Consider the following 54,544-nt stretch of genomic DNA (forward strand, 5'->3'; position numbering starts at 1 on the left):
GAGACCGGGTCCCGCGCGGTCCTGAAACGCAGTCTCGGAACGCACGAAGTGCGCTTCTACCCAGTCATCGGGCCCGGAATCAGCGTGATTCCGGGCCCGATGACTGGGCAGAAGCGCACTTCCGTGTCGCCGGGTGAGCCGGGCGCGTTCCTGCGCTCCGGCGGTCGTGCTCCGTGCCGGCGTCAGCCGTTGCCGCGGAGCTTGCGGACCACCTTCTTGGCCGTGGGCAGCGCGCTGTTCCAGGTCGTGTACCAACGCGAGAACGACACGTCGATCGAGCCGACGAGCTCGTCGGTGTGCTTCGCGAAGCTCTTCTTGAAGTCGCTGATGCCGTCGTTGAGCAGGCCGTTCATGTCGTACCGCACGAGGCCCTGCTCGCGGGCGATCTCGATGGTGCGCCAGTAGGTGGGCGCGGTGGCCGTGGCCTTGCGGCCGGCGTCGTTGCCGCCGCCGTACAGCAGGAACGAGGTGCTGGCCGAGTTGACGCACCACGCGAAGCACGCCGGCGCGTCGTCGATGTAGGTGGCCACCAGCACCGACTTGTCGCCGAGCTTGCGGTTGACGTCCAGGTAGTACTCGTCGGCGTGGATGGCGAACCCGGCGCGCTGGGCGGTCTCCTTGTAGACGTCGAGCACGCGCAGCACCTCGGCGTCCTCCGTGACCCGGCGGATGTCCAGCCCGGCACGCGAGCCCTTGCGGATCTCGTACCGTGTGGACTTGCGCATGTCCGCCATCAGCTCGTCGGCGGGCCGGGTCAGGTCCAGGATCAGCGTGCTCGGGATGAGGATCTGGTTCGGCGCGTACCGGCGCCCGGCCAGGTCGAGCTGCGTGCCCGCGGGCCAGTCCGGCTCGATGGTGATTCCGACGCCGCCCACGTTCTCGCGCGCCCACTCCACCACCGTGTTGGTCACGGCGTTGCGGGTCGCGGTGTCGCCCACGCCGAAGACCGCCTGGGCGGTCTCGCCGTCGTGGTGCGCGACGACGGGGCCGCGCGGCACGTAGGACAGCGCCTTGAACTGGGCCGGCAGCGGCCGCACGAGGAGCTGCGCCAGGCCGACGGTCGAGCCGTCCTCGGTGACCCGCAGCCGGTGCGCGCGCCAGCTCCCGGCCGCCTTGACCTCGCCCCAGCCCCACAGCTGGAGCGGGTGCCCGCCCAGGGCGAGCACCTCGCGGTCCCAGGTCGAAGGATCGGTGACGACGTCGACGGCGAGCGTGATGGGCTCCGACAGGGCTGGCATGGGGACGACTCTACTGGGGTCGGCGCGAGGCTTTCACACCGGTTCCTGTGCGGCCTGCGCGAACGCCCGCTCCAGGCCCTCGGCCAGGAGCCCGACCTGCCACTCGCGGGCGCCGCGCCCGCGCAGGAAGTCGGCGATCCCGGCGGCGTCCGCGGGCGACGGCGGCGTCCAGCACAGCCGGCGCAGCGCGTCGGGCTGCAGCAGGTTCTCCACCGGGATGCTCAGCTCCTCGGACAGCGCGGTCACGAGCTCCCGGGCGAGGGTGAGGCGGCGTGCGGCGACGGCGTCGCGATCGCCCCAGGTCCGCGGCGGCGGCGGGCCGTCGGAGCGCGGGCCCCGCACGGACGGCAGCTCGGCGTCGGGCAGGGCGCGCGCGTCGTCGATCGCCTTCTGCCAGTAGGCGGCCCGGCGCTTGGTGCCCTTGCCCGCGAACTCGGGCAGCATCACGAGCTGCCCGGCCGTCCTCGGCATGGCCTTGGCCGCCGCGACGATCGCGCGGTCGGGCAGCACCCGGCCCGGCGAGATGTCCCGCGCCTGGGCGCTCGCGTCGCGCGCGACCCACATCGCCCGGACGGCCGCGACCTGGCGCGGGTTGCGCAGCACGTGCATGCCGGACGTGCGGCGCCACGGGTCGACGCGCGGCGCGGGCGGTGCGGCGGTGCGCACCGCCTCGAACTCCTGCGCGGCCCACTGCGTCTTGCCGGCCGCCTCCAGGCGCTCGGCGAGGCGGTCGCGCAGCTCGACCAGCACCTCGACGTCGAGGGCGGCGTAGCGCAGCCAGTCCTCCGGCAGCGGGCGGGTGGACCAGTCGACGGCGGAGTGCTCCTTGGCCAGCCCCAGCCCCAGCACCTCGGCCACGACGGCGGCCAGGCCCACGCGCTCCATGCCGAGCAGCCGCGCCGCGAGCTCGGTGTCGAAGACGCGGGCCGGGTGCAGGCCGTGCGCGGCGAGCCCGGGCAGGTCCTGGGAGGCGGCGTGCAGCACGAACTCGGCGTCGCCCACGGCCTCGCCCAGCGCTCCCAGGTCGGGTACGCCGACCGGGTCGATCAGTGCCGTGCCCGCACCGGCGCGCCGCACCTGGACCAGGTAGGTCGCCTGTCCGTAGCGGTACCCGGAGGCGCGCTCGGCGTCGGCCGCGACGGGGCCCGAGCCGGCGGCGAACGCCTCGACGACGCGTGCGAAAGCACCGGGGGTCACCACGACGTCGGGCAGCCCGTCGGCGGGCTCGGTCAGGGGGGTGACGGGTGCCGGCACGGGCGTCGATGTCTCCGCAGGGACTCCTCGCTCCGTGGTGGTCATGGACCTACCGTATGGCGTTGCCTGGATCGGTCGGTAAAACGCCTGGTGAGAGCCGCGACGCCTTCGGGCAGCGGCGGCACTCCCGCGGCCATGGTGAGCAGTGCCGCCCAGGCGCGCAGGTGCGTCCCGAGCCGCGTGCCCACGGGCGTCCACGACGCGCGGATCTCCAGGTCGACCGCGTCGGGCGTGCCGTGCAGGGCGCCGTAGCTCTGCGACAGCACCCGGGTGACCGTGCCGCCGTCGGCCAGCGTGTCGGTGCCGGGGACCAGCCCCGCGGACTCGAGGCACTCGGCCACCCAGGACCAGGCGACGTCGGCCAGCATCGGGTCGGCCGCCATCTCGGGCTCCAGCGTGGCCCGCACCAGGGTCACCACGCGGAACGTGCCGTGCCAGGCCTCCTGGCCCGCCGGGTCGTGCAGCACGACGAAGCGGCCGGTGGCCAGCGGGTCGGTGTCGTGGTCGTGCTCGTCGGGCCGGTCCGGCTCGCGCCGGCCAGGCGGCGCGCCCGGCAGGACGTCGCCCGAGAGCGCCACGCTGAACGGCGCCACCCGGCGCGGCGCGGGGATCTCGGTGAGGCGTACCTCGGCGCGCAGGGCCGCGCCGCGCAGGTCAGCGAGCGCTGCTGCGAAGTCGACGGGAACACCGGTGGGCGGGCCGCTGGTCACCACTTCACCGTACGTCCGTGGCGCCGCCGCCACGGGGAGGCGCGCGGCTGACGCCGGATCGTGACCAACGCGGTGGCGAAGTGAGCCAGGGCACTAGGCTGGCAACGGGTCGCGGCACACGTACGCGGGTGCCGGCCCGTTTCCACTGCAGAAGGAGCAAGAACGTGTCAGGCACAGCACAGATCGGCGTCACCGGGCTGGCGGTGATGGGTCGCAACCTCGCGCGGAACTTCGCACGTCACGGGTACACGGTGGCGGTCCACAACCGTTCGTACGCGAAGACCGAGTCGCTGGTCGCGGAGCACGGCGACGACGGCGACTTCGTCCCCAGCGAGTCGATGGCGGACTTCGTCGCGTCGCTCGAGCGGCCGCGCAAGGTGGTCATCATGGTCAAGGCCGGCGGTCCCACGGACGCCGTCATCGACGAGCTGGTGCCCCTCCTGGAGGAGGGCGACATCGTGGTCGACGCCGGCAACGCCCACTTCCCGGACACGATCCGGCGCGAGGCCGCCCTCAAGGAGCACGGCCTGCACTTCGTCGGCACCGGCGTCTCCGGCGGCGAGGAGGGCGCACTGAACGGCCCGTCCATCATGCCGGGCGGCACGCGCGAGTCGTACGCGTCGCTCGGGCCCATCCTGGAGGACATCTCCGCGAAGGTGGACGGCACCCCGTGCTGCACCTACGTGGGTTCCGACGGCGCCGGGCACTTCGTCAAGATGGTGCACAACGGCATCGAGTACGCCGACATGCAGCTCATCGCGGAGGCCTACGACCTGCTGCGCCAGGGGCTGGGTGCCTCGGCCGCGGAGATCGGCGAGATCTTCGCGCAGTGGAACACGGGCGACCTGGAGTCGTTCCTCATCGAGATCACCGCCGACGTGCTGCAGCACGTGGACGCGGACACGGGCAAGGCGTTCGTGGACATCGTGCTGGACCAGGCCGAGCAGAAGGGCACCGGCCGCTGGACGGTGCAGAACGGCCTGGACCTGGGCGTGCCGATCACCGGCATCGCCGAGGCCACGTTCGCCCGTGCACTGTCCGGCTCGGTGCCGCAGCGCGCCGCCGGCCGGGCGGCCCTCCCGGCCCACGCGGCCGAGTGGGAGGTCAAGGACCGGGACGCGTTCATCGAGGACGTGCGCCAGGCCCTGTACGCCTCCAAGGTCGTCGCCTACTCGCAGGGCTTCGACCAGATCGCCGCGGCCGCCGCCGAGTTCGGCTGGGACATCGACCGGGGCGCCATGGCCCGGATCTGGCGTGGCGGCTGCATCATCCGCGCCCGGTTCCTCAACCGGATCACCGAGGCCTACGAGCGCGACGCCGACCTGCCGCTGCTGCTCGCCGACCCGTACTTCACCGACGCGGTCGCGAGCGGCCTGCCCGCCTGGCGGCGCGTGGTGGCCGGTGCGGCCAGCAACGGCGTGCCCACGCCGGCGTTCTCCTCCTCGCTCGCGTACTACGACGGTGTCCGCGCCGAGCGGCTCCCGGCCGCCCTGGTGCAGGCGCAGCGCGACTTCTTCGGCGCCCACACCTACAAGCGGGTCGACCGCGAGGGCACCTTCCACACGGAGTGGTCCGGCGACCGCACGGAGGCCGAGGCGTGAGGGGTTTCCCCGCTGAGCAGGGACCGGTAGGCGGCGGGGAGCAGACGGCTCCCGAGATGCTGGTGGTGGGAATCGGCGGCGACGTCGGGATGTACGCCCTGGTGCGTGCGTTCCACGAGCAGTACCGCACGCACGCCGTGGTCCTGTCCAAGGTGGCCACGCGCGCGATGCAGGACTCGGCGATCGCCGAGAACGTGGTGGTACCCGGCCTGGACGACGTCGACGTGTTCCTCTCGACGCTGGAGGGCATCGCCCAGCAGCACCGGGACAAGACCCTGGTGCTGCTGACGAACGCCGACTGGCACGTGCGCACCGTCATCCTGAACCGGGAGCGGCTGGAGGCGGCGGGCTACGTGCTGCCGTACCCGTCGCTGCCGGTCCTGGAGCAGGTCAGCAGCAAGGAGGGCTTCGCGCAGGTCTGCGACCAGCTCGGCATCCCGACGCCGCGCACGGTGCCGGTCGACGTCGCCAAGCTGGTGGCCGAGGGCGGCCGTGCCGCGGTGCCGGCGCTCGCGGTGGACCTGCAGTACCCCGTGGTCGGCAAGCCGTCCAACAGCGCCGAGTGGTACTACGTGGACTTCCCCGGCAAGGCGAAGATCCACCACATCGACTCCCGCGAGGAGCTCGACGTGATCCTGGGCCACCTCGCCGACGCCAACTACCCCGGCACGTTCCTGGTGCAGGAGTTCATCCCGGGCGACGAGACGCAGATGCGGTCCCTGACCGCGTACCGCGACACGTCGGGCGAGGTGACGCTCCTGGCCACGGGCCGGGTGCTGCTGGAGGAGCACACGCCGGGCACGCTGGGCATCCCGGCCGCGATCCTGGTGGAGGCGTACGACGACGCCATGGACGCCGCCACCAGGTTCCTCGACCTGACTGGCTACGTCGGCTTCGCCAACTTCGACTACAAGCTGGACCCGCGCACGGGCAAGCACGTGTACTTCGAGGTGAACCCCCGGATCGGGCGGAACAACTACTACGTGACCGCGGGCGGGGCCAACGTGGCCCGCGTGCTGGTGGAGGACTGGGTGCTGCACCGCCCGATCCGCGCCGTGCGGGCGGTCCGCGAGGTGCTGTACACGGTGGTGCCCTTCGGCCTGCTGTCCAGGTACGTGCTGGACCCGGAGCTGAAGTCGCGGCTCAAGGCGCTCAAGGCGAGCGGCGACGTGGTCAACCCGCTGAAGTACGACGGCGACTCCGGCCTCAAGCGCCGGCTCATCGTCGAGGCGATCACGCAGAACTACCGCCGCAAGTACGCGCAGTACTACCCGGAGCCGACCGCGACGGGGTACTGACCCGCGGCGGTCCCTCCCGGCGTGTCAGACGCTCAGGTCACACTGATGACCTGAGCGTCTGACGCGTTCGGGGCCTTTCTCACCCATGGGTACTTCTGCCCAGATTTAAGCCTTGCGCACTTATTGACTGATCGGGACACTGTGTGCGCACTTGCTGGAGATTTCCGGTAAGAACCGTGAGAGAGGCTTTTTCCTGATGTCGTTCATCGAGTCCATCCGGACCGTCCTGTCGAAGTACGCCACGTTCAGCGGCCGTGCCCGGCGCTCGGAGTTCTGGTGGTACTACCTGGCCCTGGTCATCGTCGAGAGCGTGCTCTACTTCGCGCTCATCGTGCCGGGCCTCACGGCCTACACGACGGCCACCATGGAGTACGCCATGGCCGGCGACCCGTCCGCGGCCGTGCCGGCGATGCCCGGTTCCCTGACGACCGGCTACCTGGTCGTCTCGCTCGTCGCGCTCGCGCTGCTCCTGCCGACGCTCGCCGTGATCGTCCGCCGCCTGCACGACACCGGCAAGTCCGGCGCCCTGGCGTTCCTGCTGCTGATCCCGGTCGTCAACTTCATCCTCATCATCGTGTGGGGCGCCTCCGCCGGCACGCCGGGCGCGAACCAGTTCGGCCCGGACCCCAAGGCCGTCGACCAGGCCGCCGCGGTCTGACCCACGTGTCGATCGTCGACTCCGTCCGGACCTGCCTGCGCAGGTACGCCGACTTCACCGGCCGCGCCCGGGCCTCCGAGTACTGGTTCTTCTACCTCGCGCTCGCGATCGTGAACGCCGTGATCTTCGTGGCGCTCCTGATCCCGGCCCTGGTCATGATGGACCCGGTCACGCAGGAGCCGGGGGTGCTCGGGTCGATCGGCTCGGCCCTCGTGGGGATCGTCGCGCTCGGAGCGTTCGTGCCGCTCCTCGCGGCGGGTGTCCGCCGCCTGCACGACACCGGGAAGTCCGGCTGGTTCTACCTGCTGTGCCTCGTCCCGTTCGTCGGCGGCATCATCATCGTCGTGCTGCTCGCCCTGCCGGGCGAGCCCGGACCCAACCGGTTCGGGCCGGACCCGAGAGCCGTGCCGCAACCGGTCGCGCTCTGACCTAGTCTGAGCCGCATGACCGGACCCCGCCCCGTCCTCGTGGTCGGGGCCAGCGGCTACGTCGGCAGCCGGGTCGTACAAGGCCTGGCTGCCGACGGGCGCGCGGTGCTCGCCGCGGCCCGTCGCCCCGTGCCCGACGCCGACGGCGTGCTCCCCGTCCGGTACGACACCGTCACCGACCTGCCCGACGCCGTCCGTGCCGCCTGCGGCCGTGCCGGCGCCCCGCTGCCCGGGGCCGTCGTGGCGTCGATCGGCGGCTGGCACAAGGGTGCCGCCCTGCTGGACGACGACCCGGAGCGGTGGACCGCGACGCTGGCCTCCCACCTCACCGCCCACCTCGACGCGGCCCGCGCGCTCGTCCCGCTGCTGCGGCCCGGCGACCCGTACGTCGTGCTCAACGGCTCCGCCTCCCGCGAGGCCATGGCCGGTTCCGGCGTGATCAGCGTGACCGGGGCCGGGCTCGCGATGCTGGTCCAGGTGCTGCGGCTGGAGGCGGAGCAGCGGCCGTCCGCTGCTGTGCGATTCCATGAGCTCGTCATCGACCATGCCGTCGCGGGCGACGACCGCAACGAGGACCCGGCCCAGACGCGGACCCCGGCCCAGGTGGTCCACGCCCTCGGCGAGGTGCTCGACCAGCCCGGCGCGCCCGCCGTCGTCCACGTGTGACGTTGCTCTCGTGGCACGCCCGGTGACCCGAGCCGCCGGTAATCTTCTGCTTCGTGACAGCCCCCGCCACCGAGACCCAGACCGTCCGGACCACCCAGGCCCTCAGCGCCGTCCGGCCGCAGGTCCCCGTCGACCGGCTCGTCACCGACCTCGTACCGCCCCGGCACTTCGCCGCCGCGCGGTTCGCGACCTACCGCGCCAACCCGGCGCACCCCAGCCAGGGCCGCGCCCTGGCCCGCCTGACGGAGATCGCCCAGCAGATCACGGCTCCCCGCCGCGGTCTCTTCGCCCGCAAGCAGCCAGCGCCCGCGGTGTACCTCGACGGCGGCTTCGGCGTCGGCAAGACGCACCTGCTCACCTCGCTCGCCCACGCCGTCGGGGAGGCCCTCGGCCCGGACAAGGCCGCGTACGGCACGTTCGTCGAGTACACCAACCTCGTGGGGGCCCTCGGGTTCCTCCCGACCGTCGAGGCGCTGTCCGCGAAGAAGCTGGTCTGCATCGACGAGTTCGAGCTCGACGACGCCGGCGACACGACCCTCATGTCGCGCCTCATGCGCGAGCTGGCCGACCGCGGCGTCGCGCTCGCCGCGACGTCGAACACGCTGCCCGGCGCGCTCGGCGAGGGCCGGTTCGCCGCCCAGGACTTCCAGCGGGAGATCAAGGCCCTGTCCGACCGCTTCGAGACCCTGCGGGTCGACGGCGAGGACTACCGCCACCGCGATGTCGTCACCGACCCCGAGCCGCTGACCGTCGAGGAGGTCACGGCGGCCGCCGCCCGCCCGGGCGCCACGCTCGACGCGTTCGACGACCTGCTGGAGCACCTCGCGACGGTGCACCCGAGCCGCTACGGCGCGCTGCTCGACGGCGTCTCCGTGGTCGCCCTCACGGGCGTGCACCCGGTGACGGCGCAGGCCGTCGCGCTGCGGCTCGTGGTGCTCGTGGATCGGCTCTACGACCGCGACGTGCCCGTGCTGCTGGCCGGCGCGGGGGACACCCGCGGCCTGTTCACCGACGAGATGCTCGCCGGTGGGTACCGCAAGAAGTACTTCCGGGCGCTGTCCCGGCTGGGTGCGCTGGCCGAGGAAGGGCGCAAGCTCGTCTGACGACGAGCGGAGCCTGCGCCGCCTCCCGGCGCGGCCGCTCACGTCTCGGCGAGCCGCGCCTTCTCCGCCGCCACGTCGAAGTCGGCGGGCGGCCAGCCCAGGTCCAGCGACCGCAGGGCGTCGGTCAGCAGCTCGGTGACGGCCAGGCGGGCGTACCACTTCCGGTCGGCCGGCACCACGTACCAGGGCGCGTCCTTCGTGGAGGTGCGGTCCAGCATCTCCTGGTAGGCCGCCAGGTACTCGGGACGCTTGAGCCGCACGTCGATGTCGCTCGGGTTGTACTTCCAGTGCTTGTCCGGCCGGTCCAGCCGCTTGGCGAGGCGCGTCTTCTGCTCGTCGGGCGACACGACGAGCGTCACCTTCACGATCGCGGAGCCCGCCGCCGCCACCTCGGTCTCGAACGCGTTCAGCTCGGCGAAGTGCTTGCGCCAGACCCGGACCGGCTCCAGCCGGTCCACCCGGACCACCAGGACCTGCTCGTGGTGCGACCGGTCGAAGACCCCGAGGTAGCCGGGGCGGGGCAGGGCGTTGCGGATGCGCCACAGGTAGTCGTGCTGCTGCTCCTCCGGCGTCGGCACGCCGAACCCCCGGTGCATCACGCCCTGCGGGTCCACCATGCCCACGACGTGCCGCACGATGCCGCCCTTGCCGGACGTGTCCAGGCCCTGCAGCACGAGCAGCACGGACCGGTCACCGCCGGTGCGGCCGTGCGCGAAGAGGCGCTCCTGCAGGTCGGCGAGCTCCTCGCCGCGGGTGGCCATGAGCTTCTCGCCGTCGGCCCGGTCGCCCGCCCAGCCGGGCGTGCCGGCCTGGTCCAGGGTGCTCAGGTCGGTGCCACGCACCCACCGCAGGACGTCGGCCGCCGGGGTCTCCCACCGGTCGCCCGGCTCCCGCGGCGGTGCGGACTTCTTCGCGGCCTTCCCCGCGTTCTTTCCCGCGGTTTCGCCCGTGCTCTTCGTCGCATGCTTTCCCGTCGACCTGCCCGGCTTCTTCGCCATCGGACGCCTCCTTCGTGCGACCGGTCGGTGCCGGTCCCCGAACCCAGGTTCCCAGGTCAGGTGTCCGCGCGCAGCACGGCCGTCATCCGGGGCGGGACCGTGAGGGTGTCGCCCACCAGGCGGGTCGCCCCCGGCTCCCACGCGGCGGCCAGCCGGAACGCCCCGGGCAGCGGGGCCCGGCTGGCGCCCTCGGCGGGCCGCAGCAGGCTCCCGAGCCGCAGCGCGGCCAGGCCGTGGCCCGTGTTGAGCACGAACGCCAGGCTGCCCCGCAGCACGGCGATGACCGAGCGGTCGGCGGTGGACCGGATCTCCAGGGGGAGGTCCAGCTCGTCGGTGATGGCGAGGCGGATCGCGATCAGGTCGTGCGCCCAGCTCGCGAGCCGCTGCTCGTTGGCGTTGCGCGGCACCACGGGCACGTGCACCGTGTCGAGCACCAGCGGGTTGCCCGCGAGGATGACGGTGGCCAGCACGCTGGCCCGGATGTCGACGTCGTCCACGCCCAGCAGCGCCGTGGCGGGGCTCTCCTCGCCCGCCCACGGCACGGTGAGCTGCGCGGCGGGCAGCCGGGTGATGTCCTCCACGACGCTGGCGCCGGACCGGACCCGGCTGCGCCGCCCGCCGTTCTGGCGGGTGGCGCGGCGCACCGACGGGTGCACCAGGTCGGCGAGCATCTGCAGCGCCTGGATGTCCTCGGTCTTGCCCGGCCCGGACAGGATGCGCAGCAGGATCGTGGTGAGCCGGTCGCTCCGGCCCGGCCCGTCCACCAGCAGGCTGAACCGGCGTTCGAGCTGTTCGCCCAGCCCCACGACGTAGTCGGCCAGCTCGCCGAGGAACGGCGTGGGGGAGCGGTCCACGAGCGCGTCGACGTCGAGCACCAGGCCGTCCACGTGGTACTCGCGCAGCCAGTGCCGCGCGTCGTCGACGAGGAAGTCCCGCGGGCCGCGGCTGCCGCTGCCGTCGAGGTTGATGCGGTCGCCCACGTAGTCGGTCCGCACGGTCGGCGACGACGGCACCTTGCCGGCCCGCGTGCCGATCGTGGGGACCTGGCCGGTGCGGAGCTGGATGGGGCCGGTCCGCGGCCGGTCGAGGGGCACCTGGCCGGTCCGGGGGCGCATGGCCTGCAGCGCGTACTCGCCCGCGTCGCCGAGCTCGGTCCGCGCCACGCGCGGCCGGCCGCCGCCGCCCGTCAGGTAGGGGCCGTAGGCCTCCAGGCCGAGCTCGTCGGCCACGGCCCAGCGGTAAGGGATGTCCAGCACGACGGCGAGCCCCACGGCGTGGGCGGCGTCGACGAAGCGCTGGAGCGCGCGCGGGCCGCCGTACGGCTCGTGCACCGAGTACAGGCGCACGCCGCGGGCGGGGCCGAGCGCGGGGTCGAACGCCGCGACGGGCGCGAGCTCGACGCCGTGCACACCGAGGCCGGCGATCGTGGGCAGCAGCTCCGCGGCGGCGTCCAGGGTGCCCGCGGGGGTGAAGGTCTCGATGTCGACGTGCATGAGCACGCTCGTGGACAGGTCCGGCGGGGACCACGTGCCGTCGGTCCACTCGAAGGCCGGGTCGAAGACGCGGGTCGGCCCGTGGATGCCCTGCGGCAGCCACACGCTGCGCGGGTCGGGCAGCAGGGGGCCGCCGTCCACGGAGTAGCCGTAGTCGGTGCCGTGCCCGAGCACGCTGTCGGCGCCCCAGTACCCGGGCTCGCCGGCGCCCACGAGGCGCAGCGGCATGTGCTCCGGCTCCTCGTACGGGTCGTACGGCACGAGCACCTCGATGATGCGGGCGCGGGGGGCCCACACCACCGGTCTGGGCCCGGGAACGGGCATGTCAGGGCCCGGGCGGGGCGGTGGTGTGCTGCCTCCGGTTCCACTCCTCGGTCCGGTCACGGCCGACAGCCTAGCCCGGTGTTCCGGATGGGCGAGTCAGTACGACCACGCTTCGACCCGTCACGGACAGGCCGGTCCCCGCTCCGAGCTCCGTCCCGGGCTCGGCGCTGCCGTCGGTGTCCAGGACCACGGTCCACGACTCCCCGTAGGCGGCGGGCGGCAGCGTGAAGTCCAGCGCCTCGAAATGGGCGTTGAGCAGCAGCAGGAAGGAGTCGTCGACCACCGCCTCGCCGCGGCGTCCCGTCTCCGTGATCGCGTCGCCGTTGAGGAAGACGGCCACCGTCCGGGCGTAGGCCTGCTGCCAGTCGGTGTCGTCCATCCGCGCGCCCGTCAGGTCGAGCCACTCGACGTCCGCCGGCCCGCCGGCGGCGTTCGGCGAGACCTTCCCGTCGAAGAACCGGCGGCGGTGCAGGATCGGGTGGTCGCGGCGCAGCCGGACTGCCTGTCGGGCGAACTCCAGGAGCGCGGCGTGCTCGGCGTCCAGCCCGGCGGGGCCGCCCCAGTCCACCCAGGTGAGCTCGTTGTCCTGGCAGTAGGCGTTGTTGTTGCCCTGCTGGGTGCGGCCGAGCTCGTCGCCGTGGGCGATCATCGGCACGCCCTGGCTCAGCATGAGCGTCACGAGCAGGTTGCGGCGCTGCCGGGCGCGCAGCTCCTTGATCCCGGGGTCGTCCGTGGGTCCCTCGGCGCCGCAGTTCCAGGACCGGTTGTGGTTCTCGCCGTCCTGGTTGTCCTCGCCGTTCGCCTCGTTGTGCTTCTCGTTGTACGCCGTGAGGTCGGCGAGGGTGAAGCCGTCGTGCGCGGTGACGAAGTTGATGGACGCGCTCGGCAGCCGGCCGCTGTGCTCGTACAGGTCGCTGGACCCGGTCAGCCGGGAGGCGAACTCCGGCAGGGTCGCCGGCTCGCCGCGCCAGAAGTCGCGCACCGTGTCGCGGTAGCGACCGTTCCACTCGGTCCACAGCGGCGGGAACCCGCCCACCTGGTAGCCGCCGTCGCCCAGGTCCCAGGGCTCGGCGATCAGCTTGACCTGGGAGATCACGGGATCCTGGTGCACGATGTCGAAGAAGGCGCTCAGCCGGTCGACCTCGTGGAACTGGCGGGCGAGCGTGGCCGCCAGGTCGAAGCGGAACCCGTCGACGTGCATCTCCTCCACCCAGTACCGCAGCGAGTCCATGATGAGCTGCAGCACGGCGGGGGAGCGCATGAGCAGCGAGTTGCCGGTGCCGGTCGTGTCGAAGTAGTGCGCGTCGTCGCCGTCGACCAGGCGGTAGTAGGCGGCGTTGTCGATGCCACGGAAGCCCAGGGTGGGGCCCAGGTGGTTGCCCTCGGCGGTGTGGTTGTAGACGACGTCGAGCAGCACCTCGATGCCCGCCTCGTGCATCGCCTTGACCATGGCCTTGAACTCCATGACCTGCTGGCCGCGGCTGCCGTAGCCGGCGTACCCGTTGTGCGGGGCGAAGAACCCGATCGTGTTGTAGCCCCAGTAGTTCGTCAGGCCCTTGGCGGCCAGCGACGGGTCGGTGACGAACTGGTGCACGGGCATGAGCTCGATGGCCGTGACGCCCAGGTCGCGCAGGTGCTCGATCACCGCGGGGTGGGCCAGCCCGGCGTAGGTGCCGCGCAGCTCGTCGGGCACGTCCGGGTGGCGCATCGTCAGACCCTTGACGTGCGCCTCGTAGATCACCGTCTCGTGGTACGGCGTGGCCGGCGGGCGGTCGTGGCCCCAGTCGAAGAACGGGTTGACCACCACGGAGACCATCGTGTGGCCCAGGGAGTCGGCGGCGTCCGGCGTGGTGCCCGTGGTGGCCTGCTCCACGTCCGTGAACGGGTACGAGAACAGGGACGGGTCGCCGTCGAGGTCGCCGTCCACGGCCTTGGCGTACGGGTCCAGCAGGAGCTTGGCCGGGTTGCAGCGGTGGCCCGACGCCGGGTCGTACGGCCCGTGCACCCGGTACCCGTAGCGTGTCCCGGGGCCGACGCCGGGCAGGTACACGTGCCACACGTGCGCGTCCGTCTCGGTGACCTCGACGCGCGTCTCGGTGTCGTCGTCGGCCAGGAGGCACAGCTCGACCCGCTGTGCGACGGACGAGTAGAGCGCGAAGTTCGTCCCCGTGCCGTCGAAGGTCGCGCCCAGGGGGTACGGGCGGCCGGGCCAGGTTTGCATCGGACGATCATGGCACCCCCGCGGGGTACGCGGGGGGAGATGCTGTGGTGGGCGTGCCGTGGTCGTGGAGGCTTTGGCCAGAATTCAAAATACTGTGCCAAGCGGATGTGCGAATCGGCCGATCCCTGCGAAGATGAGCCCATGATCACGGGGGAACCCCAGCCCACCAGTGACTCGACCGAGTCGGTCCCGACCGACCTCATCGACGAGTCGAACGCCTCCTACGCCCACATCGCGCCGCCGGTCGCCCGTCGCGTCGCCACCCGTCGCGGCCTGCTCGGCGGCGGCGACGTCTCCAAGGCCCCGCGCAACCTCGCCGGCTGCGAGCTCGACCCGATCTCGGGTGCCTCGAGCGGCGTGTCCTGGGACGACCCCGACGAGCTCTGACGGCCCGGGCCGAGAACCCCGTCAGCGAGGCAGCCGCGCCGGATCCACCGGGATGAGGCGCGGCATGCCCGCGGGCGCCACCTCGCTCAGCGCCAGGTAGCGCGCCTCGGCGCGGTGCAGCCGGATGTGCTCGTCGAGCGACCACTGCGGGCCGTTCGTCAGCGTCATGCCGCACGAGCAGTCGATCTCCTCGCGGTCGCCGGGCAGGTGCCGCACCTGTCCCACGGTGGTGTGGGAGGCACGGGCGTCCGCCTTGGCGCGGTGCATCACGGCGCTCACGGGGGCATGTTCGGTCACGCCCCCACCCTAAGCACTCGACGAGGGGGTGGGTCAGATGCGGTCCAGGGCCTGCAGCACGTCGTCCAGGAGGTCCGTCACGTCCTCCAGGCCCACCGACAGGCGCACGATCGACGGCGACACCTCGGCCTCCGTGCCCCGCACCGACGCGTGGGTCATCTCACTGGGGTAGTTGACCAGCGACTCGACACCGCCGAGCGACTCGGCCAGCAGGAACACCTCGGTCGACTCGGCGAACGTGCGCGCCGCCTGCTCGCCGCCGGCGAGCTCCAGCGAGATCATGCCGCCGAACCGCGTCATCTGGTGGGCGGCGATCTTGTGGCCGGGGTGGTCCGGCAGGCCCGGGTACAGCACGCGCGCGACGGCGGGGTGGTGCACCAGGCGCTCGGCGAGCGTCTGCGCCGTCTCGGAGTGCCGCTGCATGCGCACCGACAGCGTCTTGATGCCGCGCGTGGTGAGGAACGCGTCGAACGGGCTGGAGACGGCGCCCGCGGCGAACTGCACGTAGCGCACCTGCTCGGCGAGCTCGTCGGCCCCGTGCTTCACGACGACGGCGCCGCCGACGACGTCGGAGTGCCCGCCGAGGTACTTGGTCGTGGAGTGCACCACGACGTCGGCGCCCAGGTCGAGGGGGCGCTGCAGGGCGGGGGAGGCGAACGTGTTGTCGACCACCAGCAGCAGGCCGTGCTCGCGCGCGAGCTCCGCCAGCGCGGGGATGTCGCTGATCTTCATCAGCGGGTTCGACGGCGTCTCGACCCACAGCACCTTGGACTCCGGCCGGACCGCGGCGCGCACGGCGTCGAGGTCGGCGGTGTCCACGGTCGTGTGCGCCACGCCCGCCTTGCCGTGCACGGTGCGGATCAGGCGGTGCGTGCCGCCGTACACGTCGTTCGGCACGAGCACGTGGTCCCCGGGGGCGACCACGGCGCGCAGCAGCGCGTCCTCGGCGGCCAGGCCGGATGCGAACGAGACGCCGTGGGCGCCGCCCTCGATCGCCGCGAGCTGCTCCTCCAGGGCCGTGCGGGTGGGGTTGCCGCCGCGCGAGTACTCGTACCCGCCGCGCAGCCCGCCGATGCCGTCCTGGGCGTAGGTGGAGGTGACGTGGATCGCGGGGATCGCGTCGCCGGTGGTCGGGTCGGTGTGCTGTCCCGCGTGGATGGCGAGCGTGTCGAAACGGCTCGGTCGGGCGTCGGTCATGTGAGGTCAGGTCTCTCTTCGAAGGTGTGCGAGCGGGTCAGACCGCGAGGTAGTCGAGCAGGTCGGAGCGGGAGACCACGCCGAGGGCCTTGCCGCCGTCGGTCACGAGCAGTGCGGTCTCGTCGGCCAGGGCCGCGCGCAGCGTCCCGACCGGCTCGTTGACGCCGATGAGCTGCAGGGGCCGGCCGATCAGGCCGCCCACCTCGTCCGACAGGTTCGCCTTGCCGGCGAACACCCCGTCGAGCAGCTCGTCCTCGTGCACGGCGCCGGCGATCTCGCCGAGCACCACGGGTGGTTCCGCGGTGAGCACGAGCAGCTGGGAGACGCCGGACCGGGTCATGCGGTCGATCGCCTCCCGCACCGTGTCGGTCTGGTGCACGTAGAGCAGGGGCGGGGTGCGGTCGGCCTTGGCGGCCAGCACGTCCGCGACGGTGTGGTCCTCGATGGCGGGCGCGAAGCCGTAGGACCGCATCCAGGTGTCGTTGAAGATCTTGCCGAGGTACCCGCGGCCGCCGTCGGGCAGCAGGACCACCACGACGTCGTCGGCGCTCAGGTCGCGCGCGGCCTTGAGGGCCGCGACCACGGCCATGCCGCTGGAGCCGCCCACGAGGATGCCCTCCTGGCGGGCGAGGCGCCGGGTCATCGCGAACGACTCGGCGTCGCTCACCGCGATGATCTCGTGCGGCACGCTCGGGTCGTAGGCGGCGGGCCAGAAGTCCTCGCCCACGCCCTCGACCAGGTAGGGGCGGCCGGTGCCGCCGGAGTAGACCGACCCCTCGGGGTCGGCGCCGACGATGCGCACCGTGTCGCCCGAGACCTCGCGGAGGTAGCGGCCGGTCCCGGTGATGGTGCCGCCCGTGCCGACGCCCGCGACGAAGTGCGTGACGCGGCCGTCGGTGTCCCGCCAGATCTCCGGACCGGTGGTCTCGTAGTGCGAGCGCGGGCCGTTGGGGTTGGAGTACTGGTCGGGCTTGAAGGCGCCCGGGATCTCGCGCACCAGCCGGTCGCTCACCGAGTAGTACGACTCGGGGCTGTCGGGCGCCACCGCCGTCGGCGTGACGACGACCTCGGCGCCGTAGGCGGTCAGCACGTTGCGCTTGTCCTCGCCCACCTTGTCGGGCAGCACGAAGACGCAGCGGTAACCGCGCTGCTGGGCCACCAGGGCGAGGCCCACACCGGTGTTACCGGACGTGGGCTCCACGATGGTGCCGCCCGGCAGCAGCTTGCCCTCGCGCTCGGCCGCGTCGATGATGCGGCCCGCGATGCGGTCCTTGGACGAGCCGCCCGGGTTGAGGTACTCGAGCTTGACGAGCACGGTCGCGCTGGTCACGCCCTCGGTCACATGGCTGAGCCGGACCAGGGGGGTGTTGCCGACGAGGTCAACGACAGAATTGACGTACTGCACCTGTTTCTCTTCCTGTTCTGCGCGTGCGACGGCGCGCGCGGGGGACTGACGGACCGGGGTGGGTGGTCAGTGACAGCAACAGGAGAGGTGTGCGAGCACGCCGCAACTGTAGCGGGACGGGCCGCTCAGTGCGAGTGCGCGATGCCCAGCTCGTGCATCCGCTCGTGCTCCTCACGCTCCTTGATGCGCTGCGCGATCCGCGCCTGCACCTCGGCCCGGCGCAGCGGCGGCACGGTCTTGGGCGGCTGACGGCGTTCGGGCAGCTCGTCGAGCAGGCGGGTCACGATGTCCGCGATCTCCGCCGTGGCGCGCTCCACCGGGTCGCGGGTGGCGTCGCTCACCTTGGTCACGCCCGTGACCTTGCGCACGAACTGCAGCGCGGCGGCGGTGATCTCCTCGTCGGTGGCGGCCGGTTCGAGGCCGCGCAGCGTGGTGATGTTTCGGCACATGCTCCGACCGTACGCCGGACGGCGCCCGTGAGGGAGGGGGGCGCCGTCCGGCGTGGTTCTGCGCGCGACAGGGGCGCGACCTGCGGGTCAGTGCCCGCCGGTGGTCTCGCGCAGCCCCTTGACGGGGACGGTCGCCGCGATGGCCGCGGCCACCACGGCCATGCCGCAGCCGAGCAGCAGGGCGACGCGGAAGCCGCCCTCGGTGGGCAGGGTGTGCTCGCCGAACGTGGTGCTCATCCGGGCCAGCACCACGCCGATGACGGCGGCCGACACCGAGGTGCCGATGGAGCGCATGAGCGCGTTGAAGCCGTTCGCGGCGGCCTTCTCGGAGGCGGGGACCGAGCCCAGGATGATCGCGGGCAGCGCGCCGTAGGCGAAGCCGACGCCGCCCGCCGCGACGAACGCCGTCAGCGACAGGCCCACGAGCGTGTCCATGAACAGCGTGGACAGGCCGTAGCCGAGCGCCATGACCAGGGCGCCCAGGACGAGCGTCGTCTTGGGCCCGCGGGCCCGGGTGATCTGCGCGCCCACGGGCGACATGAGGGTCATCGCGATGCCCGACGGCGCCATCCACAGGCCCATCTGCAGCATGGACTGGCCCAGCCCGAACCCGGTCGCGGCCGGCGCCTGCATGAGCTGGGGCAGGATCAGGGACTGGGCGTACATGGCGAACCCGATCATGATCGAGGCCAGGTTGGTGAGCAGCACGGCGGGGCGCGCGGTGGTGCGCAGGTCGACCAGCGCGGCGGGCGTGCGCAGCTCCCACCAGCCCCAGGTCAGGAGCACGACGACGGAGCCGCCGAACAGGCCGAGCACGAGCGGGCTCGCCCAGCCCCACTCGGCGCCCTTGGAGACCGCCAGCAGCAGGGCCACGAGACCGGCGGCCAGGCCGAGCACGCCCACGTAGTCGAACGGCGTGCGCACCCGAGCGGGCGCGGCCGGGGCGGGGATCGCGCGCCAGACGACGACGCCGACCACGACGGCGCACACGGCGATGAGCCAGAACAGGATGCGCCAGCTCGCGAACTCGGCGACGGCGGCGGCGAAAGGCAGGCCGAGGGCGCCGCCGATGCCGAGCGACGAGCTCATCAGGGAGATGGCGCCGGCGGTGCGCTCCTTGGGCAGCAGGTCGTGCAGCATGCTGATGCCGAGCGGGATGAACCCGGTGGCCAGGCCCTGCAGGCCGCGGCCGGTGACCATGACCGGGACCGTCGTGGCCACGGCGGAGACCGCGGACCCGAGGGCCAGCGGCACCAGCGAGATCAGGATCATCTTTTTCTTGCCGTACAGGTCGCCCAGCCGCCCCGAGACCGGGGTGCAGATGGCGCCGACCAGCAGCGTGACCGTGATGATCCAGGACGTGTCCGACGCCGGGGCGTCGAAGATGGTGGGCAGCGACGCGACGATCGGGACCACGAGGGTCTGGGTCATCGCGACCACGATGCCGCCGATCGCGAGGATCGCGACGATGCGGTTGGGGTGGATCGCGGGGGTGGTGGTTGAGCCGTCAGCCGGCGGCGCGGGGCGGGACGCGGTGGTCGTCACGAGTCTCCTCGGAAGATTGCTGTGCATCATGCACATTGGGGTTCGCTCTCAGGATGCCATATCTTGTGCATGATGCATAGGCAGTAGTCCGTGCTGGGACCGGAGGTATGACGACGATGACGTCACCGATCGACGAGATCGAGTACGAGGGCATGCTGTTCGGGCGGCACCTGGCCGCGCTCCCCGCGGGCCGCTCGCGCCGCAAGGGCGGCCTGCTCGACCAGAGCGCATTCACCCTGCTCAGCCTGCTCGACGCCGGCGGGCCCGCCAGCCTCGCCGAGCTCGCGGACGCCACCGGCCTCGACGTCTCGACCCTGAACCGGCAGACGGCGGCGCTGCGCCGCGCGGGCCTCGCCGAGCGCTTCGAGGACCCCGACGGCGGCCAGGCGCGCAAGCTCCGCCTCTCCGCCGAGGGCAGCCGGCTGCTGGGCGAAGAGCGCAGGGCCAGCCGGGCGCTCCTCGCAGACCTGCTGCACGACTGGTCGGAGGAGGATCGCGCCCGGTTCGGCGAGCTGCTCGGCCGCTACAACCGCGTCATCGAGGACCGCTCGGGCCGCCACTGGCCGCGGCCCTGATGTCGGCCCCTGCTGGTTGAGCACAGCAGTTCCTGCCACGCGGGCCGGTCTCCTGGCAGCAACCGCTGTGCTCGACGTCGAATCGTCGTGGCGGAGCTGCCGCGTCGTGCGGCAGGGTGGGGCAATGCAACCTTCTGTCGAGACCGGGACCCGGCCCGTGACCAGCGTGCGCGAGGCCGCCGCCGCCGACTGGCCCGCCATCTGGCCGATCGTGCGCGAGGTCGTCCGCGCGGCCGACACGTTCGCCTATGAGCCCACCATGGGTGAGGCCGACGCCCGCGCCGGGTGGCTGGAGGCCCCGCGGCGCGCCGTCGTCGCCGTGCGGGACGGCGCCGTGGTCGGCACCGCGAACATGTACCCCAACCGGCCGGGACCGGGCAGCCACATCGCGTCCGGGAGCATCATGGTCGACCGCGCGGTGCGCGGCACCGGCGCCGGCCGGGCCCTGGTCGAGGACATGATCGCCTGGGCGGCCCGCGAGGGGTTCGCCGCGATCCAGTTCAACGCGGTGGTCGACACCAACACCGCCGCCGTCCACCTGTACGAGAGCCTCGGCTTCGTCACCCTCGGCATCGCGCCCGGCGCATTCCGGCATCCGGAGCTGGGCGACGTCGGTCTGCGGATCATGTGGCGGGACCTGAGCGACCTGCGCGCGTCCGGCCCCGAGGGTGAGGCCTGAGATGCGCTTCTCCGTGAACGTCCCCAACTTCGGCGACCTCGCCGACGCCCGCGCCGTCGCCACCGTGGCCCGCGCCGCGGAGGAGGCGGGCTGGGACGGCCTGTTCGTCTGGGACCACGTGGTGCACCGCAAGGAGGCGCGCCGCGGCCAGCCGTTCGGCGACCCGTGGATGCTGCTCACCGCGGCGGCGCTCGCGACCTCGACGATCCGGCTCGGCACCCTGGTCACGCCCGTGGCCCGGCGCCGGCCCGAGCAGCTCGCCCGGCAGGTCGCGACGCTGGACGCCGTCAGCGGCGGCCGCGTCGTCTTCGGCGCCGGCCTGGGCGGGCCCGTCGAGGACGAGTTCGGCAGCTTCGGCGACGAGACCGACCCCGTGGTGCTCGCTCAGAAGCTCGACGAAGGGCTCGGCCTGCTGGCGCGGTACTGGTCGGGGGAGCGCGTGGACCACGACGGACCGCACTACCAGGTGCGCGACGTCGAGATCCTCCCGGCCACGGTGCAGCGGCCCCGGCCGCCGGTCTGGGTGGGCGGCTTCTGGCCCGCACGCCGGCCGTTCCGGCGCGCGGCGCGGTGGGACGGCGTCGTGCCGCTGTTCGCGTCCGGGCACGGCGTGCCACCCACGCCCGGCGAGGTCCGGGAGGTCACGGAGTACGTCATGGAGCACCGTGCCGCGTCCGGCCCGTTCAACGTCGTCGTCGGCGGGCTGACGACGCCGGAGGCGGCGGCCGACGTCGTAGGACCGCTGGCCGAGGCCGGGGCGACCTGGTGGGACGAGCGCGGGCTGTACGAGTCGCCCGACCTGTACTCCCTGCCGGCCGTGCTGCGCCGGGTCGAGGCGGGGCCGCCGCGGCTCTGAGGCGCGGCCCCGCCCGGGGAGACCTGGACCGGGGTTCAGCCCGGCTGCTCCGCGCTCCAGCGGGCGATGTCCTCGTCGGTCACCTCGACCGGTCCGGTGGCCGGCTGCGTGACGCGGATGTGGTTGCCGAACGGGTCGCGCAGGGCGCAGTCGATGCCGTACGGCTGCTCGACCGGCTCCTCGGTGAACTCGACGCCCTTCGCGCTCAGCTCGGCGTAGGTGCGGCGGCAGTCGTCGGTGGTCAGGATGCACGCGACCCCGAGCGCCCCCTTGGTCAGCAGGTCCCGGACCTGGGCCGCGACCTCCTCGCTGAGGGACGGCGGCCCCGGCACCTCCAGCAGCAGGTGGCGGTCCGGGTCGGCGGGCAGCGAGATGGTCAGCCAGCGCATGAAGCCCATGTCGACGTCGTTGCTGACCTCGAACCCGAGCTTGCCGACGTAGAAGTCGAGGGCCTCGTCCTGGTCGAGCACGGTCACGGCGGTGATGGAGATGTTCTTGAACATGCCAGTCACGCTACGACCGCACCGGTGCGCCGCGCTTCTCCGAATCTGCTCGGTCGAGGAAGCCGCTCAGCCCGCGGGTCGCATCCAGCTCTTCACGAAGCAGACGGGCGCGGCGACCGGCCGGGTCCGGCCCCGGTACCCGGTCGGCGAGTCGCCCACGACGTCGCGGAAGGTGCGGCTGAACGTCCCGAGGCTGGTGAACCCCACCAGCAGCGCCACGTCCGTCACCGGTGTCGCCGTGTCGCTGAGCAGCGCCATCGCGCGCTCGATCCGGCGTCGCTGCAGGTACCGGTGCGGCGTCTCCCCGAATGTGGCCCGGAAGGTGCGGCTGAAGTGGGACGGCGAGACGTGTGCGATGCGGGCGAGCGTCGGCACGTCGAGCGGCTGGGCGTAGTCGCGGTCGATGGCGTCCCGGGCGCGCAGCAGCCGGCGGTTGTCCTGCTCGCGCGGCGACATCGTCCGCCGCGCCGTCGGGAGCTCCACCGGGGTCACGCGCCCACCCTACGACCCGCGCGACGCGCGCGACAGGCGCTCAGGCCGGGTCCCCGAGGAACACCGCGTACCCGTCCAGGAGGCGGGCCAGGCCGAACTCGAAGAGCGTGTCGAGGGTCAGGTCCACCTCGGCCGACGTCGCCGCCACCAGGTGCGGGTGGCGGCGCGGGTCGACGGCGGCCTGGAGGTCGGGCAGGGTGCGGTCCATCCACTCCTCGTCGGTCAGCCCGTCGTCCTTGCGGGCCTGCGCCGCCGGCTCGATGCCCACCCCCAGCCCGCGCACGAGCTGGAAGACCGACACGGTCAGGTGCATCCGCGTGTCGAGGTCCAGCCGGCGGCCGGGCAGCTCGCCGAACGCGGACAGCAGGGCCTCGGTGTGCGCGATGCCGTGCGGCAGCACCTGCGGTCGCGTCATCGACATGACGTGCGCGGCCCACGGGTGGCGCTGGAACGCGGCCCACATGGTGCGGGCACAGACCTCGGCGCGGGCCCGCCAGCCGTCCGGCAGCGGGTCCGGGAGCGGCGAGGTGGCGTACACGGTGTCGAGCATCCGGGCCAGCAGCTCCTCGCGGCCCCGGACGTAGCGGTAGAGCGACATCGTGGGGATGCCCAGGTCGGTCGCGATCCGCCGCATCGACAGCCCGCCCAGCCCCTCGGCGTCGGCCGTCGCCATGGCCAGGCGCACGACGTCGTCCACGGTGGGGGCGCTCGCGGCGGACGCCGCCGCCCCGGGGCGGGCCGTGCCGGCGCCGGCCGCGCCCGCGGCCACCACGGTGCCCACGCCGCGCCGTACCTCGACGAGCCCGTCGCGGCGCAGCGCGTCCAGCACCCGGCTCGCGGTGGCCATGGCCACGCCGTGCTCGGCGACGATGCGGCGGGTGGACGGGACCGGCGCCCCCGGGGCGAGCTCGCCCGACCGGATGCGGCCCCGGATCTCGTCGGCGATGCGCTCGGACGGTGTGGTCATCTTCGGCTCCCTGTACTAGTGCGGTCGCGGGCCTGCCTCGCGCGCCGCGGCCCCGTGGCCTGGGCGTTGGCGGGGTGCACTACCTGGTGTACTACCCCGCCCTTTACCCAGCATAGGACGCTTCGTACGGTGTACGAAGCGCCTCACCGAAAGAACCTCGGCGAGGAACCTTCGACTCAGGGAGCAGCCATGACCCACGTACTCGTCTCCGGTGCCAGCGTCGCCGGGCCGGCCCTCGCCTTCTGGCTCCGCCGCTACGGCTTCGACGTCACGGTGGTCGAGCGGTCGGCCGGGCCCCGGCCGGGCGGCCAGGGCATCGACGTGCGCGGCGCCGCGCGGACCGTGCTGGACCGGATGGGCCTCACCGAGCAGGTCCGGGCCGCCCACACGGGCGTGCGCGGTATCGCCTACCTCGACGCCGCCGGGCGCCGCACCGTCGAGCTGCCGGCCGAGATGTTCGGCCACTCGGGCGGCGTCATCGCCGACATCGAGATCCTGCGCGGCGACCTCATGCGGATCATCATGGATGCCGCCGACGGGGTCGAGTACCTCTTCGACGACAGCGTCACGGCGCTCGACCAGCGCGCCGACGGCGTGGACGTCACCTTCGAGCGCTCCGCCCCGCGCCGGTTCGACCTCGTGGTCGGCGCGGACGGCGTCTTCTCCACCACGCGCCGCCTGGCCTTCGACGGCGCCTGGCGGGCCGTCGACTCCGGCTACCACCGCGCCGTCTTCACGGCCGAGCCGGCCGGTGCCGCCGACAGCTGGGGCCTCGACGGCTGGGAGCTGCTGTACTCGATGCCGGCCGGCAACGGCGTGGGCGGGCGCAACGTGCTGCTCTACCCGGCGCACGGCGGCGCGCGCGGGATGGTCCACTTCGCCGGTGACCCGGTCACCTACGACCGGCGCGACATCGCCGGGCAGAAGCGCCTGGTCGCCGGCGTGCTGGCGGGGGAGGGCTGGGAGGTGCCGCGCCTGCTGGAGGCGATGGAGCGCGCCGACGACTTCTACTTCGACCGGCACGTGAAGATCGAGATGCCGTCGTGGCACCGCGGCCGCGTCGCGCTCCTGGGCGACGCCTGCACCGCCGGGTCCGTCGGCATGGGCACCTCGCTGGCGCTCGTGGGCGCGTACGTGCTCGCGGGCGAGCTCGCGCGGGCCGGCGGCGACCCCGCCGTCGCGTTCCCTGCGTACGAGGCGACGGTGCGGCCGTACGCCGAGGTCAACATGGAGCAGCTCCCGGGCGGCGCGCGCGGGTTCCTGCCGCCCTCCCGGTTCGAGATCAAGGCGCGCACCGCGGTGATGGGGGTGCTGCTGAAGACCCCGCTCGCCAAGGTCATGATGGGCGGCATCGACAAGGCGGTCGACCAGATCACCCTCCCGGACTACGCGGAGCAGGCGGCCCGCCTCTAGCGAGCGGTCGACCACAGCAGTTCCGGCCAGGACCCGGCCGTCTGTGGCAGGAACTGCTGTGGTCGACCTTGACCCGGAGGTGATCAAGTGATTTAGTCACTTCCCATGACTCAAGGTAGAGCCTCGTTCTCGGAGCGGCTGGCGGACGACATCGTCGAGCTCATCCGCTCCGAGAGCCTCGGACCCGGCGACGTGCTGGAGTCCTCCCGCGACCTGGCCAAGCGGTTCGCCGTCACCACCCCCACCGTCCGGGAGGCCCTGCGGCGGCTCGAGGCCACCGGCGTGGTCGAGCTGCGGCACGGCTCCGGCACGTACATCGGCCCGGGCATCGAGCGGTCGGTGCTGGCCAACCCGCACCGGCCGCACATCACGCGCTCCTCGGTGATCGAGCTGGTCCAGGCCCGCCTCGTCATCGAGCCCGGCATCGCGGCGCTCGCCGCGAGCGCCCGCGACGCCGCCGCCCTGCAGCGGCTGGAGGCCGCGGCGGCGACGGCGCTACAGCCGCCGGTGCACGGGTTCCGGCCGGCGCTGAACTTCCACGTGGAGCTGGCGGCGGCGTCGGGCAACGGGCTGCTGCGCGAGACGGTGGAGGCGCTGCTGCACGTGCGGGCGTCGGAGCAGACGGAGATCCGGTTCCGGTACGACGACCGGCAGCGGGACCATGCGGAGCACCTGGAGATCCTGGGCGCGGTCCGGGACGGGGACGGGGCGGCTGCCGAGCGGCTGACCCGGGCGCACCTGACCACGATCCGGGAGTCGCTGGAGGCGGCGGACTTCGGGGAGGCGGCACCGTGACCGCGCCGTACCGCCTCGCGGAGATGACCACCGTCGAGGCGGCGGACGCCGTCGCGCGTGGCACCGTGGTGCTGATCCCGGCCGGGGCGCTGGAGCAGCACGGCCCGGGCATGGCGCTCGGGACCGACCTGGTGCGGGCCGAGGGCGTGGTGGCGCAGGTCGCCGCGAACCTGGCCGGGCGGGTGGTGGTGGGGCCGTCGATCCCCGTGGGCGTCTCGCCGCACCACATGGCGTTCGCGGGCACGGTGACGCTGACGACCACGACGTTCGCGGCCGTGGTGCGGGAGTACGTGACCAGCCTGCACCGGCACGGCTGGACGCGGTTCCTGGTGGTCACCGGGCACGGGGGCAACAACGCGACCCTGACGACGGTGGCGCAGGACCTGCTCGTGTCCCACCCGGGGATCCAGCTCGCCTGGTCGCCCCTGACGTCGCTCGCCGGCGACGCCGTGGCCGCGATGGAGCCGAGCGCCGTGCACGGCCACTCCGGCGAGGCCGAGACCGCGCAGATGCTGCACCTCGCACCGCACCTGGTGCACACCGACCGGCTCGAGCCGGGCACCACCACCCCGGACCAGCTCGACGACGTCTCCCGTACGGCGCGCCGCCACGCGCAGCCCGCCCTGACCCTGCCGTACGACCGGCTCAGCCCCAACGGCGTGCTCGGCGACCCGCGCCGGGCCACCGCCGAGGACGGCGCCGCGATCGTCACGGCGATCGTGGCTCGCATCACCACGTTCCTGGAGGAGTGGCCGGCCCCCTAGCTCCGGCCTCCCGAACATCACACCCACCGCACGCACCTGGCCCGCCAGGTGTCCGCTCCGCCGTGCCCACAGACGCGGGCCGGCGCCCAGAAAGGACTCGCATGTCAACGACGACAGCATCACCTCGCTCCGCACCGGACGGCCGACGGCGGCCGGCCCGGCGCGTGGCGCTCCTCGCCGCCGTGGCGCTCGCCGCGGCGACCCTGGCCGGACCGGTCGGCGCCGCCACGGCGTCCGCCGCACCTGCTCCGTCCGACGCCGCCGCGTCGCACTCGGCCGGCGCGGACCGGGCCGCGCGCCACCCGCTGCGGTCCGTGGGCTGCGGCGCCGACCCCGGCCAGGAGCCGGGCAGCAGCGTGCTGCGCACCCTGACCAGCGACGGCCGCGAGCGCACCGTGCAGCTCCACCTGCCGGACGGCTACCGCAGCGACCGGGTGTGGCCCGTGGTGCTGGTGTTCCACGGCCGCGGCAACACGGGCGCGGGCACGGAGGTGTTCTCCGGGCTGGACGCGCTGCCCGCGATCGTCGCGTACGGCAACGGCGCGGTCGGCACCGGGGACGGTGACCGGCAGGCCTGGGAAGGCGCGCCGTACGCGGCCGCCGGCGTCGACGACGTGGCCTACACGAACGACCTGCTGGACACCCTGGAGCGGGACCTGTGCGTGGACCCGCGGCGCGTGTACGCGACCGGCAAGTCCAACGGGGCGGGCTTCACGGGGATCCTGGCGTGCGAGCTGTCGGACCGGATCGCGGCGGTCGCGCCGGTGGCCGCGGCCTTCTACGGCACGGGCCACCCGGGCTGCGACCCGGCGCGGCCGGTGCCGGTGATCGACTTCCACGGCACGGACGACGTGACCATCCCGTACGCGGGCGACCCGGACCGCGGCCTGCCGGCGATCCCGGACTGGGTGGGCGGCTGGGTGGCGCGCAACGGTTGCGCCACGGGTCCGGACGTCGAGCAGACGGCGTTCGACGTGACGACGTCCCGCTGGACGGGCTGCGACCGGGGCGCCGAGGTGACGCACGTGGCGGTGCTCGGCGGCGGCCACACCTGGCCGGGGGAGGACAGCTACTCCGGCGGCGGGTACGCGACGCACAGCATCGAGGCCCACGAGGTGCTGTGGGAGTTCCTGGGTGACGAGCGGCTGCCGGTGCGGTTCCTCACCGGGCATGCCGGGCACGCCGGGCACACCGGGCACGGCACCTCCGAGGCGCGGGGGGCGGCGTCATGACCGCCACGTCCAAGCAGGCCGCACCCGGGACCGAGCCGGACCGGCTGCCCCGCGTGCTGCGCGCGCTGGCCGTCGTCGAGCGCCTCGGCAACGCCCTGCCGCACCCGTTCTGGCTGTTCTGGATCCTGGCGGCGATCCTCGGCGTGACGAGCGCGGGCCTCGCGGCGGCCGGCGTGTCCGTGGTGTCGCCCGCCGACGGCGAGACCGTGGTGGTGCAGAACCTGCTCAGCGGCGCCGGCCTGGCCATGGCCGTCTCCACGGCCGTGGACAACTTCGCGACGTTCGGCCCGATGGGCACCATCGTCGTGGTCATCATGGGCGTCGCCATCGCGGAGCGCACCGGCTTCCTGTCGGCGGCCATGAAGGTCTCCGTCTCCCGCGTGCCCGTCTCCTGGGTCGTGTTCGCCGTGGCCTTCGCGGGCACCGTCTCGCACGTCGCGAGCGCCGCCGCGTACATCATCCTGGTGCCGCTGGGCGGGCTGGCGTTCCGGGCGGTGGGCAAGTCGCCGATCCTCGGTGTGGTGGTGGCCTACACGTCCATCGCGTCGGGGTACGACGCGAGCCCCGTGCCGACGCCGAACGACGCGATCTTCGCGGGCATCACCACGGAGGCGGCGCGGATCATCGACCCGAACGCGTACGTGTCGCCGGTGAGCAACTGGTTCTTCAACATCGCCTCGTCGCTGCTGCTGGCCATCGTGATCACCCTGGTCACCAACCTGGTGCTGGCCAAGCGGCCCGATCTCGGGGCCGACCCCGACGCCGACCTGGACGACGTCGAGGGTCTGGAGCTCTCGCCGCGGGACCGGAAGGCGCTGCGGGCCGCCCTGCTGTCCGGCCTGGTCGCGATCCTGGTCGTCGTCGCGGTGGTGCTGCCGTCGTCGTCCCCGCTGCGCGGGGAGGACGGGAGCCTGACCGAGTCGCCGTTCCTGGACGGGATCGCGGTGATCGTCGCCGTGCTGTTCGCGCTGGTCGGAATCGTCTACGGGTGGCGGTCCGGGGAGATCACGAAGGCCGGGGACGTGCCGCGGCTGATGGCCGAGGGCGTGAAGCAGATGGCGCCCGTGCTGGTGCTGTTCTTCGCCATCGCGCAGTTCCTGGCCTACTTCGACTGGACGCACATCGGCGACGTCATCGCGGTGAACTCGGCCGAGGCGCTGGAGACCAGCGGCGTGCCGATCGGGGTGGTGTTCCTGGCGATCCTCGCGCTGCTGTCCGTGGTGAACGTGCTGGTCACCAGCGGCTCGGCGATGTGGGCGATCGCGGCGCCCGTCGTCGTGCCCATGCTGATGCTGCTGGAGGTGCCTGCCGAGACCACGCAGGCGCTGTTCCGCATCGCCGACTCCGGGTCCACGGCGATCACGCCGATGAGCCCGTACTTCATCATGGCGCTCGGGTTCCTGCAGCGGTACCGCAAGGACGCCGGCATCGGCACCCTGGCCTCGTACACGCTGCCGCTCGCGGTCTGCATGACGATCGCCTGGACGTTGCTGTTCTTCGCGTGGTGGGCGCTCGGCATCCCGCTCGGGCCGGGGGCTCCGGTGCGCTGACGCACACCTGCCCCGCCGTCGCCCCGTCACCGGGCGCGACGGCGGGGCCGCGGCGATGATGTGCGGTGATGAACGCGATCCTGCTGCTGCCCGCCGGCATCGTCCTGCTGAACGTCTTCGCCCTGGCCCTGGTGCTGCTGCGCGCGCCGGTGTTCCGGCTGCCGGTGTACTGGCCGATGGTGCTCAACATCGGGCTGTCGGTCGCGCCCGCCGTGGTGCTCGGGATCGGGCTGCTGCTGGTGCTGGGGATCATCACGTTCGTGCCGAACCAGGCGCTCATGCTCACCGTCATCGCGGTGGTGCTCGTGGTCTGGGTGCTGCTGCTGCCCAACTCGGCGTACCTGGTCACGGAGCTGAACTTCTCCCACCGCCGGCCCACGGACGACCCGGCGCCGCTGTGGTACGACATCGTGATGGTGCTGTCCCTGGCGCTGTCCGGGGTGCTGAACATGCTGATGAACGTGCTGCTGGTGCAGTTCGCGTACGTGCTGATCGTGCGGCCCAACGACGACGACCCCTACCGGCAGCCCGACTCCTGGGTTCTGGTGGCGCTCACCCTCGTGCTGGTCAGCGTCGGCATCTACCTGGGTCGCTACGTGCGGTTCAACACCTGGGACCTGCTGCACCCGTCCTCGTTCGTGCGCAAGCTCGCCGCGCACTTCCGCGTGGGGGCGCACTGGCGGACGCTCGCGGGCTTCGTCATCGTGCACACGCTGTTCTTCGGGCTGATGTACCTGCTGGTGGTCGCGCCCGTGGTGCTGATGGTGGCCGCCGTGAGCCGGTAGGGCTCACGGCGGCCACCATGCGTGCGGCTCAGCCCGGCAGGCCCGCGACCGCGAAGTACGTGGTGCAGGCGCCGCCCTCCGACTCGTACCCCGTGGACAGCTCCAGCAGCTCGCCGCGCTCCGGCAGGGCCAGCAGCGTGGGGCTGTAGTTGGGGCAGTAGTTGTTCCACGGGGCGAGGATGGCGACGGGCGCCTCGGCCGTGGTCCAGGAGCCCTCCGGGACGCCCTCGTTGGTCATGATCGTGGAACCGCTGCCGGGCAGCACCGCGCCGTCGGCCCCGTAGAGCATCTGCCCGACGCCGAGGAGCCGCCCGTCGCGCGTGCCGTCGTCGTACCAGGAGATGTTCGGGGTGTGCCGGAAGTGGGTGCCGTCCGCCGTGGCGACCGGGGTGCCGATCTCGGTGACGGGCTGCCAGGCGATCCCGTCGGCCGAGCGGCGCGTGTAGTGCCGGCAGTCCTGCACCGGCCCGCACACCTCGTAGCTCATCAGGTAGTCGCCGTCCGGCAGCTGCCGAACCACCGGCATCCCCGGGCGCAGCCCGGGGTCCGCCAGCGCGATGACGTTCGCCAGGGGCGACCACGTCACGCCGTCGGGCGACGTGGCCTGCACGATCGTCTGGCTGTGCGTGGGCTGCTGGTTCTCGTCGGAGACGTACAGCACCAGCTCGCCGTCGGGGGAGACGGCGAACTCCGGCTCCCACAGGCCCTTGCCGCCCGCCGCCGTGGCCGCCGTCGAGACGTGCTCCCACGTGCTGCCCTGGTCCGTGCTGGCCCACACCGGCAGCGTCATCCGGCGCGTGGCCTCGTCCTCCTGCTGGCCCACCGACGCCGACCACAGCAGGGTGCCCTTCGGCAGGTCGCCCACCTTGCGCGGCAGCTCGAACAGCGTCGAGCAGCACAGCCCCCGCGCCGCCCCCGGGTCGGAGACCGTGCCGACCCGGTCGAAGCTGCGGCCGTCGTCCGTGCTGGTGAAGATCGCGCCGTGACCCGTGTCGCCGTCGAACGTGACCGTGCTGACCACGATCGTGCCGTTCGCCCGGCCCGAGTGCTCCAGCCGGATGGCGCGCGGGTAGAGGGAGGTGCCCTCCATCAGCCGGGTCCCGTTCACCGCCCCTCCCGGTGGCGGCTCCGCCCCGGTCGCCGTCGCCGGGGCGACGGCGGTGGACAGTGCGAGCGCGGCGAGCGCGAGCACCGTGAACAAACGTCGCACGACCATGGTGGGCTCCTCTTCGATCGACTCTGATCTCGGACTGCGATGGTCGACCCGCGTCGACGGGCGACCGCCGTCACCGTAGTGACCGATCCCGCGTGAGTCAACGTTGCATCAGCGTGTTCCGCGCCGAGAACCCCAGGCGCTCGTAGAAGGGCATCACGGAGTCGCGGGAGTCCACCGTGAGCTTGCGGACGCCCAGGTCGTCGGCCGCGGCGCAGAGCGACCCGACCAGCCGCCGGCCGATGCCGCGCCCCTGGTGCTCGGGGACCACGAAGACGCTCTGCACGTCACCGGACCTGCGGACCACGTCGCCCGGGTTGGGCACGCGCTCGAACACCGCCAGCCACGCCATGCCGACCAGGTCGCCGTCCAGGTCCGCGACCTGGCACACCGACCGCTCGCCCTGCGCCACCATCCACCGCCCCAGTGCGGCGGCGAACTCCCTGGCCTCGTCCTCGCCCGGCGTGCGGCCCGGCTGGGCCCAGCGCCACCGCAGCGCGGACAGGGCGGGGGCGTCGGCGAGGGTGGCGGTTCTGATCACGAGGTCTGACGGCACCGGCCCATGCTGGCACGGACCTCGCGGCGGCGCGGTGCATAGGATTCCTGGCGTGAACGCCGCTCGCCGGAAGAACCACCAGGTCGCCGTCCTCGTGCTGGAGGGCGCCAAGCCGCTCGACGTCGGCATCCCGGCGCAGGTGTTCTCCAACCGGCCGAGCATGCCGTACGAGGTGCGCGTCTGTGGCGCCGCGCCCGGACTCGTGACCGGCGGCGACGGCCTCTCCTACCACGTGGCCGAAGGGCTGGACGCGCTCGAGCGCGCCGACACGGTGTTCGTCCCCGGGTACCGGACGCCGGCCGCCGCCGACCCGCCCGCCGTCGTCGTCGACGCGCTGAAGGCGGCCCACGCGCGCGGGACGCGGCTCGCGGCCATCTCGACCGGGGCGTTCGCGCTGGCCGCTACCGGCCTGCTCGACGGCAGGCGCGCCACGACGCACTGGCACTACACCAGGGCGCTGCGCGAGCGGTACCCGCTCGTGCAGGTGGACGAGAACGTGCTGTTCGTGGACGAGGGCGGCGTGCTGACCTCGGCGGGTGCGGCGTCCGGCATCGACCTGTGCCTGCACCTGGTGCGGCGCGACCACGGCGTGGGCCTGTCCAACCACGTGGCCCGCCGGCTGGTCGCCGCCCCGTACCGCAGCGGGGGACAGGCGCAGTACGTGCCGCGCAGCGTGCCCGAGCCGCTCGGCGACCTGTTCGCCGACACGCGCGAGTGGGCCCTGGAGCACCTCGCCGAGCAGCTCACCCTGGAGGCGCTCGCCCGTAACGCGCGGGTCTCGGCGCGCACCTTCTCGCGGCGGTTCGTGCAGGACACCGGCTACACGCCGATGCAGTGGGTGCTCCGGGCGCGCGTGGACCTGGCCCGCGAGCTGCTGGAGCGGAGCGACCTGAGCGTCGAGCAGGTCGCCCACCGGGTCGGGCTCGGCACCGCGGCCAACCTGCGCCTGCACTTCCATCGCATCCTCGGGACGTCGCCGACGGAGTACCGGAGCACGTTCTCGGCGGGGGCCGAGGGCGGCTTCGAGGGCGCCGTCGGGGACTAGCCGAGGCCCGATCCGGCGCCCGCCCAGAGGGCTGGCGAGATCCTTGCGATCGATGGCGAAGTGTCTGGCGGAATCCTTGCGTGCAGTGGCTTTCCAGCCTCTTTCGGACGGCGCCGCACGCGCGGAGCATGGGACCCGACGAAAGGAACCCCATGACCCGCATCGCCATCAACGGCTTCGGTCGCATCGGCCGCAACTCCCTCCGTGCCCTGCTCGAGCGCGACAGCGCGCTCGAGGTGGTCGCGATCAACGACCTCACCGCCCCGGACTCCCTGGCGCACCTGCTCAAGTACGACAGCGCGCTCGGCCGCCTGGGCCGCTCGGTGGAGGTGGACGGCGACGAGCTCGTCGTCGACGGCCACCGGATCAAGGTGCTCGCGGAGCGCGAGCCCGCCAAGCTCCCGTGGGCCGAGCTCGACGTCGACATCGTGCTGGAGTCGACCGGCCGCTTCACGTCCGCCGACGCCGCCCGCGCGCACATCGACGCCGGGGCCAGGAAGGTGCTGGTCAGCGCACCGTCGGCCGGGGCCGACGTGACGCTCGCCTACGGCGTGAACACCGACGCCTACGACCCGGCGCAGCACGTGATCGTCTCGAACGCGTCGTGCACCACGAACGCGCTGGCCCCGCTGGCCGCCGTGCTGGACGACCTGGCCGGCATCGAGCACGGCTTCATGACCACCGTGCACGCCTACACCCAGGAGCAGAACCTCCAGGACGGCCCGCACCGCGACCTGCGCCGCGCCCGCGCGGCCGCCGTCAACATCGCGCCGACCACGACGGGCGCCGCCAAGGCGATCGGCCTGGTGCTGCCCAACCTGAACGGCAAGCTGTCGGGCGACTCGATCCGCGTGCCCGTGCCCGTGGGCTCCCTGGTGGAGCTGAACACCACGGTCGAGCGCGAGGTCACCCGCGAGGACGTGCTGGCGGCCTACCGCGCCGCGGCCGACGGCGCCCTCAAGGGCATCATCGACTACTCCGACGAGCCGCTGGTCTCCAGCGACATCACCGGCCAGCCGGCCTCCGCGATCTTCGACGCCGCCCTGGTCCGTGTCGAGGGCAAGCACATCAAGGTCGTCGCCTGGTACGACAACGAGTGGGGCTTCTCGAACCGCGTGATCGACACGCTGGAGCTGCTCGCGGCGGCGTAGTGCCCGCGGCGCCGGGCGCCGTGATCCCAGGGGGCGACGGGCCCGGTGCCGGTGCGGTTGTATCTTGCTGCTGGACCGCGTGACCTGCTCGATGTCCGCACGGAAGGGGTCTCCTCGTGCTGAACGGCCTGCCGTACTTCTCGGCCGGTGAAGGACCACCCCTGGTGGTCGTCCTCTACACCCCGCAGGCGGCCAACCCGACGGGGCTGGCGCACTGGTCCACGATGCGGATGCTGAGGCCGTTCACCGAGCACTTCACGGTGTACGTCGTCAACCGCCCACCCGGGCTGCCGCCGACAACCACGATGGCCGATCTCGCTGCCCTCTACGCGGCAGCGATCACGTCCACCTTCGGCGGCCCGGTGCACGTGCTGGCCATCTCCACGGGCGGATCCATCGCCCTCCAGCTCGCGGCCGACCATCCCGACGTGGTCGGCCGCCTCGTGCTGGGCGGCACGGCCTGCGCCCTCGGCCCTGTCGGCAGACGGGCGCAGCGCGCCTACATCGAACGCGTGAGCCAGGGCAGGCGGCCGAGCCCCGCGCTCGCGGAGGTCGTCACCGAGTCGGCCGTCGGCAGACGGTTGCTGCGCGGCCTGCTCTGGCTGTCGGACGGCGGTCACACGGACCACACCGACGCCGTCACCGTGCTCCGTGCCGAGGACGGCTTCGACCTGCGTGGGCGGTTGCACGACATCACGGCGCCCACGCTGCTGATCCAGGGCGACAAGGACCTGGTCTACCCGATGGGGCTGGCCACGCAGACGGTCGAGGGCATTCCGCACGCCTCGCTCGTCGTCTACGCGGGCCGAAGCCACAGCAGCACGTTCAACGACAGGCGCTTCGCTCCCGACGCGCTCGCCTTCCTGACGTCGCCGGGTGCCACGGAGGTGTCAGGCGGAAGTCAGTGAGCGAGGGAAGCTGCGAGGTTCTCGACCCAGCGTCTCTGCCGCCTGGTCTCCACCGCGCGCCGGTGATAGTTCTCGCGGACCCACGCCACGGCGTCGACGGGCGTGACGCCGCTCATGATCGCGAGGACCGCCATGGCCGTGCCCGTCCGGCCGACCCCGCCCCCGCAGGCGATCTCGACCCGCTCGGACTCCGCACGCGAATGGGCCTCCCGCAGGGCGGCCAGCGCCTGCTCGGTCGAGTCAGGCAGCCCGAAGTCCCGCCAGCGCACCCAGCGGTACTCCCGGCCGGGCACCCGGGGGTCCCGACCGCGCAGGTAGACCGCGAAGTCGGGCAGTGGCACCTCGCCGCGCGGACGGCGCAGCCCCGTGCCGCGTACCCGCCGCCCGTCGGGCAGCTCCACGACCCCGTCGGCCATGTCCCAGTGATCCATCGCTCCAGCCTAGGGAGCCGGACGCCGATGAGTAATGCGGCTTACCGCAGTCGTACGGTCATGGAAACCGGAAGGAGTCCGCGATGAGCAAGGTGATCACCCACATGACGATGTCCCTGGACGGCTTCATCGCCGACCCGGACGACCGCATCGACGACATCTTCGACTGGTACGCGGCGGGCGAGGTCACCGTGCCCAGCGCCAACGAGGGCGTCTCGCTCCGGGTCGACGAGGCCAGCGCGGTGATGCTGCGCGACCTGACCGTGGGCACGGGCGCCCTCGTGGCCGGCCGGCGCCTGTTCGACATCACCGACGGCTGGGGCGACAGCCACCCCGTGGGCGCCCCCGTCGTCGTCGTCACGCACCACGTACCGCAGGACGCGGACCGGTGGCCGCGGACCACGTTCGCCGGCGACGTCACCGAGGCCGTCACCCGCGCCCGCGAGATCGCCGGCGACAAGGACGTGACGATCGCGAGCGCGAACGTGGCCCAGCAGGCGCTCGCGCTCGGCCTGGTGGACGACGTGTGTGTCAGCCTCGCCCCGGTGCTGCTCGGCGCGGGCATCCCGTACTTCGCCGACCTGGGCCGACACCTGCTCCTGGAGGACCCGGAGGTGGTCCAGGGCCGCCGCGCCCTGCACCTGCGGTACGCGGTGCGCCGCTGAGCGGCGTCGTGCGACGACCCCCGACCGGCGAGATGCCGGTCGGGGGTCGTTCACCGCGGTGCCGGACGGCGGCGGCTCAGAAGGTCCAGCGCTGCTCGGCGGCGCCGGAGCAGGTGCGGATCTCCAGGCGCTGGCCGTCGTGCAGGGGCGTGCCCCCGACCGCCGTCAGGCACTTGCCCGACTGCGGGTTCACCAGCGACTGGTTGCCGGACTGGTAGGTCCAGCTCTGCGCACCCGTGCCGTTGCACTCCCAGAGCTGCACGACGGCGCCGTCCGCCGAGCTCCCCGACGCCACGTCGATGCACCGGCCGAGGGCGCTGAGGGTCGAGCCCGACCGGGTCCAGGTCTGGGCGGTGTTGCCGGTGCAGTTCACGATCTGCAGCGGGTTGCCGTTGAACGAGTCGGCCCAGGGGACGTCCACGCACATGCCGTTGGACGCGTGCACCGCGCCCGTGCCGGACGGGAGCGGCCCGCTGCCGCCGTCGCCCCCGCCGCCGGACCCCGCGATCGGCGTGGCGGTGCCCGAGAACGGGTCGAGCTGGATGTAGGCCGCGGACGGGTTGCCGTCGTGCACCAGCGACTCCTGCGCCAGGACGTCGTCGAACGCGAAGCCGTACGCCTTGCCGTTCGCCATCTGCTGGTGGATGAACTTGGAGTAGTAGTCGGTCACGGAGGCCTCGTAGAAGCCCGAGGTGCTGGTGCCCGGCTGGGTGGTGCGGGTCAGCAGGGTGGAGCGGTGGAAGCCCGCGCACAGGGTGCGGGCGATCGCGCCGATGTCGTTGTTGGGTGCGGCCAGGTCGTTGTAGCAGCCGAAGACCGAGTCGCTCGACGGCTTGCGGAACTCGGTCACGTACGCGCCCGAGGTGTTGGTGAAGCGCATGACGCCGTTCTGCACCCGGCCGGTGAAGACGGCTGCGGGGTCGTAGGAGTAGGGCGCGACGGTGAGGTTCTCGTTCGTGTACTTGGCCCACACCTGGTCCACGTACGACGAGAGGATGTTCGCGTCGAGCTGCCCGGTCCCGATCGCGTGCCCGGGCGCGAGGATGCGCAGCAGCGACCCGTCCGGGGCGCGCTGGGCCAGGTTGGTCCAGCCGGGCGTGGCGGCCAGGGCGTTGACGACGTTCTGGTAGCCGTCGGGCTTGAGCATGCCCGTGCTGATCACCGAGCCGTCGGCCTTCCGCAGGCCCGTCTGGTACGGCGCCGAGAGGAAGTCGACCTGGGTGCTGTTGATCCACAGGCCCGAGTCGTTGAGCGTGAACTCGGTCCAGCTGAACAGCTTGTTGCGGTTCGGGTCGCTGGGGTTCTGGACGGCGGGCTGGACGAGGCGGCCGTCGTTGACGACCTTGAAGCTGAGCTTGCTGCCGTACGAGAAGTAGACCCGGCCCGACATCTTGGGGAGCTGGATGGTCTTCGACTGCCCGTCGGCCGGGCCGGCGATCGACGCGTCGGGCGCGTCCACGGGGGTGCCGCCCACGGTGGGCCAGGCGTGGAACGTGCCCGCGGCGTCGGCCCAGCCGAGCTGGCCGGTGCCGGGGTCGCCCAGGACGTAGACGAACACCTGGTCGCCGCGCCCGGAGTCGTTGGTGATGGTCAGGGGGATGGTGGCAGGGACGGCCGCCGCCGGCGTGGGCTGCGCGACGACGAGCGTGGCCGCCGTGACAGCGAGCGCGCCGAACACGGCGAGCACGTTGCGGAGCGGGTGGAGTCTGGACCTTCGTGCACGTGACGGGGTTCGTGACATGGGGAGATCTCCTCGTGTATCCGGGTAGCACGCCGTTGTACCTACTGGACTGTCAGCGAATCGGATATTAGTGAGGAACCCTGCCAATGTCACGAGTCGGGCAGAACTTTCACCCGCGAGAGGCGGTCAGGGGCGCCGGTCCAGGATCGCCTGGGTGGCGTTGTCGATGTTCTCGACGAGCTTGTGCACGCCGTCGAGCAGGGCGGCGAGGCCGATCAGGAGGGCGGCGAGCCCGATGATCACGGCCAGGGTGCCCACGCCGGCGCCGACGGTGAGGAGGATCGTCCCGATGATCAGTCCGGCCAGCCCCAGGGTGACCGGGCCGGCGGAGCGGTTGGCCGCGGTCGGGGAGTGGCGAACGTTCTCGGTGGCATCAGTCATGCCGCACATCGTGCTGCCCCGGTGGGCCCCGTGACCAGGGAAACCGGGTGTTCGGCGTGCGGACAGGAGTCGGACGACCGTATCCCCGGGCGATGCGGCTCGATCCGGCCTGGTGAACACGAGTCGGTAGACCGCGCTTCTGGACGGCGATCACATGAGATGGTCACGCCAGATAGAGCCTGAAACCTTCGGCCTCCGGTACAAATCCGAGGTTGGAGTACAGGTCGTGCGCGCCGTCGCTCGCGTGACGCTTGTGGGTCAGAAGTTGCACCTTGTAGCAGCCGGCGGCTCGGGCGTCGCGCAGCAGGTGTTCGATGGTGGCCCGTGCAACACCCCGCCGCCGGTGGGCGTACTTCACGACGACGGCCTCGATGAAGGCGGTCGGCCTGCAGTCGTAGGTGATGTTCGGCAAGACGGACAGACACGCAGTGCCTGCGGCATCCGAGCCTTCCTCTGTCAGGTACACCGTGACGTCGGGCGACTTCTGGATGCGTTCCCACATCTCGATCTGCCGCTCTGATGGCCGGCCTGGGGTGTTGCCGACGGTGGGGTGTCCGGTGGCGGCTCTGCCTGGTTCTGCCTGAGGACTTCCAGGACGGCCACCAGGTCGTCGAACCGGGCCGGTCGCGTCTGAAATCGAGAACTCATGGGCTCGACCCTGCCAGCGGGGCGAGGTCGCGGCCAGAGGCGCGTCCCTGCCGTCTGAGATGGAACTGGCGGCGTTGACCAGGTCCGAAACAGGGTCTGGTCTCCCAGCTGGTCCCCTGGAGTATCGGCAGCGGTACGTCCAGAGAGACAAGAAAGTCCCCTTGACTGGCGTACTCGCTGGTCAAGGGGACTTTCTGCACGGTGGGCGATACTGGGATCGAACCAGTGACCTCTTCGGTGTGAAGGCAAATCAACGTGCATCAAGGGTCATCGAAGTGGCGCAAAGTCGTCCCAGTTCGTCCGACGGGGTACCCCGCAGTTCCACCCGGTAGTGCTGCAACTAGTGCAGCACCTGCCCTCCTCGCTGGGGGCTGCGCAACCTACCGCGTCGCCATCCTTGGCCAGCATCGCCTGGCTGATCTGTGGGCTGACGGCTTCGGCTGGGCGGGCAGAAAATCGCCCTCGTATGCCGACGAGTTGACTACAGGCTGATGTATCCTCACTCGAACTACCAAATGCGATCCAAGGAGTCAAGTGTGGGAGTGACGTCCGATCTCCAGCAATATAGCGTTGCCGACTTTATGGAGTGGCATTCGAAGCGTCAGCTGGAACTCAACCCTGACTTCCAACGCGGCAATGTTTGGCCGCTCGCGGCTCGTACATTCTTGATCGACTCTATCTTGCGGCACTTGCCAATCCCGAAAATCTATCTTCGCACCCGAGTTGACCTGGAGACTAAGCGTTCCTATCGGGAGGTGGTGGATGGACAGCAAAGACTGCGCGCGATTCTGGACTTCGGCAACGATGGATTCGCGCTGGGGCCTCGCGCGAATGAGTACAAGGGAAAAAGGTACTCCGATCTAACGCCCGAGGAGCAAGAGAGGTTTCTCGGCTACTCAATCTCGGTCGACCAATTGATAAATGCCTCTGATGCTGACGTTCTTGAGGTGTTCTCGCGGCTCAACTCATACACTGTGCCTGTCAATCCTCCGGAACTCCGACATGCAGAGTTCCAAGGGGAGTTCAAATGGGCCGTCCATGAGATGTCTCGACAGTGGGCGACGCTTTGGGAGGATTATCGAGTTGTTGGACGCCGAGACGCTGTCCGCCTCCTCTCTGATTCGTTAATGGCCGAAATGTTCGGCATAGTCCTAGAAGGTGTTCGGGATGGTGGCCAGCCCAAGATCGATGCGCTGTATCGCCGTCAAGACAAGGCCTACGAGAGAGGCGTTGCCGAGGGCAATGTCGATGCGACGCTAACTTACATTTTGCGGAACTTTGCAGAACTGCTAAGAGAGACGTCGCTGTCCAGCGCGCCACACTTCTTGATGCTGTTCGCTGCAGCCGAGCACGTGCTTCACGGCATTCCGATTGGGGAACTGGACGAACTGCCCGAGCGGGGAGAGGTGGGTGACCCCGCAACCGTCGCCGTGCGCCTTGAGGAGCTCGCAGCGCTCATCGCCGCTGATGAGCTGCCAGAAGAGCCATCCAGAGCCGAGGCGACATTCTGGAATGCATCGAAGAGCACCACACAACGTATCGCAAGTCGCAAAGCAAGGTTTCCTGTCTACGTAAAAGCCATCCAGGGAAAGCCTTTCGACTGGTGAAGCAGGAAAATCTGGGCGCGAGGTACTGGAGACTAAGCCGCAAATTGCAGTGGCTCGCGGATTCTTTTAACTCACCGGCTGGAACCAGCGGTTGTGACGATATCCATGCCTTCGGTCGCGAAGGTGTTGTGCTCCAATTGCAGGATCAGTGGAGCAATTTCTGTCGCGATCTGATCTACGCTTCGTGGCGTGGCGGCGTTGTAACGGCTGGCGGTACTGTAATCCCGCCTCGGCCTGGCCGGAAGACGGACTATGTCGCATATAACACATTGCGTGCGACATATACCGGTGCGCTACGAAAGAGTCGGAGTTGGAATCCCACATGGTTCGACCCAGTGGAGGCGATTGATTATGCGCGCAGGCTCGGTGTTGCGAACCTTCAGGATCTCGTTGTGGGACTCGGCATGACGCCATCGCCGCTTCCTGAGTTGCGGGCCGTGCGGAACTACTACGCGCACAAGGGCCGTCACGCGGTGTCAGAGGTATCACGTTACGTTGGAACGACCGTTACGCCTGCTGTGGTTCATTCCTATGTCGCTTCACCGACGTCAGGCGGTGCTCCGCTGCTGGAGCGCTGGGCCGCTCAACTTGACATCATGGCCCGGGCAGCGGTCCATTAGTTAACTGAGCTCTGGCGATTTCCTGCTCCAATTTATGATCGATGTCGCCAAAACCCCCACCGCGTACGCGGTGGGGGTTTTTGGTCGGCGCCTCAGATGTGGAAGTCCGCTAAGCAACAGTCGCTCGCTGGGCGAGCTCCTGAAGATCAACCGGAGTTCGACGGCTCACCTGCATCAGTTCTCGGATGGCTTTACGGGCCAGTGGGTGGGTTCGGACTTGCTCAGGGGCTAACTCCTCGGCTTCGAGTAGTGCAGCCACGGCCTCGCCAACTTGCCGTCTCTGTGTGTAGGCGCGTGCCTTGTCCAGGAGGAGCCGGCTCCGACGCTCCGCTGAGAGCTGACTGGTGTCGATCTGCTCGGCCAGGTCCAGCGCCATCCCGGCATCGCCCAGGTCTACCGAGGCGGTGACCGCGTGAATCTCCACGTTGGCCGGGCCGAACTCGGTTCCGAAGTCGCTTCGGCCGGGGCCGACGTCCTCGGCGACGGCGCGGGCTTGGTCGAGCCACCTGTGTGTGGCGCTCCTGTCTCCCTCCCGTGAACTGATGACAGCTCGGACGAGCTGCAAGGCGCCGTAGAGCGACTTGCCCTCCGTGCTCAGCGAACCGTCGTCGAGCTTCGGTTGAAGCGCCCGGATCGCCTCGGACGCGGCATATTCGGCCTGCTCCGGCCGCTGAACGCGCAGAAACGTGTGGGCCAGACGAAACGTGCCAGCCACCACCTCCAGCGGCTGCCCAGACCGCCCAGCAGCGGCAATTGCGCGGTCGGACGCCACCCACGCCGCGTCCGCCTCGTCCTGCCGCGCCAGCACGGCAGCGGTGACTTGGTAGACCTGGGCGAGAACCTCGTGCTCGGCATCCGTCGCGGCACTCCGTCGCACACGGCGTTCGAGCATCGGAATGAGCGTGACGAGCTCCTCCCCAATCTCGCTGAACGCCGAGGCGTGGGCCAGCTCCCACAGCCGGTCAACGTGCTCACGCAACTCGTCGATTGGCCGCTCATCGGCCGGTGCCGAGTCGTCCAGCAGGGTTGCTATCCCTGGGTAGCCGGTCAGCGCCAGGCGGATGCCATCTAGGTCGCTACCTGGTTCGGCCGGTCCGTCTTCGGTTGGTTCGACGGCATCCGAACGCAGGTCCAGCACAGAGACCTCAAGGGCGTCCGCCAACGTCTGGAGCGTGGACAGCCGGTCTACCGGCAGCACCCCACGTTCGACCTGAGACACCCAGGACTCGGACCGGCCGAGTTCGGCGCCGAGGTCTTTCTGCGAGAGCTTGCGCTCCTTGCGCAGCGCTGCGACGCGCGCTCCGAAGATCTTCTGATCACTCACCCTGTGCGTACCCCTTTCCGTCGACTGCGGTCAGCCAGTCGACCTCGACGTCATCGACCAGTGCCTCACGGCCCGCAAGGAACTTGCGGGTGTGCGGCTGGCGCTCGTGCTCGTCGAACGCGGCCCGGTCCCGGTAGAGCTCGTAGAAGATCCGCTGGTCCGGCTGCCCCTCAACGAGGTGGTTCACGTAGACCAGCGTGCCGGGCTCTGAGGCCCGGATTCCAGCCAGTGTCTTGGCCACGAGCGCGTCAAACGCCTCTGCGGCCCCTTCCTTCAGCGTGAAGCGGACCGAAAGCCCGAACTGCCCAGTCATGTGCACTCCTGTCTCAGAACCACTGTAGGTAGCAACATCCTACCGGTCGCAGAAAAAATGTGTTCTGCTGTTGACACGCAGAAAAACTGCGGGTTAGGTTCGACCCACACCAGCCAGACCGAGGGGCGGTCAGGCCAAAGGCACCGAGGGGTCGAGCAATGACGCAGAGGACTGAGGATCTGGCAGCCGCGAGGCGGCTGCTTCTCGCGCTGTCCGAGGGCCTGACCAGGGCCGGGCGGCTGCTTGCTGTCTCTGGCCTGGTCGACGAGGTCCGGACCGTGGCGCGCATGCGTGCCGAGGTCGGGCAGATGCGCAAGCGAGTTCGCCAGGTCCACAACGCCGCGATCGCCGCCCAGGGCGGCACCACCACTACGGGAGAGAACTGATGAGCACCTACACCGCACTTGCCGCGTTCGATGACGACGAGCCCACGTTCACCGAGCTCGCGGCCATCGCCGCCGAGGAGCCGGTCATTGCGGCGGAGGTGGCCGTGGTGGATGCCGAGTGCCGCCTGGCTATCTCGCCGGACGAGGTCGCGGTCAAGGCCCACCGCCGGGCCGTGGCCGCCCTGAACGTCGTCATGCGGACCGCCGTCGAGACGACCACGAACCGCGCCACGTCCACGGCCCCCGCGTTCGTTGCGGGTGCCCCGCAGACGACGGGGCTTCGTCGTGTGGTCATCCGCCCGGCCGTGCGGACGTTGCGGGGTGGCGCGGCCTGATGGAGGTCCTGATCCCGCTGTTCCTGCTGGCTGTGTGCGTCGTGATCGTCCGGGTCCGGTGGGGCTCGCTGAGCGTGTGGGACGTGGCGCTGTGCGTCGCTACCGGGGTGCTGCTGGTCGTAGCACCGTTCGACTCGATCGGAGGCAACTGATGAACGGACACGAGAACAACCGCCCCAGCGACGCCGAGCTGGAGGCCATGCTCAACGGCCCCGACAACGACACCGAGCCTGCCGGTGAGGTGGTGAGCCTGACCGACGCCCGCCGCGCACGCGGCCTGAACGAGACCGAGCTGGACGAGGACGACGCGAACGGGTCGGTCCTCGACGGTGAGATTGTGGCCCCTGCGCCCGTGCCGGCAAACGAGGTTGCCGAGCGTGAGCCCGAGGTGATCGAGCACCGCCAGGCCAAGCGTCCCCAGGCCAGCGCACGGCCGATCCTGCCGGGCTGGTGGCGGGACCCGCGTGCGTTCGCCGCCACGATCAAGTGGGCCGTGACCACGGTGGCCTCAACGCTCGCGTTCCACCTGCTGCGCCTGCCGCTGTACGTGCTGCGCCTGGTCTGGCGTGCCCCGGTCGGCCTGTTCCGTGTCCTGCGGGCCGTGGTCGGGTGGGTGCGCGACACCGCGAACACCGAGGCCCGTGAGGCTGTCATGGCCGCCACCCGCGACAGCGGCGCGTACCTCAAGATGCGGGAGGACCACCGCACCCGCACGGGCCGCCGCTTCGGCCTCACCCTGCTCGCCCTGCTGGCCGTCGCGGGTGGCGTCACCGCGGCTGTGCTCATGGTCGAGCCGAACCACCTTTACCTTGCTGGCTCCGCCCTGGTGCTGCTGCTCGGGTGGGTCGGCTCGGACGAGGTCCACCGCGTGGTTGACCACCACGGCGACGACGGCGAGGTGCCGCGCCTGACGGCCGACCTGATCACGCTGGCCCTGTCCAAGCTCGGCGTGACCGCGATCAACCAGGCGCTCAAGGAGGAGCAGGAGGCCGCCGAGCGCGCCATGCGGCGTGACCACCTGCGGCACGAGTCCGAGTCTGCCCGCCAGGCCCGCATTGCCCGCTCGCGGCGCAAGGCGATCCACTTCGCTGCCCTGGTGCGTGACGGTGAGGGGTTCCGTGCGGACATCGACCTCCCGGCCGGTGCTACCGCGTCGGCGGTGTGCGCCAAGCGCGAGGAGATCGCCGCCACGATGCGCCGGGACATCGCGCAGGTCTGGCCGGAGCCGGACCACCGCAAGCACGCCGCCCGCCTGGTCCTGTACGTCAACGACGAGGCCATGGGACCGCACAACACCCCCAAGTGGCCCCTGCTCACGGCCGGTGCGACCAACCTGTTCGAGCCCGTACCGCTCGGCGTCGACCAGCGCGGCCGGTCGGTGTCCGCGACCCTCATGTTCGCCTCCGGGCTGATCGGTGCCGTGCCCCGCATGGGCAAGAGCTTCACCCTGCGCGTGCTGGCCCTGAACGCCGCCCTCGACCCGCGTTGCGAGGTGCACCTGGCCGACCTCAAGGGCGGTGCGGACTTCCGGATGTTCGAGAAGGTCGCCCACTTCTACCGCTCCGGTGAGGACGCCGAGGACATCGCCGCGATCCTGGCCGACCTCAAGGGCCTGCTGGCCGAGATGCGCCGCCGGTACAAGGTCATCAAGGAGCTGCCCGAGGACATCTGCCCCGAGGGCAAGGTCACCGACCAGCTCGCGTCGCGCAAGTCCCTGCGGCTGCACCCGATCTTCATCGGCATCGACGAGTGCCAGAAGCTCTACGAGCACAAGGAGCACGGCGACTGGTTCGCCGACGCCATGACCGACCTGGTCAAGCGCGGCCCGGCCGTCGGGATCATGGCGTGGAACGCCACCCAGCGCGTGGACGTGTCCTCGATCCCGCGCGGGATCAGCTCGAACGCCGTGCTGCGGTACTGCCTCAAGGTCACCGGTCACACCGAGAACGACATGGTGCTCGGCACCGGCATGTACCACTCCGGCGTCAACGCCACCACGTTCTCGTTCGCCCAGGACAAGGGTGTGGGGTGGTTGGTCGGTGAGGGTGACTCGCCGCGCATCACCCGTACCGCGTTCATCGACGCCGCCACCGCCAAGAAGGTCGTAGCCCGCGCCCTGGCCGCCAAGGTCACCGCCGGATACCTCACCGGCCTCGCCGCTGGCGAGATCGAGGCAGACACCGACACCACCTCAATCCTCGACCACGTCCACGCCGTCTGGCCCAAGCGCAACGGAAAGCCGCTGCCCAAGGCGTGGTGCGCCGAGCTCGCGCCGCTGCTCGCGGAGCACAAGCCGGACCTGTACGAGGGGTGGAAGCCGGAACAGGTCTCCGACGCCCTCAAGGCCCGCGACGTGGACACCGCCCAGGTCAACAAGGTCGGCACCGACGGCGTGCGCCACAACTGGCGCGGCCCCGTCTACGCCGACATCACCGCCGCCCTGGGCATCACGCCCGAGCTCGTGAACGACGAGAAGGAGGACTGACCCATGAGCACCACACACACCACCCCTGCCAGCGGTTCGCGCCGCCTGGTCCTGGCCGGAGCTGTCTCCGTCGCCCTCATCTCCACCGTGTCTGCCTACCTCGCCATGGTCGGCTTCGGCCGTGACGTCCTGGGCATGGACCCGGCCACCGCGTACACCACCGCCGGGGTGTTCGAGCTCTCCCTGGTCACCGTCGCCCTGCTGGCCCGTGAGGCTGCCCGGGACAACCGGCCCGGCGGGGTCCTGCTGTCCCTGACGTGGGCGCTGTCGTCCGCGTCCGGGGTGTTCGCCGCCGTCCATGAGGTCTACCTCGACCACCCCGCCGGGGCCGTCCTGTTCCGGTTCATCGTGCCCCTGCTGGCCGCCCTGATGTGGCACCTCGCCCTGATCGGTGACCGGCACCTCGCGTCCGGCGCGACCTGGTCCGGCATCCGGCAGTCCATGCGGATGCACGCCCTGTTCCTGACCACGGAGGACGCTGTCCGGGCGCACGCCACCGACGACGGCACCCCCGCCGCCCGCCGCAACATCGCCAAGGCAGAGGCCCGCCGCCGTCAGGCTCGCGCCGTCGCGCTCAAGTCCGTGCCCCCGGCCGAGATGCGCACCCGGACCGCAGAGTGGATGGACTCCCTGTCCGCCGTCGCGGACGCCGTGACCGACGTGGCCCGCCTGCACGTCGAGGCCAACAACCGCGTCGCCGGACACCTCACCACCGGCCCGGTGTCCGGGCCGGACTACACCGACCAGGCCGCCTCCGCTGTCCGGGCGGAGCTGACGGACATCACCACGGACAGCGAGCCGGACAGCGACACGGACACGACAACGAGCACTGTCCGGCTGTCCGCCGTCCCGGCAGCCGGACCGGACACCCCGCGTGTCCGGGCCACTGTCCGGCCCAAGCCGCGCCGGACCGTCCGCCCGGCCGGACCCGCGAACAGTGACCGGGCCGTCCGCCTGGACATCGTGTCCGGGCTCCTGTCCGAGACCCCGGCCGCAACCGCCCGCGACGCCCTGTCTGCTCTTGCTGCCCACGGGCACGAGGTGACCGACCGGACCGCGCGTCGCCTGCTGGCCGACGCCCGCGAGGGCTCGCGGAGGTGAACTGACCATGACCACCAACCTCACCCCGGGGGCCCGCCTGCTGTGGGTCACCGCGTGCGCTCTGGTCGCCCTGATCACCGGAGCGTTCTCCGGGTCCGCCCGAGACGCGGGAGTGGTCGCCTACCTGCTGGTGCACGCCGCGTTCATGGCCTCCCTGATCGGCCTGATCATCGTGCTCATGACCACTCCCCTCCCCACCGAGAGCGACGAGGACGAGGAGGGGGAGGGGGTAGCGGGCAACGACCGCGACGGGTCCGGCCCGACGGCGTGAGGGGCCGCTACCCAGTAGCGACCACCCCCGCTACCGGTAGCGCCCCCGCTACCACCTAGAAACCCAGTAATTCCAACGGTTGTAGCGGAGGTAGCGGCCGAACGGCCCACCCCCTGCAACCCCCGAAAACCCCGCTTTCGAGCACCCGCCAAGGGACCGGCGACCCGCTACCGCTACCACCCGCGCCGCCAGGCCCCTAGCTCGGCCCATGCCAAAAACCAGCCGCACCACCACCGAAGGGGAACCACTGATGTCCACCGCGACGCTGTTCAACACCACCACCTCCGACGGCCCCGACGCCACCAACCCCCGCGACATCGACTGGGCCGAGCGCCAGGCCCGCGCCGTCGTCCCGTTCGACGTCGTGAACGGCCTGCCGGTCAACCCGATCACCAACGGCCTGCCCGAGGGGCGTAACGGCCTGTGGCACTGGGGCGAGGCCGTGGCCGCCGACGCCGTGGTTCTCGCGTTCGACATCAACAACCGCCGCCGTGTCCTGTTGGTCGAGCGGGCCGACGGGCACGGGTGGGCGCTGCCCGGCGGGATGCTCGACCCCGGCGAGACCCCGTCCACCGCCACCGCCCGCGAGCTCGCGGAAGAGACCGGGCTGGTCCGGTACCCGGGTGAGTTCCACATGCTGCCCGGACGCGCGGTGCCGGACCCGCGTGCCGGGGCCAACGCGTGGATGGTCACCGTCCCCGCCGTCCTGACCATGCACTGCCTGCCGCTGCCCGAGGTCCAGGGCCTGGACGACGCCCGCTACGCCGGGTGGTACCCCGCCGACTCCTACGCCGAGCTCACGAGCGTCCTGGCCAGCGGGATCTTCCCCGCACACGTCGCGCTGCTGCGCGAGGTCCTGGACGCCTGACCACCCGCTGCCCGGCCCACGGGCCGGGCAGCACCACCCCGCCAGCTCGCACCAGGAAGGGACCCCGCCATGAACCGCACCTACTCCCGCCAGGTCATCGCTGCATGGCTGCACGGCTACACCACCGGCCACGCCAACGGGTGGCACGACGGCCGCAGGGCCGGGCACGCCGAGGGGTACGACGCCGGGCACGCCGACGGCATCCCCGAGGGCCGTATCCGGGCCGACCGCGACGCGTCGGCCAAGTACGCCGCCGCTCTGGAGTGGAGTCGCCGCAACAGCTTCCCGCCCGTGTCCCGCCGTCCGTGGGGCGAGGCCAAGCCCATGCCGACGCCCGCCGACTGCCTCGCCACCTGGCCCGCACCGGCCGCCCTGCACGCCGTCCGTCACGCCGCCTGACCACCAGGGAGACACCACCATGCGACCCACCACCCGCCGCCCGGCCGCTCTGCCGGCACTGCCCGCCCGCGACGTCGAGGCGTTCGTCCTGGACGTCCACCGCACGCACACGAGCTGGTGCTACTGGCCCGCCCAGGACGGACAGGCCCGCCGCTTCGAGGTCTCCGAAGCCCAGGCCGGGACCTACCCCGTACGCGCCGAGACCAACCCCCACGGCGAACAGCTCGCCGTCGTGGACCTGGACACGTTCGTCATGCGCCGCATCACCTGGCGCTGGATCTTCCCGCGACTCGAACGACCCTGCGCCCGGACCGTGTCCGACGTCGCCTGGCTCGCCGAGGAGGTGGTCGACGGGACTGCTGCGATGACCGACGACGACGGCACCACCCTCGCCACCTGGCGCCGCATCCACACAGAGGAGGTCACCCGATGAGCACCCTGACGATCGCTCGTAGGCCGCGTGTGCTGGACCTGTTCTGCTGCCAGGGCGGCGCCGGGACCGGCTACCACCGCGCCGGCTACGACGTCTACGGCATCGACCTGACCGCCCAGCCGCGCTACCCGTTCCCGTTCCTGCGCATGGACGCCCTCACCGCGCTCCGCCTGCTGCTGGCGGGGCACCGCCTGCCGTTCACCCACCCCGACGGCACCGTCGAACTGCTAGGCCTCGCGGACTTCGACGCCATCCACGCGAGCCCCCCGTGCCAGGGCTACTCGCGGGGCAACGCGGGCAAGGTCACCGCCTGGCCCAAGCTCATCCCCGACGTCCGCGCGCTCGTGATCCTCACGGGCCTGCCGTACGTGATCGAGAACGTCAAGGACGCCGCACCCGAGATGGTCGACCCGGTCGGCCTGTGCGGCTGCATGTTCGACCTGTCCACGCTCGACACCGACGGCGTGACCATCCACCTGCAGCGGCTGCGCCTGTTCGAGACCAACACCGCGCTCACCGCACCGCGTCCGTGCGACCACTCGGCGCACCTGTGGGTGGCCGGGGCGTATGGCGGTGCGCGGCGGGATAAGTACGAGGCGAAGTACGTGCGTAAGGGCGGGTACGTGCCCCGCAGCAAGGACGTCGTGAAGGCGCTTCTGGGGATCGAGCACGACATGACCTGGTCGGGCCTGTTCGAGTCCGTCCCGCCTGCCTACACCGAGCACATCGGCACTCAGCTCATGGCCGCCGCCAACCCCGCTGGCTGGAAGGCGGTGGCCTGATGACTGCCCTGACCCCTGACCTGCACACCACCGAGCCGGGCGACCTGGACCCGGAGTCGGTGTTCTGGGAGGCGCGCCCCGAGCTGGCCGCCGTGCGCCAGTACGCCCGCGCCGCCGTCGCCTCGCCCTGGGCCGTCCTGGGCTGCGTCCTGGCCCGTGTCTCGCTGTCCGTGCCGCCCTCGGTCGTCCTGCCGCCCCTGGGCAACGACTCCCAGGCCGTGGCTTCCCTGAACGTGTTCGTGGGCCTGGTCGGCCCGTCCGGCGTCGGCAAGGGCGTCGCCACGGCCGCCGCGCGGGGCGTGCTGGACATCCAGCCCGGGGCCGGGCGCCTGATCGTGGAACGTCCCCTCGGGTCCGGGGAGGGCATCTCCCACATGTTCATCGACACCGACAGCGAGGGCGAGGACACCCCCGCGATCCACTCCGTGTGGTTCGACGTGCCCGAGGTCGACACCCTCACGGCCCTGGTCGGGCGCAAGGCATCGACCCTGTCGTCCGAGGTCCGCAAGATGTTCTCCGGGGAGGGCCTGGGCTTCCAGAACTCCGACCCGACCCGACGCAAGATCGTGCCCTCCCACGCCTACCGCGCCGCGATCGTGGCGGGTGTGCAGCCGCTCAAGGCCGGGCCGCTGCTCGACGACGCCGCCGGGGGCACCCCGCAGCGGTTCCTGTGGCTGCCCGCCACCGACCCCGGCGCTCCCGACGTCGCCCCACCCGCCCCCGAGCCGCTGTCCTGGTCCAGCCCGGTCCTGGCGACGCAGCACGCCCGTACCCACCTGAACGTGGCCGAGTCGGTCCGGGCCGTCCTGCGGGCCGAGCGCCTGGCCCGGCTCCGGGAGCAGATCACCGACGACAACGGGCAGCAGTCCCTGGTCCGGCTCAAGGTCGCCGCGCTACTGGCGCTGCTGGCCCGCCGCACCGACGTCACCGAGTCGGACTGGCAGCTGGCCGACTACGTCATGACTGTCTCTGACCACACCCGCACCCGGATGCGTGACGCTCTGCGTGCTGACGCCGCCCAGGCCGTGCGTGCTCGGGCCGAGGCGCGGGCGGCGTTCGACGAGCACCACGACACCGCCGCCGTCGAGCGCACCGCCCGCAAGATCCTGTCCAAGCTCGACACCGAACCCGTCTCCGCGACCACCGTTCGTCGCGCCCTGGGACCGGCCCTGCGGGACTACTTCGAGGCTGCCACGGACGACCTGATCCGCCGTGGCCTGGTCGAGCGCAACGACGACGTCTACCACGGGCAGCCCCGCACCCGGCTGCGCCGCAGGCAGTGATCCCGAGGCGTGAGGGGTGACAAACCGTCACCCCTCACCGTCACCCCTAAAACTCCAGGTCAAGGCCTGTTTCTAGGGGTGACATTGAGGGGTGACAACTGTCACCCCTCACCCCTCGGGCAGCCACCAACACCGCACGAAGCACACCGCCGCACGAACTAGGGAGACGCCGTCATGGCAACCGCCACACCGCCGGTCTACACCGCGACCGAACCCACCGTCACCGCCGTTACGCCACTGCTGTATCGCGTCGAGGAAGCCGCCGAAGCGCTCCGACTCTCCCGCACGCAGGTCTACGAATTGATCCGCGACAACGAGCTGCGCACCGTCAAGATCGGCGGGCGGCGGCGCGTGCCCGTCGCCGCGGTCGTTGAGTACGTCAAGGCCCTGGAGGGTGCAGCGTGAGCGAGAGCACCGAGACGAAGACACGCCGTTCCCAGGGGGAGGACGGTGTGTACTTCAACGAGAAGCGCAACCGGTGGATCGCGACCGTTGTCGTTGATTCGACGTCGGGGAAGCGCAAGTCCGGTTCGGGCACAAGCCGGACGGCCGCACTGAAGGCCGCGCGGAAGCGCGCCGACGCATACAAGAAGGGTCTCGTCGACGACGCAGAGAAGTACACCGTGCGGAACGCGATCACCGACTGGCTGGAGTATGGGCACGGTGATGCAGATCCCGACACCTACGCCAGACACGACTACTTGTCGCGGCATGTGCTGAATGCATTGGGCCCAATCAAGCTCCGCGACTTGAAGACGACGGACGTCGAGAAGTTTCTGAAGACCTTCACGACGACCCACTCGACGCGAACTATTGGTGATATCAAGTGGTGCCTAAACACGGCTGTGCGGCGAGCAATGGCACGAGACCTTGCTGAGCGGAACGTCGTAGAGCTGGCTGAGGTACCGCGGGGGAGGGCGGGGCGGCCCTCGCGGGCACTGACCAAGGAACAGGCGCTCGGCATCCTCAGGTTGACCAAGACGCACCGGATGTATGCCTACATCGTGGTGTCGCTGCTTACCGGCGTCCGCACCGAGGAGATGCGGGCGCTGCGCTGGGAGCAGATCGACCTGAATGGCGAACCTGCCTCGATATCCGTGTGGCGTTCTGTGCGGAAGTCCGGCGACACGAAGACCGAGCTGTCTAGGCGGACCCTCGGCATATCGGCTCTAGTTGCGGGCGTGCTTCACCGGCACAAGGCGAGGCAGGACGCAGATCGAGTCAAGGCCGCCGGGAAGTGGACAGAGTCGGGACTCGTCTTTACGACCACGCTGGGCACGGGCCTGGACGCCGCCAACGTGCGACGGTCATTCCGTCACGCGCTGGGTCTCGTGCCTGGCATCAACCCGGCTGAGTGGGTCCCAAGGGAACTGCGGCACTCCTTTACCTCGCTGATGTCTGCCCATGGAATCGCGAACGAGGAGATCGCCCGCGTGCTTGGTCACTCCGGCACAGCGGTCCTGGAGAGGATCTATCGCCACGAACTGCGCCCAGTGATCGAGACAACGGCGACAGCCATGGACCAAGTCTTCTCTCATGAAGACATCGCGCCGGACTGGCACATGGACCCACTCTTCACCGTTGGGGAGGCGGGAGGCGGCACGCGAGCGTAGCGGAGGAGGATAGTAAGCACTCGGTTCTGACGCGCGAGATCCTTCGGTCGGCGCTCCTGTCGGTCGGCGGGTCTCGCGCGTCACGAATCAGCAGGGCCTCACTGTTCGAATCTCACCCCATGTGGACGGCCTCGGGGAGTGAACACACTGACATACTGGAGAGATGCCCGAGTCTGATGTGAAGCCGACCTGTTTCATAGCCATGCCGATCACTACTCGTCACGACGAAGTTGCGGTTTATGGCGGAGATCAGAACCACTGGGCGCACGTAATGGGCAGTTTCTTTGAGAAAGCAATAAGGCAGGCAGGTTTTGAGCCGATTAGACCGAGGGTCATCGGTGCGAACTTGATCCACGGCGAGATAATTCGTAATCTAAGTACTGCTGATTTGGTCCTCGTGGATCTTAGTAGCCACAACCCGAATGTGTTCTTTGAGTTGGGTGTTCGCACCTCGATAAATAAGCCGATCGCTCTGGTGTGTGACGAGCACACGGCGCTCCCGTTCGACATATCGGGGATCAACACGTTCGAGTACGATTCTAAGTTGCCTCTTTGGGAGAATGACCGACAGCAAACGGACCTCGCGCAACATATCGAGGATAGTTTTCGTAGTTGCGGCGGTGAGAATCCGCTCTGGAAGCAGTTTGGCCTCAGTATCACCGCGTCCGAGCCGAATGCGGGTGAGTCGCCGCTCGAGGCGAAGGTGGATGTGCTCGTGAGCCAGTTCATGCAGATGCAGGACAGGCTGGATCGCGACTGGTCTTCCGTGTTGCGTGAGGAGGCGAAATATGTTGCCGCGCCAACCCCTGGCAAATACGATGGCACACCCGCCAACAAATTCTCCGATGCCTTCCATCGGCGCATGATTCGGCGCGATCCGCCTAGCACTTTGATGTCTCAGATTAGGCGCGCTGATGCGGTCAGCATCTATTTCGCACCACCGGTTGTGCATGATGATGTGGTGTTCGCGCGAGATTTGGCGGCGCAGTACGGTGTTGAGGTCGACATCCATACGGCCGCCAAGGACTTTCGAGAGGCGACAGGACGCCTCGAAGGCGTGAGCTATGTCGACGGTGCGGACCGGCCTGACCGCGACCTGTAGTGGAGAATGTGCCAGCCGCTTCGGGGGTTGCCTGCCTCGCCAGCGAGGCGTGTCCGTGCAGCCGGGCTATTTGTCCACACGGTGGGTCTAGGTGGACCGTGCCTTCCTGGTGCTCCGTCGTCTCGGCACGTGATGAGAGAGTTTCGGCGCTGGGCCGCTCTGTTGTACCTGAGGTCTGGGGCCGTGAGGCATAGTGCTGCAGTTAGTACTGCAGCAGCAGTCCGCCCTTGTGCTCTAGAGTCAAACAAGAGGCCCCCCGATCAGCGTTTCCGCTGGTCGGGGGGCCTTTCTGCACGGTGGGCGATACTGGGATCGAACCAGTGACCTCTTCGGTGTGAACGAAGCGCGCTACCCCTGCGCCAATCGCCCGTGCTGCCTGCCCGGTAGGGCGTGCGTGGACGATATTAGCCTGGTTCGAGCGCGGATGCGAAATCCGAATCGCCGGGCCGAGCAGGAACCGCGTCAGGGGTCGGTCCGCTCCCGCATGTTCCGCTCGAAGAGGTCCCGCGCGGCGGCCGACAGCTCGCCGATCTGCAGGTCCACGCCGTCGAGCCAGACCGTCGGCTGCACGTTGCGCACCGACCCGGTCAGCAGCATCCGTGCCTCGCCGGCGGACACCCGGTCGAGCGCCGAGAACGGCAGCTCGCCCTCCTTGGCCTCGCGCACGGGCAGGCCCGCCTCGGCGCCCCACTCGAGCAGCAGCTCGCGCGTGATGCCGGCCAGGCAGCCCACGCTGAGCGGGGGAGTGACCAGCTCGCCGTCCAGCTCCAGGAACACGTTCGAGCCGGTGCCCTCGCACAGGTCGCCCGCGGTGTTCGCGAACACCGACTCGTCGGCGCCCTTGCCGATCGCGTCCGCCAGGGCCACCACGTTCTCGGCGTACGACGTCGTCTTCAGGCCCGCGACGGCGCTGTTCTCGTTGCGCGTCCAGGGGGAGCGGGCGGCCCGGCCGGTGTGCACGACGACGGCCTCGGTCGCCGCCACCACCACCGTCTGCGGC

General features: G+C 71.0%; 58 protein-coding genes and 1 tRNA gene (1 of these 59 running past the window's edge). 35 read left to right on the top strand and 24 right to left on the bottom strand.

What is annotated here, in order from left to right; genetic code table 11:
- Positions 1 to 182: 182 nt before the first annotated feature.
- The 3 genes from ACIPN7_RS20960 to ACIPN7_RS20970 are packed head-to-tail and all read right to left on the bottom strand — an operon-like array spanning position 183 to position 3,202.
- Positions 183 to 1,238 carry a lipid II:glycine glycyltransferase FemX gene (locus ACIPN7_RS20960; protein ID WP_400546708.1) on the bottom strand — a complete coding sequence of 352 codons (1,056 nt, stop codon included), beginning with the start codon at positions 1,236 to 1,238 and terminating at the stop codon, positions 183 to 185.
- A 33-nt stretch (positions 1,239 to 1,271) separates the two neighbouring features.
- Positions 1,272 to 2,537 (bottom strand): HRDC domain-containing protein, encoded by a 1,266-nt coding sequence (locus ACIPN7_RS20965; RefSeq protein ID WP_400546711.1) that lies wholly within the window; start codon positions 2,535 to 2,537, stop codon positions 1,272 to 1,274.
- Positions 2,534 to 3,202, bottom strand: a complete 669-nt coding sequence (locus ACIPN7_RS20970) for a DUF3000 domain-containing protein (protein ID WP_400546714.1) — start codon at positions 3,200 to 3,202, stop codon at positions 2,534 to 2,536. The genes ACIPN7_RS20965 and ACIPN7_RS20970 overlap by 4 nt, the downstream gene beginning before the upstream one ends.
- A 164-nt stretch (positions 3,203 to 3,366) precedes the next feature.
- Here ACIPN7_RS20970 and gndA point away from each other — a divergent pair, with 164 nt between their 5' ends.
- From gndA to zapE, 6 genes are all read left to right on the top strand, one after another.
- A complete protein-coding gene (gene gndA, locus ACIPN7_RS20975; RefSeq protein ID WP_400546717.1) occupies positions 3,367 to 4,803 on the top strand; it encodes an NADP-dependent phosphogluconate dehydrogenase in 1,437 nt (478 codons plus the stop codon).
- Positions 4,800 to 6,101 carry a carboxylate--amine ligase gene (locus ACIPN7_RS20980; RefSeq protein ID WP_400546720.1) on the top strand — a complete coding sequence of 434 codons (1,302 nt, stop codon included), beginning with the start codon at positions 4,800 to 4,802 and terminating at the stop codon, positions 6,099 to 6,101. The genes gndA and ACIPN7_RS20980 overlap by 4 nt, the downstream gene beginning before the upstream one ends.
- A gap of 196 nt (positions 6,102 to 6,297) precedes the next feature.
- Positions 6,298 to 6,759, top strand: a complete 462-nt coding sequence (locus ACIPN7_RS20985; RefSeq protein WP_400546723.1) for a DUF805 domain-containing protein — start codon at positions 6,298 to 6,300, stop codon at positions 6,757 to 6,759.
- Positions 6,760 to 6,764: 5 nt separating this feature from the next.
- Complete coding sequence (locus ACIPN7_RS20990) at positions 6,765 to 7,187, top strand: DUF805 domain-containing protein (RefSeq protein WP_400546726.1); 423 nt, start codon at positions 6,765 to 6,767, stop codon at positions 7,185 to 7,187.
- A 15-nt stretch (positions 7,188 to 7,202) separates the two neighbouring features.
- On the top strand, positions 7,203 to 7,853 hold the full coding sequence (locus ACIPN7_RS20995) for a hypothetical protein (RefSeq protein WP_400546728.1): 651 nt from the start codon (positions 7,203 to 7,205) through the stop codon (positions 7,851 to 7,853).
- A 53-nt stretch (positions 7,854 to 7,906) separates the two neighbouring features.
- A complete protein-coding gene (gene zapE, locus ACIPN7_RS21000) occupies positions 7,907 to 8,956 on the top strand; it encodes a cell division protein ZapE (RefSeq protein ID WP_400546731.1) in 1,050 nt (349 codons plus the stop codon).
- Between the two features lie 38 nt (positions 8,957 to 8,994).
- On the opposite strand, the gene ACIPN7_RS21005 is transcribed toward zapE, so the two are convergent.
- The 3 genes from ACIPN7_RS21005 to glgX form a co-directional block, all read right to left on the bottom strand.
- Positions 8,995 to 9,954, bottom strand: coding sequence for a PPK2 family polyphosphate kinase (locus tag ACIPN7_RS21005; RefSeq protein WP_400546734.1), 960 nt, complete (start codon positions 9,952 to 9,954; stop codon positions 8,995 to 8,997).
- A gap of 56 nt (positions 9,955 to 10,010) precedes the next feature.
- On the bottom strand, positions 10,011 to 11,744 hold the full coding sequence (locus ACIPN7_RS21010) for a hypothetical protein (protein ID WP_400546737.1): 1,734 nt from the start codon (positions 11,742 to 11,744) through the stop codon (positions 10,011 to 10,013).
- A gap of 97 nt (positions 11,745 to 11,841) precedes the next feature.
- Entirely contained in the window at positions 11,842 to 13,992 is a 2,151-nt protein-coding gene (gene glgX / locus ACIPN7_RS21015; protein WP_400546741.1) for a glycogen debranching protein GlgX, read from the bottom strand.
- A 141-nt stretch (positions 13,993 to 14,133) separates the two neighbouring features.
- Here glgX and ACIPN7_RS21020 point away from each other — a divergent pair, with 141 nt between their 5' ends.
- Entirely contained in the window at positions 14,134 to 14,379 is a 246-nt protein-coding gene (locus ACIPN7_RS21020) for a hypothetical protein (protein WP_400546744.1), read from the top strand.
- A 21-nt stretch (positions 14,380 to 14,400) separates the two neighbouring features.
- On the opposite strand, the gene ACIPN7_RS21025 is transcribed toward ACIPN7_RS21020, so the two are convergent.
- The 5 genes from ACIPN7_RS21025 to ACIPN7_RS21045 all read right to left on the bottom strand — a co-directional run bounded on the left by ACIPN7_RS21025 (position 14,401) and on the right by ACIPN7_RS21045 (position 19,272).
- Complete coding sequence (locus ACIPN7_RS21025; protein WP_400547222.1) at positions 14,401 to 14,658, bottom strand: hypothetical protein; 258 nt, start codon at positions 14,656 to 14,658, stop codon at positions 14,401 to 14,403.
- A gap of 51 nt (positions 14,659 to 14,709) precedes the next feature.
- Complete coding sequence (locus ACIPN7_RS21030; RefSeq protein ID WP_400546747.1) at positions 14,710 to 15,873, bottom strand: cystathionine gamma-synthase; 1,164 nt, start codon at positions 15,871 to 15,873, stop codon at positions 14,710 to 14,712.
- A gap of 37 nt (positions 15,874 to 15,910) precedes the next feature.
- On the bottom strand, positions 15,911 to 17,278 hold the full coding sequence (locus ACIPN7_RS21035) for a cystathionine beta-synthase (protein WP_400546749.1): 1,368 nt from the start codon (positions 17,276 to 17,278) through the stop codon (positions 15,911 to 15,913).
- Between the two features lie 125 nt (positions 17,279 to 17,403).
- The gene (locus ACIPN7_RS21040; RefSeq protein WP_182617119.1) at positions 17,404 to 17,727 is read right to left on the bottom strand and encodes a DUF2277 domain-containing protein; all 324 of its coding nucleotides are present in this window, start codon (positions 17,725 to 17,727) and stop codon (positions 17,404 to 17,406) included.
- Positions 17,728 to 17,814: 87 nt separating this feature from the next.
- Positions 17,815 to 19,272 carry an MFS transporter gene (locus tag ACIPN7_RS21045; RefSeq protein ID WP_400546751.1) on the bottom strand — a complete coding sequence of 486 codons (1,458 nt, stop codon included), beginning with the start codon at positions 19,270 to 19,272 and terminating at the stop codon, positions 17,815 to 17,817.
- Between the two features lie 116 nt (positions 19,273 to 19,388).
- Here ACIPN7_RS21045 and ACIPN7_RS21050 point away from each other — a divergent pair, with 116 nt between their 5' ends.
- From ACIPN7_RS21050 to ACIPN7_RS21060, 3 genes are all read left to right on the top strand, one after another.
- Complete coding sequence (locus ACIPN7_RS21050; protein WP_400546754.1) at positions 19,389 to 19,847, top strand: MarR family winged helix-turn-helix transcriptional regulator; 459 nt, start codon at positions 19,389 to 19,391, stop codon at positions 19,845 to 19,847.
- Positions 19,848 to 19,971: 124 nt separating this feature from the next.
- On the top strand, positions 19,972 to 20,526 hold the full coding sequence (locus ACIPN7_RS21055; RefSeq protein ID WP_400546757.1) for a GNAT family N-acetyltransferase: 555 nt from the start codon (positions 19,972 to 19,974) through the stop codon (positions 20,524 to 20,526).
- 1 nt (position 20,527) lies between these two features.
- Complete coding sequence (locus tag ACIPN7_RS21060) at positions 20,528 to 21,382, top strand: LLM class flavin-dependent oxidoreductase (protein WP_400546760.1); 855 nt, start codon at positions 20,528 to 20,530, stop codon at positions 21,380 to 21,382.
- Between the two features lie 35 nt (positions 21,383 to 21,417).
- Here ACIPN7_RS21060 and ACIPN7_RS21065 read toward each other — a convergent pair whose 3' ends face one another.
- The 3 genes from ACIPN7_RS21065 to ACIPN7_RS21075 form a co-directional block, all read right to left on the bottom strand.
- A complete protein-coding gene (locus ACIPN7_RS21065; RefSeq protein WP_400546763.1) occupies positions 21,418 to 21,885 on the bottom strand; it encodes a VOC family protein in 468 nt (155 codons plus the stop codon).
- A gap of 66 nt (positions 21,886 to 21,951) precedes the next feature.
- Complete coding sequence (locus ACIPN7_RS21070) at positions 21,952 to 22,341, bottom strand: helix-turn-helix domain-containing protein (protein WP_400547224.1); 390 nt, start codon at positions 22,339 to 22,341, stop codon at positions 21,952 to 21,954.
- 76 nt (positions 22,342 to 22,417) lie between these two features.
- Positions 22,418 to 23,344 (bottom strand): GntR family transcriptional regulator, encoded by a 927-nt coding sequence (locus tag ACIPN7_RS21075; RefSeq protein ID WP_400546766.1) that lies wholly within the window; start codon positions 23,342 to 23,344, stop codon positions 22,418 to 22,420.
- A 189-nt stretch (positions 23,345 to 23,533) separates the two neighbouring features.
- Between ACIPN7_RS21075 and ACIPN7_RS21080 the strand changes: the two genes are divergently transcribed.
- The 6 genes from ACIPN7_RS21080 to ACIPN7_RS21105 all read left to right on the top strand — a co-directional run bounded on the left by ACIPN7_RS21080 (position 23,534) and on the right by ACIPN7_RS21105 (position 29,883).
- On the top strand, positions 23,534 to 24,757 hold the full coding sequence (locus ACIPN7_RS21080; RefSeq protein WP_400546769.1) for an FAD-dependent monooxygenase: 1,224 nt from the start codon (positions 23,534 to 23,536) through the stop codon (positions 24,755 to 24,757).
- Positions 24,758 to 24,862: 105 nt separating this feature from the next.
- Complete coding sequence (locus tag ACIPN7_RS21085; protein WP_400546771.1) at positions 24,863 to 25,552, top strand: FadR/GntR family transcriptional regulator; 690 nt, start codon at positions 24,863 to 24,865, stop codon at positions 25,550 to 25,552.
- On the top strand, positions 25,549 to 26,316 hold the full coding sequence (locus ACIPN7_RS21090) for a creatininase family protein (RefSeq protein WP_400546773.1): 768 nt from the start codon (positions 25,549 to 25,551) through the stop codon (positions 26,314 to 26,316). The genes ACIPN7_RS21085 and ACIPN7_RS21090 overlap by 4 nt, the downstream gene beginning before the upstream one ends.
- Positions 26,317 to 26,417: 101 nt before the next feature.
- Positions 26,418 to 27,548, top strand: a complete 1,131-nt coding sequence (locus tag ACIPN7_RS21095) for an alpha/beta hydrolase family esterase (RefSeq protein ID WP_400546776.1) — start codon at positions 26,418 to 26,420, stop codon at positions 27,546 to 27,548.
- Positions 27,545 to 29,098, top strand: coding sequence for an AbgT family transporter (locus ACIPN7_RS21100; RefSeq protein WP_400546779.1), 1,554 nt, complete (start codon positions 27,545 to 27,547; stop codon positions 29,096 to 29,098). The genes ACIPN7_RS21095 and ACIPN7_RS21100 overlap by 4 nt, the downstream gene beginning before the upstream one ends.
- Before the next feature lie 68 nt (positions 29,099 to 29,166).
- Entirely contained in the window at positions 29,167 to 29,883 is a 717-nt protein-coding gene (locus ACIPN7_RS21105; protein WP_400546782.1) for a DUF1361 domain-containing protein, read from the top strand.
- Between the two features lie 28 nt (positions 29,884 to 29,911).
- On the opposite strand, the gene ACIPN7_RS21110 is transcribed toward ACIPN7_RS21105, so the two are convergent.
- Together ACIPN7_RS21110 and ACIPN7_RS21115 are read right to left on the bottom strand one after the other, a co-directional pair.
- Positions 29,912 to 31,099, bottom strand: coding sequence for an exo-alpha-sialidase (locus ACIPN7_RS21110; protein WP_400546785.1), 1,188 nt, complete (start codon positions 31,097 to 31,099; stop codon positions 29,912 to 29,914).
- Positions 31,100 to 31,196: 97 nt separating this feature from the next.
- The gene (locus ACIPN7_RS21115) at positions 31,197 to 31,652 is read right to left on the bottom strand and encodes a GNAT family N-acetyltransferase (protein WP_400546788.1); all 456 of its coding nucleotides are present in this window, start codon (positions 31,650 to 31,652) and stop codon (positions 31,197 to 31,199) included.
- A 52-nt stretch (positions 31,653 to 31,704) separates the two neighbouring features.
- Here ACIPN7_RS21115 and ACIPN7_RS21120 point away from each other — a divergent pair, with 52 nt between their 5' ends.
- The 3 genes from ACIPN7_RS21120 (at position 31,705) to ACIPN7_RS21130 (ending at position 34,756) form a co-directional block, all read left to right on the top strand.
- Positions 31,705 to 32,697 (top strand): GlxA family transcriptional regulator, encoded by a 993-nt coding sequence (locus tag ACIPN7_RS21120; protein ID WP_400546791.1) that lies wholly within the window; start codon positions 31,705 to 31,707, stop codon positions 32,695 to 32,697.
- Between the two features lie 152 nt (positions 32,698 to 32,849).
- The gene (gene gap, locus ACIPN7_RS21125) at positions 32,850 to 33,848 is read left to right on the top strand and encodes a type I glyceraldehyde-3-phosphate dehydrogenase (RefSeq protein WP_400546794.1); all 999 of its coding nucleotides are present in this window, start codon (positions 32,850 to 32,852) and stop codon (positions 33,846 to 33,848) included.
- Positions 33,849 to 33,964: 116 nt separating this feature from the next.
- The gene (locus tag ACIPN7_RS21130) at positions 33,965 to 34,756 is read left to right on the top strand and encodes an alpha/beta fold hydrolase (protein ID WP_400546797.1); all 792 of its coding nucleotides are present in this window, start codon (positions 33,965 to 33,967) and stop codon (positions 34,754 to 34,756) included.
- Here the strand turns inward: ACIPN7_RS21130 and ACIPN7_RS21135 are convergent.
- Positions 34,750 to 35,187 (bottom strand): protein-tyrosine phosphatase family protein, encoded by a 438-nt coding sequence (locus tag ACIPN7_RS21135; protein WP_400546800.1) that lies wholly within the window; start codon positions 35,185 to 35,187, stop codon positions 34,750 to 34,752. The genes ACIPN7_RS21130 and ACIPN7_RS21135 overlap by 7 nt on opposite strands.
- 83 nt (positions 35,188 to 35,270) lie before the next feature.
- Here ACIPN7_RS21135 and ACIPN7_RS21140 point away from each other — a divergent pair, with 83 nt between their 5' ends.
- The gene (locus tag ACIPN7_RS21140; protein WP_400546802.1) at positions 35,271 to 35,852 is read left to right on the top strand and encodes a dihydrofolate reductase family protein; all 582 of its coding nucleotides are present in this window, start codon (positions 35,271 to 35,273) and stop codon (positions 35,850 to 35,852) included.
- Positions 35,853 to 35,928: 76 nt separating this feature from the next.
- Here the strand turns inward: ACIPN7_RS21140 and ACIPN7_RS21145 are convergent, their stop codons facing one another.
- The 3 genes from ACIPN7_RS21145 to ACIPN7_RS21155 form a co-directional block, all read right to left on the bottom strand.
- Positions 35,929 to 37,593: a beta-1,3-glucanase family protein gene (locus ACIPN7_RS21145; RefSeq protein ID WP_400546805.1), complete on the bottom strand. Its 1,665-nt coding sequence runs from the start codon at positions 37,591 to 37,593 to the stop codon at positions 35,929 to 35,931.
- Positions 37,594 to 37,719: 126 nt separating this feature from the next.
- Positions 37,720 to 37,974: a hypothetical protein gene (locus ACIPN7_RS21150; RefSeq protein ID WP_400546808.1), complete on the bottom strand. Its 255-nt coding sequence runs from the start codon at positions 37,972 to 37,974 to the stop codon at positions 37,720 to 37,722.
- Between the two features lie 163 nt (positions 37,975 to 38,137).
- On the bottom strand, positions 38,138 to 38,773 hold the full coding sequence (locus tag ACIPN7_RS21155) for a GNAT family N-acetyltransferase (protein WP_400546811.1): 636 nt from the start codon (positions 38,771 to 38,773) through the stop codon (positions 38,138 to 38,140).
- A gap of 385 nt (positions 38,774 to 39,158) precedes the next feature.
- On the opposite strand from ACIPN7_RS21155, the gene ACIPN7_RS21160 reads away from it, so the two are divergent.
- On the top strand, positions 39,159 to 40,229 hold the full coding sequence (locus tag ACIPN7_RS21160; RefSeq protein ID WP_400546814.1) for a DUF262 domain-containing protein: 1,071 nt from the start codon (positions 39,159 to 39,161) through the stop codon (positions 40,227 to 40,229).
- Positions 40,230 to 40,958: 729 nt separating this feature from the next.
- Here the strand turns inward: ACIPN7_RS21160 and ACIPN7_RS21165 are convergent.
- Positions 40,959 to 42,173 (bottom strand): helix-turn-helix domain-containing protein, encoded by a 1,215-nt coding sequence (locus tag ACIPN7_RS21165; protein ID WP_400546817.1) that lies wholly within the window; start codon positions 42,171 to 42,173, stop codon positions 40,959 to 40,961.
- The gene (locus ACIPN7_RS21170) at positions 42,166 to 42,486 is read right to left on the bottom strand and encodes a putative quinol monooxygenase (RefSeq protein WP_400546819.1); all 321 of its coding nucleotides are present in this window, start codon (positions 42,484 to 42,486) and stop codon (positions 42,166 to 42,168) included. The genes ACIPN7_RS21165 and ACIPN7_RS21170 overlap by 8 nt, the downstream gene beginning before the upstream one ends.
- 158 nt (positions 42,487 to 42,644) lie before the next feature.
- Between ACIPN7_RS21170 and ACIPN7_RS21175 the strand changes: the two genes are divergently transcribed.
- The 14 genes from ACIPN7_RS21175 to ACIPN7_RS21240 all read left to right on the top strand — a co-directional run bounded on the left by ACIPN7_RS21175 (position 42,645) and on the right by ACIPN7_RS21240 (position 53,544).
- Positions 42,645 to 42,872: a hypothetical protein gene (locus tag ACIPN7_RS21175; RefSeq protein WP_400546821.1), complete on the top strand. Its 228-nt coding sequence runs from the start codon at positions 42,645 to 42,647 to the stop codon at positions 42,870 to 42,872.
- Positions 42,872 to 43,207 carry a DUF6284 family protein gene (locus ACIPN7_RS21180; RefSeq protein WP_400546824.1) on the top strand — a complete coding sequence of 112 codons (336 nt, stop codon included), beginning with the start codon at positions 42,872 to 42,874 and terminating at the stop codon, positions 43,205 to 43,207. Before ACIPN7_RS21175 ends, ACIPN7_RS21180 begins: the two co-directional genes overlap by 1 nt.
- Complete coding sequence (locus ACIPN7_RS21185; RefSeq protein WP_400546827.1) at positions 43,207 to 43,359, top strand: hypothetical protein; 153 nt, start codon at positions 43,207 to 43,209, stop codon at positions 43,357 to 43,359. Before ACIPN7_RS21180 ends, ACIPN7_RS21185 begins: the two co-directional genes overlap by 1 nt.
- The gene (locus ACIPN7_RS21190; RefSeq protein ID WP_400546830.1) at positions 43,359 to 45,692 is read left to right on the top strand and encodes an FtsK/SpoIIIE domain-containing protein; all 2,334 of its coding nucleotides are present in this window, start codon (positions 43,359 to 43,361) and stop codon (positions 45,690 to 45,692) included. Before ACIPN7_RS21185 ends, ACIPN7_RS21190 begins: the two co-directional genes overlap by 1 nt.
- Positions 45,693 to 45,695: 3 nt before the next feature.
- Positions 45,696 to 46,793 (top strand): hypothetical protein, encoded by a 1,098-nt coding sequence (locus ACIPN7_RS21195; RefSeq protein WP_400546833.1) that lies wholly within the window; start codon positions 45,696 to 45,698, stop codon positions 46,791 to 46,793.
- A 7-nt stretch (positions 46,794 to 46,800) separates the two neighbouring features.
- Positions 46,801 to 47,064 (top strand): hypothetical protein, encoded by a 264-nt coding sequence (locus ACIPN7_RS21200; RefSeq protein ID WP_400546836.1) that lies wholly within the window; start codon positions 46,801 to 46,803, stop codon positions 47,062 to 47,064.
- 250 nt (positions 47,065 to 47,314) lie between these two features.
- Positions 47,315 to 47,932, top strand: a complete 618-nt coding sequence (locus ACIPN7_RS21205) for an NUDIX domain-containing protein (protein ID WP_400546839.1) — start codon at positions 47,315 to 47,317, stop codon at positions 47,930 to 47,932.
- Positions 47,933 to 48,001: 69 nt separating this feature from the next.
- On the top strand, positions 48,002 to 48,331 hold the full coding sequence (locus ACIPN7_RS21210) for a hypothetical protein (RefSeq protein WP_400546842.1): 330 nt from the start codon (positions 48,002 to 48,004) through the stop codon (positions 48,329 to 48,331).
- Positions 48,332 to 48,350: 19 nt separating this feature from the next.
- Positions 48,351 to 48,764 (top strand): hypothetical protein, encoded by a 414-nt coding sequence (locus tag ACIPN7_RS21215; protein ID WP_400546845.1) that lies wholly within the window; start codon positions 48,351 to 48,353, stop codon positions 48,762 to 48,764.
- A complete protein-coding gene (locus tag ACIPN7_RS21220) occupies positions 48,761 to 49,546 on the top strand; it encodes a hypothetical protein (protein WP_400546848.1) in 786 nt (261 codons plus the stop codon). Before ACIPN7_RS21215 ends, ACIPN7_RS21220 begins: the two co-directional genes overlap by 4 nt.
- Positions 49,546 to 50,829 carry a hypothetical protein gene (locus tag ACIPN7_RS21225; RefSeq protein WP_400546851.1) on the top strand — a complete coding sequence of 428 codons (1,284 nt, stop codon included), beginning with the start codon at positions 49,546 to 49,548 and terminating at the stop codon, positions 50,827 to 50,829. The genes ACIPN7_RS21220 and ACIPN7_RS21225 overlap by 1 nt, the downstream gene beginning before the upstream one ends.
- A 174-nt stretch (positions 50,830 to 51,003) precedes the next feature.
- Complete coding sequence (locus ACIPN7_RS21230; protein WP_400546854.1) at positions 51,004 to 51,234, top strand: helix-turn-helix domain-containing protein; 231 nt, start codon at positions 51,004 to 51,006, stop codon at positions 51,232 to 51,234.
- Positions 51,231 to 52,442, top strand: a complete 1,212-nt coding sequence (gene xerC, locus ACIPN7_RS21235) for a tyrosine recombinase XerC (RefSeq protein WP_400546857.1) — start codon at positions 51,231 to 51,233, stop codon at positions 52,440 to 52,442. Before ACIPN7_RS21230 ends, xerC begins: the two co-directional genes overlap by 4 nt.
- Before the next feature lie 163 nt (positions 52,443 to 52,605).
- Complete coding sequence (locus ACIPN7_RS21240) at positions 52,606 to 53,544, top strand: hypothetical protein (RefSeq protein ID WP_400546860.1); 939 nt, start codon at positions 52,606 to 52,608, stop codon at positions 53,542 to 53,544.
- A 297-nt stretch (positions 53,545 to 53,841) separates the two neighbouring features.
- Here ACIPN7_RS21240 and ACIPN7_RS21245 read toward each other — a convergent pair.
- Together ACIPN7_RS21245 and ACIPN7_RS21250 are read right to left on the bottom strand one after the other, a co-directional pair.
- A tRNA-Val gene (locus ACIPN7_RS21245) sits at positions 53,842 to 53,913 on the bottom strand.
- Between the two features lie 93 nt (positions 53,914 to 54,006).
- Positions 54,007 to 54,544 carry the 3' portion of an aminotransferase class IV gene (locus ACIPN7_RS21250; RefSeq protein WP_400546863.1) on the bottom strand. The gene runs 311 nt beyond the window's last position, so 538 of the gene's 849 nt are visible here — the last part of the coding sequence; its start codon lies off the right edge, out of view; the stop codon is at positions 54,007 to 54,009.

It is taken from the genome of Promicromonospora sp. NPDC090134 (assembly GCF_044746965.1).
In the GTDB taxonomy this organism is placed as follows: Bacteria; Actinomycetota; Actinomycetes; order Actinomycetales; family Cellulomonadaceae; genus Promicromonospora.

What these genes read in the sequence shown, in the direction of transcription:
- ACIPN7_RS21080 (WP_400546769.1), top strand. Translation starts at nt 23,534, where the DNA reads ATGACCCACGTACTCGTCTCCGGTGCCAGCGTCGCCGGGCCGGCCCTC.
- ACIPN7_RS21240 (WP_400546860.1), top strand. Translation starts at nt 52,606, where the DNA reads ATGCCCGAGTCTGATGTGAAGCCGACCTGTTTCATAGCCATGCCGATC.
- ACIPN7_RS20995 (WP_400546728.1), top strand. Translation starts at nt 7,203, where the DNA reads ATGACCGGACCCCGCCCCGTCCTCGTGGTCGGGGCCAGCGGCTACGTC.
- ACIPN7_RS21085 (WP_400546771.1), top strand. Translation starts at nt 24,863, where the DNA reads ATGACTCAAGGTAGAGCCTCGTTCTCGGAGCGGCTGGCGGACGACATC.
- ACIPN7_RS21170 (WP_400546819.1), bottom strand. Translation starts at nt 42,486, where the DNA reads ATGACTGGGCAGTTCGGGCTTTCGGTCCGCTTCACGCTGAAGGAAGGG.
- ACIPN7_RS21105 (WP_400546782.1), top strand. Translation starts at nt 29,167, where the DNA reads ATGAACGCGATCCTGCTGCTGCCCGCCGGCATCGTCCTGCTGAACGTC.
- ACIPN7_RS21205 (WP_400546839.1), top strand. Translation starts at nt 47,315, where the DNA reads ATGTCCACCGCGACGCTGTTCAACACCACCACCTCCGACGGCCCCGAC.
- ACIPN7_RS21145 (WP_400546805.1), bottom strand. Translation starts at nt 37,593, where the DNA reads ATGTCACGAACCCCGTCACGTGCACGAAGGTCCAGACTCCACCCGCTC.
- ACIPN7_RS21225 (WP_400546851.1), top strand. Translation starts at nt 49,546, where the DNA reads ATGACTGCCCTGACCCCTGACCTGCACACCACCGAGCCGGGCGACCTG.
- ACIPN7_RS21135 (WP_400546800.1), bottom strand. Translation starts at nt 35,187, where the DNA reads ATGGATCACTGGGACATGGCCGACGGGGTCGTGGAGCTGCCCGACGGG.
- ACIPN7_RS21110 (WP_400546785.1), bottom strand. Translation starts at nt 31,099, where the DNA reads ATGGTCGTGCGACGTTTGTTCACGGTGCTCGCGCTCGCCGCGCTCGCA.
- ACIPN7_RS20965 (WP_400546711.1), bottom strand. Translation starts at nt 2,537, where the DNA reads ATGACCACCACGGAGCGAGGAGTCCCTGCGGAGACATCGACGCCCGTG.
- ACIPN7_RS21220 (WP_400546848.1), top strand. Translation starts at nt 48,761, where the DNA reads ATGAGCACCCTGACGATCGCTCGTAGGCCGCGTGTGCTGGACCTGTTC.
- ACIPN7_RS21100 (WP_400546779.1), top strand. Translation starts at nt 27,545, where the DNA reads ATGACCGCCACGTCCAAGCAGGCCGCACCCGGGACCGAGCCGGACCGG.
- ACIPN7_RS21050 (WP_400546754.1), top strand. Translation starts at nt 19,389, where the DNA reads ATGACGTCACCGATCGACGAGATCGAGTACGAGGGCATGCTGTTCGGG.
- ACIPN7_RS21200 (WP_400546836.1), top strand. Translation starts at nt 46,801, where the DNA reads ATGACCACCAACCTCACCCCGGGGGCCCGCCTGCTGTGGGTCACCGCG.
- ACIPN7_RS21180 (WP_400546824.1), top strand. Translation starts at nt 42,872, where the DNA reads ATGAGCACCTACACCGCACTTGCCGCGTTCGATGACGACGAGCCCACG.
- ACIPN7_RS21065 (WP_400546763.1), bottom strand. Translation starts at nt 21,885, where the DNA reads ATGTTCAAGAACATCTCCATCACCGCCGTGACCGTGCTCGACCAGGAC.
- ACIPN7_RS21230 (WP_400546854.1), top strand. Translation starts at nt 51,004, where the DNA reads ATGGCAACCGCCACACCGCCGGTCTACACCGCGACCGAACCCACCGTC.
- ACIPN7_RS21140 (WP_400546802.1), top strand. Translation starts at nt 35,271, where the DNA reads ATGAGCAAGGTGATCACCCACATGACGATGTCCCTGGACGGCTTCATC.
- ACIPN7_RS21030 (WP_400546747.1), bottom strand. Translation starts at nt 15,873, where the DNA reads ATGACCGACGCCCGACCGAGCCGTTTCGACACGCTCGCCATCCACGCG.
- ACIPN7_RS21005 (WP_400546734.1), bottom strand. Translation starts at nt 9,954, where the DNA reads ATGGCGAAGAAGCCGGGCAGGTCGACGGGAAAGCATGCGACGAAGAGC.
- ACIPN7_RS21095 (WP_400546776.1), top strand. Translation starts at nt 26,418, where the DNA reads ATGTCAACGACGACAGCATCACCTCGCTCCGCACCGGACGGCCGACGG.
- ACIPN7_RS21020 (WP_400546744.1), top strand. Translation starts at nt 14,134, where the DNA reads ATGATCACGGGGGAACCCCAGCCCACCAGTGACTCGACCGAGTCGGTC.
- ACIPN7_RS21055 (WP_400546757.1), top strand. Translation starts at nt 19,972, where the DNA reads ATGCAACCTTCTGTCGAGACCGGGACCCGGCCCGTGACCAGCGTGCGC.
- ACIPN7_RS21215 (WP_400546845.1), top strand. Translation starts at nt 48,351, where the DNA reads ATGCGACCCACCACCCGCCGCCCGGCCGCTCTGCCGGCACTGCCCGCC.
- ACIPN7_RS21195 (WP_400546833.1), top strand. Translation starts at nt 45,696, where the DNA reads ATGAGCACCACACACACCACCCCTGCCAGCGGTTCGCGCCGCCTGGTC.
- ACIPN7_RS21075 (WP_400546766.1), bottom strand. Translation starts at nt 23,344, where the DNA reads ATGACCACACCGTCCGAGCGCATCGCCGACGAGATCCGGGGCCGCATC.
- ACIPN7_RS21175 (WP_400546821.1), top strand. Translation starts at nt 42,645, where the DNA reads ATGACGCAGAGGACTGAGGATCTGGCAGCCGCGAGGCGGCTGCTTCTC.
- glgX (WP_400546741.1), bottom strand. Translation starts at nt 13,992, where the DNA reads ATGCAAACCTGGCCCGGCCGCCCGTACCCCCTGGGCGCGACCTTCGAC.
- ACIPN7_RS21185 (WP_400546827.1), top strand. Translation starts at nt 43,207, where the DNA reads ATGGAGGTCCTGATCCCGCTGTTCCTGCTGGCTGTGTGCGTCGTGATC.
- gap (WP_400546794.1), top strand. Translation starts at nt 32,850, where the DNA reads ATGACCCGCATCGCCATCAACGGCTTCGGTCGCATCGGCCGCAACTCC.
- ACIPN7_RS21190 (WP_400546830.1), top strand. Translation starts at nt 43,359, where the DNA reads ATGAACGGACACGAGAACAACCGCCCCAGCGACGCCGAGCTGGAGGCC.
- ACIPN7_RS20960 (WP_400546708.1), bottom strand. Translation starts at nt 1,238, where the DNA reads ATGCCAGCCCTGTCGGAGCCCATCACGCTCGCCGTCGACGTCGTCACC.
- ACIPN7_RS21060 (WP_400546760.1), top strand. Translation starts at nt 20,528, where the DNA reads ATGCGCTTCTCCGTGAACGTCCCCAACTTCGGCGACCTCGCCGACGCC.
- ACIPN7_RS20985 (WP_400546723.1), top strand. Translation starts at nt 6,298, where the DNA reads ATGTCGTTCATCGAGTCCATCCGGACCGTCCTGTCGAAGTACGCCACG.
- ACIPN7_RS21070 (WP_400547224.1), bottom strand. Translation starts at nt 22,341, where the DNA reads ATGTCGCCGCGCGAGCAGGACAACCGCCGGCTGCTGCGCGCCCGGGAC.
- ACIPN7_RS21150 (WP_400546808.1), bottom strand. Translation starts at nt 37,974, where the DNA reads ATGACTGATGCCACCGAGAACGTTCGCCACTCCCCGACCGCGGCCAAC.
- ACIPN7_RS21210 (WP_400546842.1), top strand. Translation starts at nt 48,002, where the DNA reads ATGAACCGCACCTACTCCCGCCAGGTCATCGCTGCATGGCTGCACGGC.
- ACIPN7_RS21040 (WP_182617119.1), bottom strand. Translation starts at nt 17,727, where the DNA reads ATGTGCCGAAACATCACCACGCTGCGCGGCCTCGAACCGGCCGCCACC.